Annotated in this window: 51 protein-coding genes and 1 tRNA gene (1 of these 52 running past the window's edge); 22 read left to right on the top strand and 30 right to left on the bottom strand. The window is 67.1% G+C overall.

Features of this window, described 5'->3' with window-relative positions; translation table 11 throughout:
• From hflX to Q7V45_RS06325, 3 genes are all read left to right on the top strand, one after another.
• Positions 1–158, top strand: the 3' end of a protein-coding gene (hflX, locus tag Q7V45_RS06335; protein WP_304848909.1) for a GTPase HflX. 1,102 nt of this gene lie to the left of the window's left edge; the window shows 158 of its 1,260 coding nt (coding positions 1,103–1,260); the start codon falls outside the window, past its left edge; it ends in the stop codon at positions 156–158.
• 71 nt (positions 159–229) lie between these two features.
• On the top strand, positions 230–517 hold the full coding sequence (locus Q7V45_RS06330) for a co-chaperone GroES (RefSeq protein ID WP_295139422.1): 288 nt from the start codon (positions 230–232) through the stop codon (positions 515–517).
• 5 nt (positions 518–522) lie between these two features.
• The gene (locus Q7V45_RS06325; RefSeq protein WP_304848749.1) at positions 523–1,356 is read left to right on the top strand and encodes an inositol monophosphatase family protein; all 834 of its coding nucleotides are present in this window, start codon (positions 523–525) and stop codon (positions 1,354–1,356) included.
• Between the two features lie 2 nt (positions 1,357–1,358).
• Here Q7V45_RS06325 and mazG read toward each other — a convergent pair whose 3' ends face one another.
• From mazG to Q7V45_RS06275, 10 genes are all read right to left on the bottom strand, one after another.
• Positions 1,359–2,189: a nucleoside triphosphate pyrophosphohydrolase gene (gene mazG, locus Q7V45_RS06320; RefSeq protein WP_304848746.1), complete on the bottom strand. Its 831-nt coding sequence runs from the start codon at positions 2,187–2,189 to the stop codon at positions 1,359–1,361.
• A gap of 71 nt (positions 2,190–2,260) precedes the next feature.
• Positions 2,261–2,923 (bottom strand): hypothetical protein, encoded by a 663-nt coding sequence (locus Q7V45_RS06315; protein ID WP_304848743.1) that lies wholly within the window; start codon positions 2,921–2,923, stop codon positions 2,261–2,263.
• Between the two features lie 84 nt (positions 2,924–3,007).
• Entirely contained in the window at positions 3,008–3,778 is a 771-nt protein-coding gene (locus Q7V45_RS06310; protein ID WP_304848740.1) for an MBL fold metallo-hydrolase, read from the bottom strand.
• Positions 3,769–4,557, bottom strand: a complete 789-nt coding sequence (locus Q7V45_RS06305; protein ID WP_304848737.1) for a TatD family hydrolase — start codon at positions 4,555–4,557, stop codon at positions 3,769–3,771. The genes Q7V45_RS06310 and Q7V45_RS06305 overlap by 10 nt, the downstream gene beginning before the upstream one ends.
• 1 nt (position 4,558) lies before the next feature.
• Positions 4,559–6,166 carry a methionine--tRNA ligase gene (gene metG / locus Q7V45_RS06300; protein ID WP_304848734.1) on the bottom strand — a complete coding sequence of 536 codons (1,608 nt, stop codon included), beginning with the start codon at positions 6,164–6,166 and terminating at the stop codon, positions 4,559–4,561.
• A 155-nt stretch (positions 6,167–6,321) separates the two neighbouring features.
• Complete coding sequence (locus tag Q7V45_RS06295; protein WP_304848731.1) at positions 6,322–7,452, bottom strand: DNA polymerase III subunit delta'; 1,131 nt, start codon at positions 7,450–7,452, stop codon at positions 6,322–6,324.
• A 3-nt stretch (positions 7,453–7,455) separates the two neighbouring features.
• The gene (gene tmk, locus Q7V45_RS06290) at positions 7,456–8,094 is read right to left on the bottom strand and encodes a dTMP kinase (protein ID WP_304848728.1); all 639 of its coding nucleotides are present in this window, start codon (positions 8,092–8,094) and stop codon (positions 7,456–7,458) included.
• Positions 8,091–9,362 (bottom strand): D-alanyl-D-alanine carboxypeptidase family protein, encoded by a 1,272-nt coding sequence (locus Q7V45_RS06285; protein ID WP_304848726.1) that lies wholly within the window; start codon positions 9,360–9,362, stop codon positions 8,091–8,093. Before Q7V45_RS06285 ends, tmk begins: the two co-directional genes overlap by 4 nt.
• A gap of 4 nt (positions 9,363–9,366) precedes the next feature.
• Positions 9,367–10,446 carry a septal ring lytic transglycosylase RlpA family protein gene (locus tag Q7V45_RS06280; protein WP_304848723.1) on the bottom strand — a complete coding sequence of 360 codons (1,080 nt, stop codon included), beginning with the start codon at positions 10,444–10,446 and terminating at the stop codon, positions 9,367–9,369.
• Positions 10,447–10,515: 69 nt separating this feature from the next.
• Positions 10,516–11,400 (bottom strand): lytic transglycosylase domain-containing protein, encoded by an 885-nt coding sequence (locus Q7V45_RS06275; RefSeq protein WP_304848720.1) that lies wholly within the window; start codon positions 11,398–11,400, stop codon positions 10,516–10,518.
• A gap of 239 nt (positions 11,401–11,639) precedes the next feature.
• On the opposite strand from Q7V45_RS06275, the gene msrB reads away from it, so the two are divergent.
• Together msrB and msrA are read left to right on the top strand one after the other, a co-directional pair.
• Positions 11,640–12,089 (top strand): peptide-methionine (R)-S-oxide reductase MsrB, encoded by a 450-nt coding sequence (msrB, locus tag Q7V45_RS06270; RefSeq protein WP_304848717.1) that lies wholly within the window; start codon positions 11,640–11,642, stop codon positions 12,087–12,089.
• On the top strand, positions 12,086–12,604 hold the full coding sequence (gene msrA / locus Q7V45_RS06265; protein ID WP_304848714.1) for a peptide-methionine (S)-S-oxide reductase MsrA: 519 nt from the start codon (positions 12,086–12,088) through the stop codon (positions 12,602–12,604). The genes msrB and msrA overlap by 4 nt, the downstream gene beginning before the upstream one ends.
• Before the next feature lie 4 nt (positions 12,605–12,608).
• Here msrA and Q7V45_RS06260 read toward each other — a convergent pair whose 3' ends face one another.
• Together Q7V45_RS06260 and Q7V45_RS06255 are read right to left on the bottom strand one after the other, a co-directional pair.
• Entirely contained in the window at positions 12,609–13,583 is a 975-nt protein-coding gene (locus tag Q7V45_RS06260) for a tripartite tricarboxylate transporter substrate binding protein (protein ID WP_304848711.1), read from the bottom strand.
• 93 nt (positions 13,584–13,676) lie between these two features.
• Complete coding sequence (locus Q7V45_RS06255; protein WP_304848709.1) at positions 13,677–14,819, bottom strand: acyl-CoA dehydrogenase family protein; 1,143 nt, start codon at positions 14,817–14,819, stop codon at positions 13,677–13,679.
• 196 nt (positions 14,820–15,015) lie between these two features.
• Here Q7V45_RS06255 and Q7V45_RS06250 point away from each other — a divergent pair, with 196 nt between their 5' ends.
• The 4 genes from Q7V45_RS06250 (at position 15,016) to Q7V45_RS06235 (ending at position 20,003) form a co-directional block, all read left to right on the top strand.
• On the top strand, positions 15,016–17,355 hold the full coding sequence (locus Q7V45_RS06250; RefSeq protein WP_304848907.1) for a Tex family protein: 2,340 nt from the start codon (positions 15,016–15,018) through the stop codon (positions 17,353–17,355).
• Positions 17,356–17,394: 39 nt separating this feature from the next.
• A complete protein-coding gene (locus Q7V45_RS06245; RefSeq protein ID WP_304848706.1) occupies positions 17,395–17,940 on the top strand; it encodes a thermonuclease family protein in 546 nt (181 codons plus the stop codon).
• Positions 17,941–18,359: 419 nt separating this feature from the next.
• Positions 18,360–18,449, top strand: a tRNA-Ser gene (locus Q7V45_RS06240).
• 228 nt (positions 18,450–18,677) lie between these two features.
• Positions 18,678–20,003: a carbohydrate porin gene (locus tag Q7V45_RS06235; protein WP_304848704.1), complete on the top strand. Its 1,326-nt coding sequence runs from the start codon at positions 18,678–18,680 to the stop codon at positions 20,001–20,003.
• A gap of 19 nt (positions 20,004–20,022) precedes the next feature.
• On the opposite strand, the gene Q7V45_RS06230 is transcribed toward Q7V45_RS06235, so the two are convergent.
• Entirely contained in the window at positions 20,023–22,587 is a 2,565-nt protein-coding gene (locus Q7V45_RS06230; protein WP_304848701.1) for a tetratricopeptide repeat protein, read from the bottom strand.
• A gap of 213 nt (positions 22,588–22,800) precedes the next feature.
• Between Q7V45_RS06230 and Q7V45_RS06225 the strand changes: the two genes are divergently transcribed.
• Positions 22,801–23,793, top strand: a complete 993-nt coding sequence (locus Q7V45_RS06225; protein WP_304848698.1) for a tripartite tricarboxylate transporter substrate binding protein — start codon at positions 22,801–22,803, stop codon at positions 23,791–23,793.
• Positions 23,794–23,828: 35 nt separating this feature from the next.
• Positions 23,829–25,466 carry a thiamine pyrophosphate-dependent enzyme gene (locus tag Q7V45_RS06220; protein ID WP_304848695.1) on the top strand — a complete coding sequence of 546 codons (1,638 nt, stop codon included), beginning with the start codon at positions 23,829–23,831 and terminating at the stop codon, positions 25,464–25,466.
• Here the strand turns inward: Q7V45_RS06220 and Q7V45_RS06215 are convergent.
• A complete protein-coding gene (locus tag Q7V45_RS06215) occupies positions 25,463–26,005 on the bottom strand; it encodes a hypothetical protein (RefSeq protein WP_304848692.1) in 543 nt (180 codons plus the stop codon). The two genes, Q7V45_RS06220 and Q7V45_RS06215, sit on opposite strands and share 4 nt — an antisense overlap.
• A 15-nt stretch (positions 26,006–26,020) precedes the next feature.
• On the opposite strand from Q7V45_RS06215, the gene Q7V45_RS06210 reads away from it, so the two are divergent.
• Complete coding sequence (locus Q7V45_RS06210; RefSeq protein ID WP_304848689.1) at positions 26,021–27,160, top strand: alanine racemase; 1,140 nt, start codon at positions 26,021–26,023, stop codon at positions 27,158–27,160.
• A 6-nt stretch (positions 27,161–27,166) separates the two neighbouring features.
• On the opposite strand, the gene Q7V45_RS06205 is transcribed toward Q7V45_RS06210, so the two are convergent.
• Positions 27,167–27,934: an SDR family NAD(P)-dependent oxidoreductase gene (locus Q7V45_RS06205; RefSeq protein ID WP_304848686.1), complete on the bottom strand. Its 768-nt coding sequence runs from the start codon at positions 27,932–27,934 to the stop codon at positions 27,167–27,169.
• A gap of 62 nt (positions 27,935–27,996) precedes the next feature.
• Here Q7V45_RS06205 and Q7V45_RS06200 point away from each other — a divergent pair, with 62 nt between their 5' ends.
• From Q7V45_RS06200 to Q7V45_RS06185, 4 genes are all read left to right on the top strand, one after another.
• A complete protein-coding gene (locus Q7V45_RS06200; protein ID WP_304848683.1) occupies positions 27,997–28,758 on the top strand; it encodes an SDR family NAD(P)-dependent oxidoreductase in 762 nt (253 codons plus the stop codon).
• A 50-nt stretch (positions 28,759–28,808) separates the two neighbouring features.
• Positions 28,809–29,954, top strand: coding sequence for a CynX/NimT family MFS transporter (locus Q7V45_RS06195; RefSeq protein WP_304848680.1), 1,146 nt, complete (start codon positions 28,809–28,811; stop codon positions 29,952–29,954).
• Entirely contained in the window at positions 29,951–30,610 is a 660-nt protein-coding gene (locus Q7V45_RS06190; RefSeq protein WP_304848677.1) for a DsbA family oxidoreductase, read from the top strand. Before Q7V45_RS06195 ends, Q7V45_RS06190 begins: the two co-directional genes overlap by 4 nt.
• Before the next feature lie 204 nt (positions 30,611–30,814).
• Positions 30,815–31,471: a TetR/AcrR family transcriptional regulator gene (locus tag Q7V45_RS06185; RefSeq protein ID WP_304848674.1), complete on the top strand. Its 657-nt coding sequence runs from the start codon at positions 30,815–30,817 to the stop codon at positions 31,469–31,471.
• Here Q7V45_RS06185 and mfd read toward each other — a convergent pair.
• Together mfd and Q7V45_RS06175 are read right to left on the bottom strand one after the other, a co-directional pair.
• Positions 31,365–34,862, bottom strand: a complete 3,498-nt coding sequence (gene mfd, locus Q7V45_RS06180; RefSeq protein WP_304848671.1) for a transcription-repair coupling factor — start codon at positions 34,860–34,862, stop codon at positions 31,365–31,367. The genes Q7V45_RS06185 and mfd overlap by 107 nt on opposite strands.
• Positions 34,862–35,131, bottom strand: a complete 270-nt coding sequence (locus Q7V45_RS06175; protein WP_304848669.1) for a succinate dehydrogenase assembly factor 2 — start codon at positions 35,129–35,131, stop codon at positions 34,862–34,864. The genes mfd and Q7V45_RS06175 overlap by 1 nt, the downstream gene beginning before the upstream one ends.
• 85 nt (positions 35,132–35,216) lie before the next feature.
• Between Q7V45_RS06175 and recG the strand changes: the two genes are divergently transcribed.
• Entirely contained in the window at positions 35,217–37,298 is a 2,082-nt protein-coding gene (gene recG / locus Q7V45_RS06170; protein ID WP_304848666.1) for an ATP-dependent DNA helicase RecG, read from the top strand.
• 145 nt (positions 37,299–37,443) lie between these two features.
• On the opposite strand, the gene Q7V45_RS06165 is transcribed toward recG, so the two are convergent.
• From Q7V45_RS06165 to Q7V45_RS06130, 8 genes are all read right to left on the bottom strand, one after another.
• Positions 37,444–39,477: a DUF4139 domain-containing protein gene (locus Q7V45_RS06165; RefSeq protein WP_304848663.1), complete on the bottom strand. Its 2,034-nt coding sequence runs from the start codon at positions 39,475–39,477 to the stop codon at positions 37,444–37,446.
• A gap of 91 nt (positions 39,478–39,568) precedes the next feature.
• Positions 39,569–39,976 (bottom strand): iron-sulfur cluster assembly scaffold protein, encoded by a 408-nt coding sequence (locus Q7V45_RS06160; protein ID WP_304848660.1) that lies wholly within the window; start codon positions 39,974–39,976, stop codon positions 39,569–39,571.
• Positions 39,973–41,193 (bottom strand): aminotransferase class V-fold PLP-dependent enzyme, encoded by a 1,221-nt coding sequence (locus Q7V45_RS06155; RefSeq protein WP_304848657.1) that lies wholly within the window; start codon positions 41,191–41,193, stop codon positions 39,973–39,975. Before Q7V45_RS06155 ends, Q7V45_RS06160 begins: the two co-directional genes overlap by 4 nt.
• Positions 41,194–41,203: 10 nt before the next feature.
• The gene (locus tag Q7V45_RS06150) at positions 41,204–42,856 is read right to left on the bottom strand and encodes a molybdopterin-binding/glycosyltransferase family 2 protein (protein ID WP_304848654.1); all 1,653 of its coding nucleotides are present in this window, start codon (positions 42,854–42,856) and stop codon (positions 41,204–41,206) included.
• A complete protein-coding gene (locus Q7V45_RS06145) occupies positions 42,853–43,581 on the bottom strand; it encodes an XdhC family protein (protein WP_304848651.1) in 729 nt (242 codons plus the stop codon). Before Q7V45_RS06145 ends, Q7V45_RS06150 begins: the two co-directional genes overlap by 4 nt.
• Positions 43,582–43,585: 4 nt before the next feature.
• On the bottom strand, positions 43,586–43,906 hold the full coding sequence (locus tag Q7V45_RS06140) for an XdhC family protein (RefSeq protein WP_304848648.1): 321 nt from the start codon (positions 43,904–43,906) through the stop codon (positions 43,586–43,588).
• Positions 43,907–43,909: 3 nt separating this feature from the next.
• Positions 43,910–45,169, bottom strand: coding sequence for a VWA domain-containing protein (locus tag Q7V45_RS06135; protein WP_304848645.1), 1,260 nt, complete (start codon positions 45,167–45,169; stop codon positions 43,910–43,912).
• A 166-nt stretch (positions 45,170–45,335) separates the two neighbouring features.
• The gene (locus tag Q7V45_RS06130) at positions 45,336–46,259 is read right to left on the bottom strand and encodes a MoxR family ATPase (RefSeq protein WP_304848642.1); all 924 of its coding nucleotides are present in this window, start codon (positions 46,257–46,259) and stop codon (positions 45,336–45,338) included.
• A gap of 107 nt (positions 46,260–46,366) precedes the next feature.
• Between Q7V45_RS06130 and Q7V45_RS06125 the strand changes: the two genes are divergently transcribed.
• Both Q7V45_RS06125 and Q7V45_RS06120 read left to right on the top strand, forming a co-directional pair.
• Entirely contained in the window at positions 46,367–47,110 is a 744-nt protein-coding gene (locus Q7V45_RS06125; RefSeq protein ID WP_304848640.1) for an SDR family NAD(P)-dependent oxidoreductase, read from the top strand.
• Positions 47,110–48,513 (top strand): amidase, encoded by a 1,404-nt coding sequence (locus Q7V45_RS06120; RefSeq protein ID WP_304848638.1) that lies wholly within the window; start codon positions 47,110–47,112, stop codon positions 48,511–48,513. The genes Q7V45_RS06125 and Q7V45_RS06120 overlap by 1 nt, the downstream gene beginning before the upstream one ends.
• Positions 48,514–48,693: 180 nt before the next feature.
• On the opposite strand, the gene prpB is transcribed toward Q7V45_RS06120, so the two are convergent.
• Genes prpB through Q7V45_RS06095 form a run of 5 tightly spaced genes read right to left on the bottom strand, consistent with a single transcriptional unit; the run spans position 48,694 to position 52,496 of the window.
• Positions 48,694–49,617 (bottom strand): methylisocitrate lyase, encoded by a 924-nt coding sequence (gene prpB, locus Q7V45_RS06115; protein ID WP_304848633.1) that lies wholly within the window; start codon positions 49,615–49,617, stop codon positions 48,694–48,696.
• 11 nt (positions 49,618–49,628) lie between these two features.
• Complete coding sequence (locus Q7V45_RS06110; protein ID WP_304848630.1) at positions 49,629–50,519, bottom strand: DMT family transporter; 891 nt, start codon at positions 50,517–50,519, stop codon at positions 49,629–49,631.
• Positions 50,520–50,527: 8 nt separating this feature from the next.
• Positions 50,528–51,454: a hypothetical protein gene (locus Q7V45_RS06105; protein ID WP_304848627.1), complete on the bottom strand. Its 927-nt coding sequence runs from the start codon at positions 51,452–51,454 to the stop codon at positions 50,528–50,530.
• Positions 51,439–52,113, bottom strand: coding sequence for a DUF1007 family protein (locus Q7V45_RS06100; protein WP_304848624.1), 675 nt, complete (start codon positions 52,111–52,113; stop codon positions 51,439–51,441). Before Q7V45_RS06100 ends, Q7V45_RS06105 begins: the two co-directional genes overlap by 16 nt.
• Complete coding sequence (locus Q7V45_RS06095; RefSeq protein WP_304848621.1) at positions 52,110–52,496, bottom strand: acyl-CoA thioesterase; 387 nt, start codon at positions 52,494–52,496, stop codon at positions 52,110–52,112. Before Q7V45_RS06095 ends, Q7V45_RS06100 begins: the two co-directional genes overlap by 4 nt.
• Before the next feature lie 109 nt (positions 52,497–52,605).
• On the opposite strand from Q7V45_RS06095, the gene parE reads away from it, so the two are divergent.
• The 3 genes from parE to Q7V45_RS06080 all read left to right on the top strand — a co-directional run bounded on the left by parE (position 52,606) and on the right by Q7V45_RS06080 (position 56,391).
• The gene (gene parE, locus Q7V45_RS06090; protein ID WP_304848618.1) at positions 52,606–54,615 is read left to right on the top strand and encodes a DNA topoisomerase IV subunit B; all 2,010 of its coding nucleotides are present in this window, start codon (positions 52,606–52,608) and stop codon (positions 54,613–54,615) included.
• Positions 54,616–54,718: 103 nt separating this feature from the next.
• A complete protein-coding gene (locus tag Q7V45_RS06085; RefSeq protein ID WP_304848615.1) occupies positions 54,719–55,288 on the top strand; it encodes a hypothetical protein in 570 nt (189 codons plus the stop codon).
• 53 nt (positions 55,289–55,341) lie between these two features.
• The gene (locus Q7V45_RS06080; RefSeq protein ID WP_304848612.1) at positions 55,342–56,391 is read left to right on the top strand and encodes a quinone-dependent dihydroorotate dehydrogenase; all 1,050 of its coding nucleotides are present in this window, start codon (positions 55,342–55,344) and stop codon (positions 56,389–56,391) included.
• The last annotated feature ends 215 nt before the right edge of the window (positions 56,392–56,606 follow it).

The raw sequence follows: 56,606 nt of genomic DNA, 5'->3' as shown, positions 1-56,606 counted from the left end.
AGGTCTCCGTACCGCTGGCAGACGGAGCGACCATCGCCTGGCTCTACCGGCACGGCGAGGTGCGCAGCCGCCGCGACGAGGGCGATACAGCCTGGCTCACGGTGGCGCTCGATGCCGCCGCAGCCGCCCAGTTCGAACGCCGCCAGATGGCCCGCTGATAGCTCCGCGTTGACACTCCGAGGGCGCCCTTCCTATAAGCGCCCAACATTCTCAGGACGAAGGAAACACCATGGCTTTCAAGCCCTTGCACGATCGAATTCTGCTGAAGCCGGTGGCCGCCGAGACCCGCACCAAGGGCGGACTCATCATTCCCGACACGGCCCAGGAAAAGCCGATGCAGGGCAAGGTTGTTGCGGTCGGCAAGGGACGCCGCCTCGAGGACGGCCGCCTGCAGGAGCTCGGCGTCAAGGTCGGCGACACGGTCCTTTACGGCAAGTGGTCCGGTACCGAGGTTAAGCTCGGCGGCGAGGATCACGTGATCCTGAAGGAAGAGGACCTCTTCGGCGTCGTCGGCTGAGGCCAATGCTCGACTCCGGCGGCTCGGAACGGGTCGCCGAACTCATGCGCGAGACGGCGGCAGCCGAGCTGTTGCCGCGTTTCCGCAATCTCTCCAAGGATGATGTCCGCCAGAAGCGGCCGGGCGACATCGTCACCGTGGCCGATGTCGCGGCCGAGCACCGGCTGGCGGCGGGCCTTGCCAGGATCCTGCCGGGTGTCCCAGTCGTGGGCGAGGAAGCCGTCGAGAAGGATGCGAGCCTTCTCGATCTCATCGGCCGCCCGGGCGAGGCCTGCTGGATCGTCGATCCACTCGACGGCACCGCGAACTTCGCCGCCGGCCGCGACCGCTTCGCCATGATCATCTGCCTGGTGCAGGACGCGACCGCCGTCGCGGGCTGGATTCTCGACGTACCGAACAACCGACTGGCCGTCACCCAGCGCGGCGGTGGGGTGAACTTCGATGGAACCCCCATCCAGGGCAAGCCGACGCAGGAACCGTTGAACGGCTTCGTCGGCTACAAGATCGCGAAATCCTTCGACGAGCAGCTGAGCCCTGGGCAACGCGCCCGACTGGGCAACATCACGACCTTGCGCTGCGCCGGTGCCGAGTATCTCGAGATTCTCGCGGGCCGCGCGAATTTCAGCCTCTACCGCACGACCAAGCCGTGGGACCACGCTGCCGGCACCTTGATGCTGCGCGAGGCGGGCGGCGGCGCCGTTCAGTTCGGCGCGGCGCCCTATACGCCGGCTCAGCCGCACAATGCCGGCCTGATCGCCGCTTCGACCGAAGGGGCGCTGAACGAGGCGAGGGCGCTGCTCGAAGCCTCCCGGATGCCGCTGCTGACTCCGAGGCCGTAACCTCACACCTGCCCCTTGGCCTCCTGCCAGAGGGTTTCCATTTCCTCCAGGCTGGCGTCGGACGGCTTGCGGCCGGTCTCGGCCAGGCGGCGCTCGATGTGGCGGAAGCGCTTCTCGAACTTGTCGTTGGTCGCGCGCAGCGCCACCTCAGGGTCGACCTTGCAGTGGCGGGCGAGGTTGGCGACGGCGAACAGGACATCGCCGAGTTCGTCGGCGACCTTGGCCTGCTCGACCTTGCCGGCCCCGAGCTCGACCCGCAGCTCTTTCAGCTCCTCCTCGATCTTGTCGATGACCGGACCGATCGTGGCCCAATCGAAGCCGACCCGGGCCGCCCGCTTCTGGATCTTCTCGGCGCGCATCAGGGCGGGAAGGGCGCGCGCCACCCCGTCGAGGGCGCCCGTCGCGCCTTCCGTGGTGGCCTTTGCCGCGCGTTCGGCGGCCTTGCGAGCTTCCCAGGAGACGGTCTGTGCATCGGCGGTCTTGATGTCTAGATCGCCGAATACGTGCGGATGACGGTCGACCATCTTGTCGGCGATGGCGGCGGCCACGTCGTCGAAGGCAAAGGCCTTGGCCTCGCTGGCGATCTGGCTGTGATAGACGACCTGCAGCAGGAGGTCGCCGAGTTCTTCCTTGAGCGCCGGCATGTCGTCGCGCTCGATGGCGTCGGCGACCTCGTAGGCTTCCTCGATCGTGTATGGCGCGATGGTGCGGAAGGTCTGGTCGATGTCCCACGGGCAGCCATGCTGGCGGTCCCGCAGCCAGGCCATGACGGCCAGCAGCCGCGGGAGCGGTTCCTTGGGCAGGGAATCCGGGGTGGGCTTGCCTGAAGTCATGCGGTCAAACACAATCTCAATTATCGTATAATATATATTATGACAAATATAGATATGATTTCAATATCAACCTACTGCCAGTCGATCCGCATATTCTCGGTTATCAATGCTAGGAGCTGGAGGCCGCGGCCCGCCTCGGCGGTCGGCATCCCAAGCGTGACCAGAACGCCGACTTTTGGGTTCCTGGGGTCAGGAATGACCAGATCGAACACAGTCCGCGGGCCACTGCTGTCGGAAGGCCCCTTCGGCACGTTCTCGTAGACGATCACGAAGCTGCCATCGCGGAGCTTGCGGGCCTGGGCCTGGACGCCCGGGCGCCGCGCCTTGATGGAGCCGGCCTTGGTGGCGGCGTAATGCTCGGCGTCCTTGACTCCCTCGAAGGTGAAATCGACCCGCCAGACGATCAGCCGGATGCGCTTGTCGAATGTATAGGCGACGGCCCGCTCCCCATCCTCGCTGGCCTGCCAGCCCATGGGCAGCAGCAGCTCGATCTTGATCGACTCGAAGCGCAGCCGGACGGCCTGGGTGGCCGGATCGATGCCAAGGACACGGGTGAACTTCTGAGTTGTGCCGCCACCGATGCTCTGTTCGCCGCGGGTGAAACTGGAGCCGTTGTCGGGCGTGCCGAAATCGCGAAACGTCAGTCCACCGGGGTCCAGCCGGTTGGCGGTCTGGGCGTGGAGCGGCGCCGCGAAAGGCACGAAAGCGGCCGCCGCCGAGCCCGACAGGAACATCCGACGTCCGGACGCCTTTCGTTTACGCTCGCACGTCAGGTGAGATATTTCCGATATCCATCTGGAATAAAACAATTATTCACCCTAGAGGTCGATTTGAAGACCGTCATGGCAAGGCGTCACATGGGACGGCGTCGTCCGCTCGACTTCGGCATAGTCCATATCGACATGCAGGTTGGTCAAGAATGCGCGCCGGGGCTTCAGCCGGTCGATCCATTCCAGGGCGCGGTCGAGATGGGCGTGTGTGGGATGCGGCCGGTAGCGCATCGCGTCGACAATCAGCACCTCCACGCCCTCGAGCGCCTTCAGAGAGTCCTCCGGCAGCATGACGACGTCGTTTGCGTAGCCGACGGCGCCGAAGCGGAAGCCCAGAGAGGGGATGGTCCCATGATCCTGCAAGAACGGCACGACCGGCAGGCCGGCGGCCTGAAAGGGGCCGGAGATCACCGTGTGCCGGTAGATCGGATTGTAGAAGCCGCCTCCCTCCGCTTGGAAGCAGTAGCCGAAGCGCCGGCTCAAGACGCCGTAGGTCCGCTCGTCCGACCACGATTCGATCTCGCCCTGGCGGAGGGCGAAGGGGCGCAGATCGTCGATCCCATGGCATTGGTCGGCATGGTCGTGGGTCCATATCACCGCGTCGATCCGCTCGACCTCGGCGGCCAGGAGCTGGCTGCGGACATCGGGCGAGGTGTCGATCAGCAGGGTCTTGCCCTGGTCCTGCACCAGGATGGAGCAGCGGGTGCGGCGGTTGCGTGGATCTGATGGGTTGGCCGCCCCCCACTCGCCCTTCCCGCCCGGTCCGCCCACCCGGGGAACGCCCGCCGAGGTGCCGCAGCCCAGGATGGTCACGCGCACCGCGAGCGCTCCGCCTTGGTGAACAGCCGGAAGAAATTGTCGGTCGTCGCGGCCTCCAGCTCGGCGATGGTCACGCCCTTGAGCTCCGCCACCTTGGCCGCGGTATGGGCGACGAAGGCGGGTTCGTTGGTCTTGCCGCGCTTGGGAATGGGCGCGAGGTAGGGCGCGTCGGTTTCGACCAGGAGCCGGTCGAGCGGGACGTCGCGCACGATGGCGCGCAGCTCCTCGGCCGCCTTGAAGGTCACAATCCCCGAGATCGAAATGTAGAGGCCGAGCGCCAGGGCGCGTTCGGCCACCGAGCGGCCCGAGCTGAAACAGTGGATCAGGCCGGGGAAGGCGCCCTTCCCGTGCTCCTCTTCCAGCATGTCGCCGGTCTCGGCATCGGCACTGCGCGTATGCACGATCAGCGGCAGGCCGGTCTGCCGGGACGCGGCGATATGGGCGCGAAAGCTCTCGGCCTGTTCAGCGCGCGGACTGTGCTCGTAGTAGAAGTCGAGACCGGTCTCGCCGATGCCGACGACCTTGGGATGGCGCGCCGCCTCGATCAACCGGTCGGGGGTGCGTTGCCCCTCCTCCTTGGCCTCGTGCGGATGGACACCGACCGAGCACCAGACATTGTCGTGGCGCTCGGCGATCGCCCTCACCCTTTCGAACTGGTCCAGCCGCGTGCCGATTGTCAGCATGCCGGCGACGCCCGCCGTCCGGGCACGCGCCAGCACGCCCGACTCGTCGCTCGTCAGCTCCGGAAAGTCGAGATGGCAGTGGCTGTCGATCAGCATGTCAGCCGACGGCCTTCGGCTGCTTCGCGGCCTTGGGCTGCTTTGGCGGCTTGGCCGGCGCAGCGGCAGTCGCTGGCTCGATGAAGCGCGGGAACACGCCCTGCGGCGGCGGCAGCGCCGTACCGGAGACCAGTTCCTCGTCAAAGGCGGCGTAAACGCGCTTCCCGGGCGCCACCGCGAGCTGGTCGAGGATCTTCGCCGTCGAGTCGGGCATGAACGGCTGCACCAGCAGGGTGACCCGCCGGATCGTCTCGGCCAGCACCCACAGGACCGCGTCGCGCCGCACCGGGTCGGTCTTGGCCAGTGCCCAGGGCGCCTGCGCATCGACGTAGCGGTTGGCGTCGGCGATCACTTCCCAGAGGGCCGTCAGCGCCTTGTGGAAGGCCTGCTCGTCGAGTTCTGCGCGCACGACGGACAGCAGGCCACGCGCACGGTCGAGCAAAGCGGTGTCGGCCTCGATCAGTTCGCCCCGCGGCGGAACCTTCTCGCCGCAATTCTTGGCGACGATCGACAGGACGCGCTGGCAGAGATTGCCGTAAGCGTTGGCGAGGTCGGCGTTCATGCGGCCGACCAGGGCGCGGCGCTGGAAGTCGCCGTCGTTGCCGAACGGCACTTCGCGCAGCAGGAAGTATCGCACCTGGTCGAGCCCATAGGTCTTCACCAGGTCGACCGGGTCGATCACGTTGCCCAGAGACTTCGAGATCTTCTGGCCCTCGTTGGTCCACCAGCCGTGCGCGAAGACCCTTTGCGGCGGCGGCAGGCTCGCCGCCATCAGGAAGGCCGGCCAGAACACGCAGTGGAAGCGGATGATGTCCTTGCCGACCATGTGCAGGTTGGCCGGCCAGTATTTCCATAGCGGATTGGTCTGGTCCGGGTAGCCGCACTCGGTGATGTAGTTGGTGAGTGCGTCCAGCCACACGTACATGATGTGCTTGGAATCACCGGGTACCGGGATGCCCCAGGAGAAGCTGGTGCGCGAGACCGACAGGTCCTGCAGGCCACCTTTCACGAAGCTCATCACTTCGTTGCGGCGGCTGTCCGGGCCGATGAACGCGGGATTCTTCTCGTAGTATTCGAGCAGCCTGTCGGCCCAGGCCGAGAGCCTGAAAAAATAGGACGGCTCCTCGACCCACTGCACCTCGGCCCCGGTCGAGGTGGCCCGGCGCTTGTTGTCGGGGCCGACCTCGGTCTCGCCCTCGACGAAATAGGTTTCGTCGCGCACGGAGTACCAGCCGGCATACTTGCCTTCATAGATGTCGCCCGCCGCGACCAGCTTCTCCCACAGGGCCTGGCAGGCCGCGTAATGGCGCGGCTCGGTCGTGCGGATGAAGTTATCGGGGCTGTAGTTCATCACCCCGATCAGGTCGCGGAACGACTGGCTCACCTTGTCGGTGAAGGCCTTTGGCGGCAGGCCGGCGGCGGCGGCAGCCGTCTCGATCTTCTGGCCGTGCTCGTCGGTGCCGGTCAGAAAATGCACGTCGTAGCCGTCGAGGCGCTTGAAGCGTGCCAGCACATCGCAGGCGAGCGTCGTGTAGGCATGCCCGATATGGGGCACGTCGTTGACGTAGTAGATCGGCGTGGTGACGTAATAGGTGCTTTTGCCCGACATGATGACTGAACTCCGAACGGCCGCCCCTTCCGGGGCACGAGACTCAAGCGCGTTCAGCCCCGCATTCGTTCGCAGGGCAGAGAGTCTCCGATGTCGGACCGGGGCAACATAGGTGGTCTTTTCTCATGGCTCCCTTTGTCGATCAAGGCACGCGCTCAGCGCGTCGCGGATTGCAGTGCCAGGAAGCTGCCCATGACGGTTTGCTTGCGGTCGAGATTGACGGCATCGGCCCGTGAAAAGAGCATCGCGACGTGCTCCGAGGCCGCCATCCAGCGTTCCAGGCTGGCCGCCGACAGCAGCCGGGCCCGCAGGCCGCTCTCCATCGGCACGACAGGTGCAGCTTCCGTGGTGAGCGCCGCCTGCCGCATCAGGCCCTTCAGCCAGCCGTCGAAGAGATAGTTGAGAGCGCGCCAGTCGGCATTCGCCTCCTCGCCGCGCTTGGCGAAGCGTTCGGCGAATCCATGCAGCCGCGGCATGTCGAGGTCGGGCAGCGTCGCCAGCACCTCGACCATCTCGCGATAGAGGTCGAGGCTGCCCGCCCCCGCCAGTTCGAGCGCGCGGCCGATGCTGCCCTCGGCGAGACGGGCGAGCGCCCTTCTCTCCTCGTCCTTCGTCTCGGGCGCATAGTCGCCGAGCAGCCTGACGACGGTGTCCTCGCCGAGCGGCTGCAGCGCCAGTCGCCGGCAGCGCGAGCGGATGGTCGGCAACAGCCGGCCGGGCGCGTGCGACACGATCAGCAGCACGGCGTTGGGCGGCGGCTCCTCGAGGACCTTCAGCACGGCATTGGCGCTGTTTCGGTTCATCTCGTCGGCCGAATCGACGATGGCGACCCGCGCCTTGCCCATCGCCGGCGTCATGTGCATGAAGCCGCCGAGGTCGCGCACATCGTCGACGGCGATCTCGGCGCGCATGCGGCCGGTGTCGCGGTTCAGCGAGCGGCGGAGGTGAAAAAGGTCGGGATGCGACCGCGCATCGACCAGGTGCCGGCCCGGCGTATCAGACGGTACGTCAAGCGATTCGGGGCCACCGCCGAACAATCCGCCCTGGTCCTGTCCTGCCAGCAGGAAGCGCGCGAAGCGCCAGGCCAGCGTCGCCTTGCCGATGCCGCGCGGACCGGTCAGCAGCCAGGCGTGATGCAGTCGGCCGCTCTGCTGTGCCGCCAGCATTGTCTGTTCGGCCTGCTGATGACCGACCAGCCGGTCGTTGCGCCAGGGCGGCGGCCAGCCGTAGGGCCATTCGAGCTTCTCGAGCTCGGCCGGATCTGACGGTGTCTTGCCGCGCGCCACGGCTCAGGCTTCCAGACGCGCGGTCACCGCGGCGGCAATCGCGTGGGCGATCTCGTCGATGCCGGCGGTGGCATCGATCACGGCGCAGCGAGTGGGATCGGCCGCGGCGATGTCGAGGAAGCCAGCGCGGACGCGCTCGTGAAAATCGACCGGCAGGGACTCGTAGCGCGTCTCCGTGCCCCGGCGCGCCGCCGCGCGCTTCAGGCCGGCCTCGACCGGCAGATCGAGGATGAGCGTGAGATTCGGCCGGAAGTCGCCCACGGCGATCTCGTAGAGTGTACCGAGCATGGCGCGGTCTGCGCCGTGCCCGTAACCCTGGTAGGCCATGGTGGAGTCGGCGAAGCGATCGGAGACGACCCAGGTGCCGCTCCGGATGGCGGGCAGCACCGTGCTGCGCAGATGCTCGCGACGCGCCGCGAAATGCAGGAGCGCCTCGGTGACGCCATCCCAGCGTTCGGCAGGGCCCTCGACCAGCAGCTTGCGAACCATCTCGGCACCCGGCGCGCCGCCCGGTTCGCGCGTGGCGATGCACCTGTGGCCGCGCTTCTCGATCCAGTCCTTGAGGCGGATGACCTGTGTCGACTTGCCGGCCCCTTCTCCGCCCTCCAGCGTGATGAAGAGTCCGGCGCCACCTTGCGTCACGACAGCCAGCCGAACATGTAGTGCTGGAGCATCGAGGATACGCGGCCGAACACGCCCATGCGCGGCACGTCGGCCCCCGCTTCGAGCGGATACTCCATCGTCCGGTTGTCGGGGAGCGTCACGACGGCGGTGCCGATCTTCGTACCCTTGATGATGGGCGCGGCGACCGGACCGTCGAAGCGCGCGACGACGCGCGGCGTGACCGTCTGGCCCGTCGGCATCGTGAGCTGTACCGTTTTCGGGATGACCAGCGGCACCTTCTCCTGTGCGCCGAGCCACACCGGCGCCTCGACCAGCATGTCGCCGGCGCGGAACACCGTGATGTTGGTCGATTCGCGATAGCCCCATTCCATCAGCCGCGCCGTCTCCTGCGCACGTTCCGCCATCGAGGCGAGACCGTTGACGACCAGGATCAGGCGACGCCCGTCGCGCACGGCCGAAGTGGTCTGGCCGTAGCCACCCTCTTCCGTGTGACCCGTCTTGAGACCGTCGGTGCCCGCCACCGTCTTCAGGAGCCGGTTGCGGTTTTCCTGGCGGATGTTGTTGTAGGTCCAGTTCGTGTCCGCATAGTACTTATAGTACTGCGGATAATCGTCGATCGTATGCCACGACAGCACCGCGAGATCGCGCGCCGTCGTATACTGTCCCTCGGCTGGCCAGCCCGATGAATTTTTGAACACCGTCTTCGACATGCCGATTTCCTTCGCGCGCTTGGTCATGCGCTCGGCGAAAGCCTCCTCGGTGCCCGCCAGCCCCTCGGCGATCACGACACAGGCATCGTTGCCCGACAGGATGATGATGCCCTTGATCAGATCCTCGACCGTTGGTTCGCTGCCGAGTTCCAGGAACATGCGCGAGCCGCCCATGTTGCGCGCGCGCTCGCTGACCCGGAAGCGCGTATCGAGCTTGAGACGTCCGGCCGCCAGTTCGTCGAAGATGATGTAGATCGTCATCATCTTGGACATCGAGGACGGCGCCATCGGCGTCTCGGCATCCTTGAACAGGAGGACCGTCGAGGTCTGCGGATCGACCATGAAAGCGTGGCGCGCCAGCGTGCCGATGCCGACCTGCGACGGCGGCAACGACTCGACCTTGGGCGAGGCGGGTTCCTTGGGTGCCGACTTGGTCGCCGACGATGCCGGAGCCCGGGGCTTGGCGGGTGGCTTCTGCTGGGTCGCCGGCTTCTTCGGCGGATCCTGCTGGGCGAAGGCGGCGATCGAGAGGCCGGCGATGCCGGTGACGGCGAGAAGCGTCGCGACGACGCGCATCGGGTTATTCAGCGACCACACGGGCATCCCCATAGCCTGAACGCTTGAGCCGGTCGGCGACAATGCCGGCGGCATCTTGAGTGGTATAGGGCCCAAGCCGGACGCGATAAACATCGCGTCCGCCGGCCGAGCCCTGCGAAACCTCGGGATGGCCATAGCTCCGCACCGCACTGCGCTGTTTCTCGGCATTTTCCTGCGTGGAGAACGCGCCGACCTGGACGAAGAAGCCGCTCATCTGAGACGAAGGCGTTGCTGTGCCCGTCGTCGTCGAAAGCGATGCAATGGTGGGCGGAACATCGCCCGACGCGGACCTCGGCGCGCCGAACGGCACACTGCGCGATGGCGGCGCATACACGGTCTGTGCGGGAGCAGCCGGCGCGGGTGGCGGCTCGTAGGAGGCCTGCATGACCGGCGGTGGCGGCGCTGCAACCGGTGCCGGTGCCGGTGCCGGCGCCGGTACGGGCACCGGCGTGGGCGCCGGCGCCGCCCGGCTGCCGCTCGCGAGCTGGGCGACGGCCTGCTGCTGCTCGGCAGGGCCACCGCCGCTCAGGGCAACCTCCTTCACCGCCAGGCTCTCGGCCTGCAGCTGCTCGACGCGGACCCGGGCGGTGCCCTTGCCGACCATGTCGATTTCCTCCGCCGCGGTGCGCGACAGGTCGATGACGCGGGCGCGCGCGAAGGGACCTCGGTCGTTCACCCGTACCACGGTGCTGCGACCATTCTCCAGATTGGTGACCCGTACGATGGCGGGCATCTGCAGGGTACGATGGGCCGCCGTCCGGTCGGACTGGTCGTATCGCTCACCGTTGGCCGTCGATTTGCCGTGGAAGCCCGGTCCGTACCACGAGGCCGTGCCGGTCTCGGTGAGGGTGAACGTTTCCTTCGGCGTGTAGGTGATGCCGTCGATCTTGTAGGGCTGGCCCACCTTGTAGGTGCCGCGCTGGGCCACGCTGCTGCCGGGGGTCCCGCTCCCGCCCTTGCTCGACGAGCCGCAGGCCGCAAGGCTGGCCAGCAGCGCTGCCGCCCCGCAAAGTCGGAGCGCGCCGGACAGGGGAAAACCCAATTTTACCAATGCTAGCGGCATGATGTTCACATCATACATCATCTCGGCCGGCGGGTGGAGCGGCCTGCTCAGCCGCTCCTGCCGCGCTGGTCAGGCCGCAATCCGGTCGGACAGGAGGCCGACCGCCAGGGCGAAGAAATCCGACTGGTTCCAGCGCAGGATGACCTTGAAATTCTCGGTCGTCTGGTACGCCGGGCCGCCTGCGCCCGCCGGCCGCACGATGCGCCCGCCGCCCCCGGCCTGCGCCCCCGGGGAGACTTCGTCGCCCCAGCGCAGCCCCGGCCGCCAACCCACCTTGCGCAGGTAATTCACGATCGAGGCGAAGACGTCGAGCTTGTTGGTCCAGATGTCCTTGCGGCCGTCGCCGTCGCCGTCGGCGGCATAGGCGATGAAGCTGGTCGGGATGAACTGGCACTGCCCCATCGCGCCGGCCCACGAGCCTTTCATGGCGTGCAGGCCGACATGGCCCTGCGAAAGGATCTTGAGCGCCGCGATGAGCTGCTGCCGGAAGAATTTGGCGCGGAAGTTGTTGTGGACGAGCGTTGCCAGCGCCTCGACCACCTCGAAGTCGCCGAGCCGCGTGCCGTAGTTGCTCTCAATGCCCCACAACGCCACAGCGACCTGGGGCGGCAGGCCGGCGGGTCCTGCGAACCGTTCGATCGCCGCGCGGTTCTCGGCCAACAGCGCGCGGCCGCGCTTGATGCGCTCCTCGGAGACGACGAGTCCCTGATAGCGCTCCCACGTCATCTTGAATTCGGGCTGGTTGCGCGCGAGCTCCATCACACGGGGCACCTCGCGGATGTCCGCCAGGGCCGCGTCGAGCGTTCCCTGGTCGACACCGGCGCGCAGCGCTTCCTGACGGACCCCCTGCAGCCAGGCGGCCGGAAACCGGCCGTCACCTTGGGCGAAGGCGGGCCCGGAGGCGGTCAAGGGCGCGAGGGCAGCGCCGGCACACAGGAGTCTGCGAGTGATCATGAAGCGTCCGCTTGTTGGTCGTTGCCCTCACGGGAAGCGATATTCCTGTGCCGGTCAATCTTGCGCACACTATGGCGACCTCTCCCGCCGTGCCATCGTCACCTGGTTCGCTCGTTCGTAGAAATGGATCCGGATGGTCCTCGTCGGGACTCTTGAAGGGTGCTCCCGGCTCCCCCTGACACGCCGCCCCCCGCTCCCTATATTCCCCTTCCGAAGGCACGTTGCGACAGGAGCGCGAAATGCAGACCTACAAGAAGAACCCGGAAGCCCTGGCGAAGCTCACACCCGAACAGTTCTATGTCACTCAGGAGAGCGGCACCGAGCGCCCCGGCACCGGCGCCCTGCTGCACAACAAGGAGCCCGGCATCTACGTGGACATCGTATCCGGCGAGCCGCTGTTCGCCTCGGCCGATAAGTACGAATCGGGATGCGGCTGGCCGAGCTTCACCAAGCCGATCGAGCCCGCCAACGTCGCGGAGCTGAAGGACAACTCGCTCGGGATGCTGCGCATCGAGGTGCGATCCAAGCATGGCGACAGCCATCTCGGCCATGTCTTTCCCGACGGCCCGCGCGACCGCGGCGGGCTGCGCTATTGCATCAACTCGGCCTCGCTGCGCTTCGTCCATCGCAAGGACATGGAGGCGGCGGGCTATGGCGCCTATCTCGACCAGGTGGAGGACGTGAAATGAACCAAGAGCGCGCAGTACTGGCCGGCGGCTGTTTCTGGGGCATGCAGGACCTGATCCGTCGGATGCCGGGCGTCGTGTCGACGCGGGTCGGCTACACCGGCGGTCACGTGGCGAACGCCACTTATCGCAACCATGACGGCCACGCCGAGGCTATCGAGATCATCTTCGATCCATCGCGGATGAGCTACCGCCAGCTTCTGGAATTCTTCTTCCAGATCCACGATCCCTCGACGATCAACCGCCAGGGCAACGACCGCGGCACTTCGTACCGCTCGGCGATCTACTACGCGACCGACGAGCAGCGCCGCGTTGCCGAGGACACGATCGCCGATGTCGACGCGTCCGGACTGTGGCCCGGCAAGGTCGTCACCGAAGTCACGGCCGCTTCCGACTTCTGGGAGGCCGAGCCCGAGCACCAGGATTACCTGGAGCGCATTCCCAACGGCTACACCTGCCACTTCGTCCGGCCCGGCTGGAAGCTGCCGGTCCGAGCCAGGGCTGGTCAGGCTGCCTGAGGAGTCAGTCGAGCTTGAGGTTGAGGTCCTTGACGATGCCCTTCCACACCAGGAACTGATCCTTCTGGTACTGCACCGCCTGCTGCCGCGTCGACGGCGTCGGCACGATGCCGTTCTGCAGCAGCTTGGCCCTCACCGATTCCGTTTCCAGGATCTTCACAAGCTCGCGGTTCAGCCGATCGAGGATGTCGCCGGGCGTTCCCGCGGCCGCCACGGCGCACCACCAGCCGCTCATGTCAGGTGGCGTGGCAAGCCCCTGCTCCGAGAAGGTCGCCACGTCGGGCAGCAGTGAATTGCGCTGGGCGGTCGTCATGCCGACCGCCCGCACCTTGCCGCCCCGGATCATGCCGAGCGAGGCAGGGATATCGGCGACCATGATCTGCACGTGTCCGCTGATCAAGTCAGCGAGGCCCGGGGGCACCGACTTGTAGGGCACGTGCGTCACGTCGAGCTGGTAGGCGTTCTTGATGTAGCCGCCATAGGCGATCCCGCCGGTGTTGCCGCTCGCATAGTTGAACTTCCCGGGATTGGCCTTGAGCAGCTTGACCAGATCGGGGGCCGTCGTCGCCTTGACGTCGTTGTTGACCAGCCAGACGTAGGAAACCGACGCCACCATGGAGATGTAGCTCAGGTCCTTGGCCGGATCGTAGCGGACGCCGCTGGTCAGGCCGGCGGGGCTCGCGACGAGGCCTGAATTGGTCAGGAGCCCGATCGTATAGCCGTCCGGCGGCGAGCTCACGACGAGCTCGGTCCCGAGCGTCGTGTTGTTGCCCGGCTTGTTCTCGACGACGATCGGCTGGCCCAGCGCCTGGCCGAGCGGCTCGGCCAGGATGCGGGCGAGGATGTCGCTGCCCGAGCCGGCGCCGAAGGGGACGATGAGCCGGATAGGCTTGTTCGGATAGGATTGCGCCATCACGGGCGCGGCAAGCATGACGGCGATGGTGGTGGCGAACGCGGTAAGCCGGTGAACGAACTTCATGAACTTCCTCCCTTGCTTCGTAGCTTTTCTTGTCTGTAGAATCTCGAAACGGCAGCCACGGCTCCTGTTGGTCGATGACGGATGCCGAACGGTTCAGAACCTGAAGCCGAGGTCGCGGGCGATCAGGTTCTTCTGGATCTCGCTGGTGCCTTCGCCGATCACGTAGACCAGCGCATCGCGATGGATGCGGCCCACCGGATACTCGCGCATGATGCCGGCGCCGCCATGAATGCGGATCGCCTGCTCGCTCACGGCAACGGCGGTCTCGCTGGCGATCAGCTTAACGCGCGCGGCCGTCGCCGAATCCAGCGTGTTCTGGTCGACGCGCCAGGCGCCGTAGTAGACGAGCCACTTCGCCGCCTCGATCTGCGCCGACATCTCCGCGAGCTTGTGGCCGATCGCCTGGTAGTCGCCGATCCGCTTGTTGGCGACCAGCCGGTCCCGCGCATAGGCCGTCGCCGCGTCGAAGGCGGCGCGCGCCATGCCCAGCGCGTTCGCGGCGACACCGACGCGGTTCTCGCTCAGCGACTCCAGGATCACCGGATAGGTTCCCAGCCGGTCGCCGAGGACGCAGTCGTCCGGGACGAACACGTCGTCCATATGGATCAGCCCGGTCTCGGAGGCGCGGATGCCCTCTTTCCTGAGCTTGTCGATGCTCATGCCTGCGGCCGGCAGCTCGACGATGAACAGGCTGATGGCATCGCCGCTGAGCTCTGGCGCGGTGCGCGCCGCGACCAGCAGGAAGTCCGCGATCGGCGCGTTCGTGATGTAGAGCTTGCTGCCCCTGAGCGTCCAGCCGCCCTTGGCGCGTTCGGCGCGGGTTTTCAGCGCGCGGATGTTCGAGCCTCCGTCGGGTTCGCTCAAGGCAAAGCCGGCGATCTTCTTCCCCTGCACGGCGGGCCGGAAGAAGCGCTGGCGCTGCTGCGCCGTGCCGGCCTTCCAGATCGGCCATATCCCGAGATGACTGTGCGCTGACCAGCTCGACGCGAATCCCTGGCTCATGTAGCTCAGTTCTTCGCGCACGATGCAGTCACTGATCTTGTCGAGGCCGCTGCCGCCGTCGCCTTCCGGATAGCGCACGCCCAGCAGGCCGAGTTCGCCCCAGCGCGCGAAGACCTCGCGCGGCAGGATCTCGTTCTCCTCAGCCGCTGCCACCAGCTTCTGGTGCTCCGACTGGCACAGGCGCCTGACGGTCTCGCGGACGGCCTCATGCTGGTCGGAGAAGGAGAAATCCATGATCGACGGTTTTCCTCGGGTCGGGGATTTTCACACTGACAACGAACGAAACTCGGGTCAATCGAGCGGGGCCGCTGTGCGCGACACCTCACAAACTGCTTGAAGTCCCACAGGCACGCCGTTCATATCCGCGGCCCCAACATGATGCGGGCGCAGCGACGGTCTCGCTCTCCTCCGACCGAAGAGGTATTTCTTGGTGGTCTCCATTCAGGCGCGTATTGCCCAAGAACTCGGGGTCAGGGAGCAGCAGGTCCAGGCCACGGTCGAGCTGCTCGACGGGGGCGCGACCGTCCCCTTCATCGCGCGCTACCGCAAGGAGGTCACCGGATCGCTGGACGATGCGCAGCTGCGCACGCTCGAGGAGCGGCTGGGCTACCTGCGTGACCTGGAAGCCCGGCGGAAGGTCATTCTCGATTCCGTCCGCGACCAGGGAAAGCTCGATGCGAAGCTCGAGGCCGCGATCCTGGCGGCCGACAGCAAGAGCCGTCTCGAGGACATCTATCTCCCCTACAAGCCCAAGCGCCGCACCAAGGCCGAGATCGCCAAGGAAGCCGGGCTGCAGGCCCTTGCCGATCTGCTTCTGCAGGATCCGAGCGTCGAGCCCTTGGTCCGCGCGGAGCCGTTTGTTTCGGCGGACAAGAACGTCGCCACGGCCGCAGCGGCACTCGAAGGAGCGCGCTCCATCCTGGTCGAGCGCTTCGCGGAGAATGCCGACCTGATCGGCGCGCTGCGCGAGGAGTTCTGGAGCAACGGCCGCCTCGTCTCCAAGGTGCGCGAGGGCAAGCAGGAAGCCGGCGCCAAGTTCAGCGACTATTTCGATTTCTCGGAACTACTCGCCAAGATGCCGTCGCATCGCGTGCTGGCGCTGTGCCGCGGCGAGCGCGAGGAGATTCTCGGCCTGACGGTCGAGCCGGACGATCCCGCGACGCGTCCGCCCGCCAGCCAGGCCATCCCCAGCGTCTACGAGCTGCGTATCATGCGGGCCCACGGCATTTCCGACCAGGGGCGGCCGGGCGACAAGTGGCTGGCCGAGACCGTGCGCTGGGCGTGGCGCACCAAGATCACGATCATGCTGTCGATCGACCTCCGGCTGCGCCTGTGGACCGCCGCCGAGGAAGAAGCGGTACGGGTCTTCGCCTCCAACCTGCGCGACCTGCTGCTGGCCGCGCCGGCCGGCGCCCGGCCGACGCTCGGGCTCGATCCCGGCTTCCGCTCCGGCGTGAAGGTCGCGGTGGTCGACGCCACCGGCAAGGTCGTGGCGACCAGCACGATCTATCCCCACGAGCCGCAGCGGCGCTGGGACGAGGCGCTCGCCGTCCTGGCGCGGCTGGTGCGCGAGCACAAGGTCGAGCTGATCGCGATCGGCAACGGCACTGCCTCGCGCGAAACCGACAAGCTGGCGATCGAGCTGCTGAAGGGACTGTCGGAGACCAAGCTTCAGAAGATCGTGGTGTCGGAAGCCGGCGCGTCGGTCTACTCGGCATCCGCCTACGCATCGGAGGAGCTGCCCGGCCTCGACGTGACCTTGCGCGGCGCCGTGTCGATCGCCCGCCGGCTGCAGGATCCGCTGGCGGAACTGGTGAAGATCGATCCCAAGTCGATCGGAGTCGGCCAGTACCAGCACGATCTCAGCGAGTTCAAGCTGTCGAAGTCGCTCGATGCCGTCGTCGAGGACTGCGTGAACGGCGTCGGTGTGGATCTCAATACGGCCTCGGCCCCGCTGCTGGCCCGCGTCTCCGGCATCGGCCCCGGACTGGCGCAGAGCATCGTCTCCCATCGCGACACGAATGGCGCCTTCCGCTCACGCAAGGCGCTGAAGGACGTGCCTCGGCTCGGACCGAAGGCGTTCGAGCAGTGCGCGGGCTTCCTGCGCATCCAGGCCGGCGACGATCCGCTCGACGCCTCGGCCGTCCATCCCGAATCCTATCCGGTGGTGCACCGGATCATCGCCGCGACCAAGAGCAGGATCGACGCCCTGCTCGGCAACGCCCCTGCCCTGCGCGCGCTCTCGCCGGCTTCCTTCGTCGACGAGAGGTTCGGCCTGCCGACCGTGACCGACATCCTGCGCGAGCTGGAGAAGCCGGGGCGCGATCCGCGTCCGGCCTTCAAGACGGCGGAGTTCAAGGCCGGCGTCGAGACGCTGAACGACCTGGAGCCGGGCATGGTGCTGGAGGGCGTCGTCACCAACGTCGCAGCCTTCGGCGCCTTCGTCGATGTCGGCGTCCATCAGGATGGCCTCGTGCACGTCTCGGCGATGTCGAACAGCTTCGTGAAGGACCCGCGCAGCGTCGTGAAGCCGGGCGATATCGTTCGCGTGAAGGTGCTGGAGGTCGACAAGCCGCGCAAGCGCATCGGCCTGACCCTGCGATTGGACGACCAGGCGGGCAGCCAGCCCGCACGGTCCGGCCGCAGCGACGGCGGCGGCGGCGCGTCCCGGCGGGACCAGGTCCGCGTGCAGGCCGCCAAGCCCAGCGCCCCGGGCAATGCGATGGCCGACGCGTTGCGGCGGGCCGGCTTTGGGGCCCGAACCAAATAGCGTAATGTGGTTCGGTAACGCCGCCGCAAGGTCCAAGCTTTGAAAACCCTCTTCTGGCCAATCGCTGCCCTCGCCGCCCTCGCCGCCCTGGCGATCGCGGGAGGCGCCGCCGCCCAGTCCTCGGACGACGACACGGTGGTGCCGCCGGTCCCGAAGCCGCGCTTCACGGTGGTCGACGGGGACACGGTGCGATTCGGGCCGCAGACCGTCCGCCTGTTCGGCATCGATGCCCCGGAGCGAAGCCAGACCTGCGACGACGGCCAGTGGCGTGCCGGCGCGCTTGCCCGCAAGGCGCTCGAGGAGTTCATCGCCGGGCGTCCGGTGAACTGCCGTCTGGTCGATACCGACCGCAAGAGCAATCCGCCGGTGGCGCAGTGCTTCGCGGGCGAGGACGACCTGCAGGAGAAGATGGTCTCCGCCGGCTGGGCCTGGGCCCTGCCGGCCAACAGCAAGGACCGCTATGTGCCCAATGAGCGCGAGGCCATGCAGCGCAAGCTCGGCGTCCACGCCCACAAATGCGTATCCCCTGCCGAATGGCGCGCCATGCTCCGCCGCGAGGCCTTGAGACGGGAACAGGGCGGCTGATCCTGCCGATGGTCGATGTTCGCCGATCCGAGGCTCGCGAGAGTTCCCGCAGCCGGGCAGCCAGCAGGCTTGCGCCCATCGCGTTACCGCGCGGCCTCATGTGAGAGTTGACGTAGAACAACTTTGCCGCCGGTTCGGCGGCGGGTCTCGGATAGGTGTCGATGGTCGCCAGCCCAGGCTTTTCACTCGATCGAGCAGGCCCCCGTCTCGCGGCGCTCCCGCTGCGCCCGAACCCGTCGGCGTCGATCGTCATCGACCAGCTGCTGGCCCCCGCTCCACGAAGGCGCGGTTTCGGCGCGTAGCCCAGCAGCCCGTCGTGCATCAGGCATAAATCGTCTGCCATGAGCGGCAGACCAGCAGACGGAGAACGCCATTTGTTGCAATCATGGCGGCACCTAAGTATCTGAATTCACTGAGTTGGATGGGTGGCCGAGCGGTTTAAGGCACCGGTCTTGAAAACCGGCGTGGGTTCACGCCCACCGTGGGTTCGAATCCCACCCCATCCGCCATCGCTTACCAGGAAGTAACACTAATCACTGCTTTTCTCCTCGGCGCGGAGTTCGGACTGCCAGATTCCCCGGTTGCGCGGGAATCAGCTCCCGCCGGGATCTTCGCCCACAATGTTCCCGGTATGGAACGACTATCCTTGGATCCTGGTGGCAGACAGATCGTGGTGAAAGTCCCAAGCCTCCGCGAATGCATTTGCGTCGGGCCCCTTCCACGGAATGGTCGGCGCAATGTCCGGTAAGCTGCTTGTCCGCGTTGGTGTTGTCGCGGTGTGGTGCGCGTTCTTCGGCGCGACCGCGCTGCAGGGCCGATCGGCGCACGCCGACGAGCCGGCAGCGACGAACCCGGGCCTGTCGTCGTGGCTGCGAGGCCAGTACATGACCGGCGACTGGAATGGCACGCGCAGCGATCTCGAGGCGAAAGGGGTCACGCTGCGTGCCCATCACATTGCGGAATCCGCAGCCAATCCCCTCGGTGGACTGAAGCAAGGCGCGGCCTATACCGAACAGGTCGACGCGGGTGCCGATTTCGATCTCGAAAAGCTGATCGGCTGGCCCAAGGCCAAGCTCCACGTGACGTTCACCCAGCGCGCCGGCCAGAGTCTGGCCGCCAACACGATCGGCAGTTACATCTCCGTGCAGGAGATATACGGCGCGGGACAGAACGTCCGGCTGGCCCAACTGTCCTACGAGCAGCTGCTTCTGGAGGATCGCCTCCAGATCAAGCTCGGCTGGCTGCACGCCTCCGACGACTTCGCGACCTCACCGATCTACTGCTACTTTCAGAACAACGGCTTCTGCGGACAGATCGCCATCGTCGTGAACAGCGGCTTCACCATCTATCCCACGGGCAGCTGGGGCGGCATGGCGAAGGTCAATCTCTCCGACGAGGTCTACGTCCAGACGGGCGTCTACGAGGTGAACCCGACGCTGGCGGCACCCGCCAACGGCTTCAAGCTCGGGATTTCCGGCGCCACCGGCGTCATCATGCCGGCCCAGCTGGGCTGGCAGCCGCGCCTCGGGGCCGCCGGGCTGAAGGGTCACTACAGACTGGGCGGATACTACGATACATCCGACGTGCCGTACCTGGGATCGCCTCCCGGCGGCAAGCAGGCCCTCGCCCGTGGCCGCTGGGGTTTCTATGTCCAGGCCGACCAGATGATCTACCGCACCGCGCCCGGGAGCGACCGGGGACTGACGGCGTTTGCCGTCATCGCCTATGGCGCCCCCGGCACGGCGATGCTCGAGTATATCGGGCAGCTCGGGCTTCTCCAGAGAGGAACTTTTGCCGACCGGGACGACGACACGATTGGCCTGGCGGTCAGCTACAGCAAGGTGAGCAGCACACTGGCCGCGGCGCAGAATGCTGCGAACGCCGTGGCACCGGGCTCGGTCGGCGTACAGTCCGCCGAGACAACCATCGAGCTCAACTATCGTGCCCAGCTCACTCCGTGGTTTTCGCTGATGCCGAACGTTCAGTATGTGATCCGGCCAAACGGCGTGACGACCATTCCCAACGCCTTCGTCCTGGGCCTTCAGGTCAAACTGACGTTCTGAGGGGAGAGCCGGCCCGCCCTCAGTTCACGCCGTACTTCGTGAATTCATTCGAGATGTTCGGCTGGATGCCGCTCGCGGTCGACATGTCGGCGATGCCGGCCGGCCCCTGGCCGTTGCGCGCGCGTGCGAGGCCGCGTCCGTAGAGGGCGCGTGCGCGATCCGGATCCACCTTGAGCGAGGCGTTGTACTGGGCAATCGCCCTGTCCCACTGCTTCCGCTTCAGATAGATCAGCCCGATATTGTCGTGGGCATAGGGATCGTCGGGCACCAGCTTGAGGACCTCGTTGCAGTCGGCGAGCGCGGCGTCGAGGTTCGCCCCCAGCACGGCCCGCGTCAGGCACCTGTTGTTCAGCGCCGGCGTCATCTTCGGGTCGAGCTTCAGCGCCTCGTCATAGTCCGAAACCGCGTTGGCGTACTCGCCCTTGTTGAAACGGGCGATGCCGCGGCTGAGGTACAGGTTCGCATCGCGCGGCCGCAGCCGGATCGCATTGTTCAGATCGTCGATCGCATCGTCGTACTCACCGAGACTGCTGTAGAGATGGGCGCGGCTGGAGTAGATGCGCGGATTCTTCAGGTCGGTGCGCAGCGCCTCGCTGTAATCCTCGATCGCGCGGCCGGCATCCCCTCGGAAACCCATGACCTGTGCGCGATAGTAGAGCGCGGTAGGATTGCCGGGCGACAGGCGCAGAGCATCCTCGATGTCGGCCAGCGCCCGCGGGTAATCCTTCTTGAGTCCATAGACGAAGCCTCGCTGGACTAGCGCGTTGATGTCGTCGGGGCTGATCTTCAGCGCTGCGTCGAAATCATTGATCGCGTCGTCGAGCTTGTCCTTGAAAATCAGCGACATGCCGCGGTTGATGTAGGCCAGCGGCTCCTTGGGATCGATTGCGATCGACGCCGTGTAGTCCGAGATGGCGTTGTCGTAGTCGTCGACGCGGTGGTAGGCGGTGCCGCGCTCGAAATAGGCGAAGGCCATGCCCGGCGCGAGCTTGATGGCGCGGTCGAGGTCGGCAACGGCTTCCTTCGCCTTGTCCATCTTGAGGTAGGCGGCACCGCGGCCGAGATAGGCGCGCGGCTCGTTCTCGTTGATCTCCAGCGCCGATTCGAAGTCCTTCACGGCGGCCTCGTATTCCTGCTTGTCGATCAGCGCCATGCCACGCTGGTAGTAGGCATTGGCCACCTGGTCGGCAGTCTGCGCCGCCGCGGGATCCTTCTTGCCGTCCTTGTCCTTCTGCGTGAGCCTGAGGATGTCCGACGTCTGCAGACCAAGCCGCACCGCCTCGGTGAAGTCGACGATGGCACGATCAGGATCGTTCCTCTGCCGCCATGTCACGCCGCGGTTGATCAGAGCGTTGACTTCTTTCGGATTGAGCTTGAGGGCCTGGTTGAAGTCGTTGACCGCCTCTTCGAACTTGCCCTTCTTCGTGTATTGGACGATCCCCCGGTTGACCAGCGGGCTCGGATCCTTGGGCGTCAGTTCATGGGCGATCGTGTAGTCCGTGAGCGCATTGTCGGCGTCGCCGATCCGATGATAGGCAATGCCACGCTGCATGTGGGCAAAGGCCTGACCTGGCTTGAGCTTGATGCCCTCCGAGAAGTCGGCGATCGCCTGCTTCAGGTCGTTCTTGTACATGTAGGCGGCGCCGCGGCCGACCCAGGGCGCCCCATCCCGCGGATTGAGGCGGATCGACTCGGAGAAGTCGGCGATCGCCTTGTCGTAGTCGTTCTTGTCGTACCAGGCGAGGCCGCGCTGGAAGTACACGAAGGCGGCCTGCAGCGCGATCCGGTTGGCTTCCTGCTGGGGCGTCTTCGCAAGCTGGCTGGTGATCGAATCGGGTACCTTGGTGAGCGACACCGGCTCGATCTTGTCCGGGAGAATCTTGATCGCCGTCGTGAAGTCGGCGATCGCCTGGTTCACGTCGCCTTTCTTGCGATAGACGATGCCCCGATTGGTCCAGGCGCTGATCTCTTTCGAGTTGATCTTGAGCGCCGCGTTGAAGTCGGCGATCGCCCCCTCGTTGTTGTCCTTGCGCGTGTAGAGAACGACGCCGCGGTTGATCAGCGGCAGCGTGTCGCGCGGCGCAAGTCGGATGGCATCGCTGTAGTCAATGATCGCGCGATCGGCCTCGCCGATCGTCTGATGGACGACTCCGCGCTGGATGTAGAGATGCGGGTTGAGCGGCTGTGCCATGATCGCGTCGTTGTACATCCGGACCGCGGTCCGGAAGTCGGCCTTGGAGCGCTTGTCGCTGTCCGGGCCGCTCTCCGACAGGCCTCGGTGGAGGTAGGCCAACGCCAGGCCGCCTCCCGAGAGAAGTCCCTTGTCGATGACCTCGGTGCAGGCCGCGACCTTCGTCGGCGCATCGGCGCCGGTGGTGCCGTAACAGACGTCCGCCTCCGGCGGATGGCCTGGCTTCTTCGCGGACTGCTGCGGGGGCTGCTGCTGGGCCGGTGGCTGCGTGGCCGCCTTCGGCTGGGCAAGCCCGTTCGTAGCGCCAACGAAACAGAGCGCACCCAAGGCGACGCCCAAGGAAGTACCACGCGCGACGAGACGCAGCGCGGCCCAACGCTCAAAACCCCACATGACCATCCTCTTGCCAGCGCAGACAGCCCCCAAAGCCATTTGCACTCCACAGGCGAAAGTACCCAGTGCCGAGACTTTTCAGCCATTTGGAAGGCAGAGGCAAGGCCAGCCACGCCCAAATCCCGACACAATTACAAGGATTTCGGCTTTTCCATCGACGGCAAGGGTCCTTTTTGGCACCTTCCCTGCGTCAGTAAAGGGAGGAAACATAAAATGACGAGCAAGATGCGTCCGATCGGGCGCCGTACGGTCGTGGGCGGAATAGCCGCCGCCACCCTTGCCGCCCCGGCGATTGTGGCCGCGCAGGGCACCTATCCAAACAGGACGGTCCGCTACATCAACCCGTTCCCCGCCGGTGGTGCGACCGACACGCTATCGCGCATGTTCTGCGCCAAGCTGACGGAGATCAGCGGCCAGCAGTGGATCGTCGAGAACAGGGCCGGTTCGGGCGGCAATGTCGGCATGGATGCTCTCGCCCAGTCGGCGCCCGACGGCTACACGCTGGGCCTCGGCGGTATCGCCAGCCATGCCATCTCGCCCACCCTCTATGCCAAGCTGCCGTTCAACGCGAGGACCGACTTCACCTTCATCTCGACGATCTGGCAGTTGCCCAACATGCTGGTGGTCAATCTCGACCTGCCGGTGAAGACGGTGCCGGAACTGATCGACCTGCTGCGCAAGAATCCCGGCAAATACTCCTACGGTTCCGCCGGATCGGGTACGACGCTTCACCTCTCCGGCGAGTTGTTCAAGATCATGGCCAAGGTCGACATGCTCCACGTACCCTATCGCGGCGGGGCCCCGGCGATGCAGGACCTGCTGGCCGGGCAAATCCAGATGATATTCGACAACATCCCTGGCGCGCTCGCCCAGTCGCGTCCCGGCAAGGTGCGGGCGCTGGGCGTCACCTCCGAGAAGCGCAGCCCCGTCGTGCCCGATGTACCCGCCATCGCCGAGACCCTGCCCGGCTTCGACATCAGCTCGTGGACCACCCTTACGGGCCCGGCGAAGCTGCCACCCGACATCGTCGCGCGACTCTCGGAACTGTCGAAGAAGGCACTGGAGAGCGAGGACCTCAAGGCCAAGTTCTTCGAGCAGGCTGCCGTCGCCATCTGGCGCTCGCCGGCCGACACCTTGGCCTTCCGTGATTCCGAGGAGGCCCGTCTCGCACCGATCATCAAGGCCTCGGGCGCCCGCGTCGAATAGCGCGCGCCGCGTCATAGGCGTGTAGACTGAAGGGCATGCAGACCCTCAATACCGCCCAGACCGTCCTGTCGATGCTGGAAGTGAACGGCATCGACACCCTCTACTGCCTGCCCGGCGTCCAGAACGATCCGTTCTTCGACGCGCTCTACGATCGCACGAACGCCATCCGGCCCATCCACGCGCGCCACGAGCAGGCCTGCGCCTACATGGCCCTGGGCCATGCGATGGCAACCGGCGGGCCCTCAGCCTATGTCGTTGTCCCCGGCCCCGGCTTCCTCAACACGACGGCGGCGCTGGCAACCGCCTATGCCGTCAACGCGCCGGTGCTGGCGCTGACCGGCCAGATCCAGCAGGCGATGATCGGGCGCAACGTCGGTCTGCTGCACGAGCTGCCCGACCAGCTCGCCATCATGCGCGGTCTCACCAAATGGGCCGACCGCATCCCCGCTCCCGCCGCGGCGCCGGGTCTGGTGAACGAGGCGTTCCGCCGCCTGCTCTCGGGTCGCCGTCGCCCGGTCGCACTCGAATGCGCCATGGACATCTGGGCCCGGCGCGCGCCGGTCGAACTGATCGGCACGGCGGCCGCCGCCGATCCCTGTCCGGTCGACGAGGAGGCCGTCGAACGTGCGGCGAAGCTGCTGGGCACCGCCGAGTGCCCCTTGATCGTCGTGGGTGGCGGTGCCCAGGGCGCCGGCGAATACGTCCTGCGCATCGCCGAACTGATCGACGCGCCGGTGATGACCGGCCGCATGGGCCAGGGCGTGATCGACGGACGCCATCGCCTTTCGATCACCGCGCCGGCCGGCTACCGCTTCTGGGGCGAGGCCGACGTCGTGCTCGCGGTCGGCACCCGCCTGCAGCCGCAGCAGCAGAACTGGGGCCTCGACGACACGCTGAAGATCATCCGCATCGACGCCGACAGCGAGGAACTCGACCGCCAGCGCAAGCCCGAGATCGGCATCGTGGGCGATGCCACCGCGACCCTGAAGGTGCTGGCCGATCGCCTCGAGAAGCACGCACGCAGGCACGGCGGCCGGGCCGCGCATGTCGCCGGAATCAAGGCGGCGGCCACCAAGAAGATCCACGAGACGCTCGCACCGCAGATCGCCTATCTCGAGGCGATCCGCAAGGCGCTGCCCGACGACGGCATCCTGGTCGATGAGCTGACGCAGATCGGCTACGCCGCTCGCTTCGCCTGGCCGAGCTACGGGCCGCGCACCTTCCTGTCGCCCGGCTACCAGGGCACGCTGGGCTGGGGCTATGCCACGTCGCTCGGGGCCAAGGTCGCCAGGCCCGATACGGCGGTCGTGTCGATCAGCGGCGACGGCGGCTTCATGTTCACCGCGATGGAGATGGCGACGGCCGCCCAGCACGGGATCGGCGTCGTGGCGGTCGTGTTCAGCGACGGCGCCTTCGGCAACGTGCGGCGTATCCAGCAGCAGTCCTTCAACAACCGCACCATCGCCACCGAACTGCGCAACCCCGACTTCGTGAAGCTGGCCGAGAGCTTCGGCGTCGATGCCGTGCGTGTCGGTTCGCCGGACGAGCTGGGCACCGCCATCGCGCGCGGCCTCGCCAAGGGCGCGCCGCTCCTGATCGACTGCCCCGTCGGCCAGTTCCCCGACCCGTGGCCGCTGGTGACGCTGCCGCCGAACCGGCCGCGGAAGTCCTAATCGGGCCCGCCGTTCGCCCTGATGTCGGCGAGCAGCTTTATGGCGTGTGTCTGGTCGGCAATGCGCTTCGAGGTAAAGCGCGGGTCGAGGGCGGGCGCGACCATCAGGAGATGCCTGGCGAGGAAATCCGGCAGCGGTGGCGGTTCGATCTGCTCTTCCGGCATCTCGACCTCGGCCATCGCGAAATAGGTCGAGCCGTCGCCGCGCTTGAAGAAATCGACGTCCCAGTGATAGCGGCCGTCTGGCCACGAGTAGCGGACCTTGACCAGCGCCTCCAGCCGCTGGGTCCACAGGCGCGCGAAGTCGACCGCGCTGAGGCCGGTCTCGATTTCGACCACCTGGCCGTCGATCGTGCGCTTGTAGGTGAAGACGTGGTCGGTCTTGCCATCGCCCTCGAGCGCTCGGATCCGCAGCCCCGGCGCATCGAGATAGGCCTGACGCAGAAGGTGGCGTGAGACGCCCGGCAGGGCGCCCAGTTCTGCTTCCAGGCCCGTGGCCTGCTCGTTCAGGACAAATTTGCGTTCGTTCTCGATCGGCATGCTAGAATCGTCACCATGGCCACACAGACAATCGACGACCTGCCGACTCCCGCCCTCATTCTCGACCGGGCGATCCTGCGCCGCAACCTCAAGCGCATGAGCGAGCGCCTGCGTAATGCCGGCGTCATGCTGCGGCCGCACCTCAAGACCGCGAAATCCGTCGAGATCGGCCGCATGGCCGTCGAGGGCCACGATGGCCGCATCACCGTCTCGACCCTGGCCGAGGCGCGCTACTTTGCCGACGGCGGCTTCAAGGACATTCTGTACGGCGTCGGCATCATCCCCGCGAAGCTGCCGGCTGTGACCGAACTGCGCCGCCGCGGCGTGAATCTGCGTGTCGTCACCGACAATCTCGCCGTGGCAAAGGCCATCGCCGCCGCGGCCAGCAACGGCGACACCTTTTCGGTGTTCGTCGAGATCGACAGTGGCGGCGGCCGCGCGGGCCTGCCCTACCCCGCCCTGCCCGGGCTTCTGGACATCGCCCGCGTCCTGCACGAGGCGCCCGGCGTTGACCTCGCCGGCGTCATGACCCATGCCGGCCACTCCTATCACCAGAGCACCCCAGACGGCATCGCGGGCGTGGCCGAGCAGGAGCGCCAGGCGATCGTGACCGCGGCGGAGAAACTGCGCGAAGCCGGTATTCCCTGCCCCATCGTCTCGGGCGGCTCGACGCCGACCGCGATGCATTCACGCGACTTCACCGGCATTACCGAGATGCGGCCGGGCGTCTATGTCTTCAACGACCTCGACCAGGAATATATCGGCTCGTGCGGCGCAGGAGACATCGCGCTCTCGGTGCTGGCTTCGGTGATCGGCCACTATCCGCACCGTAACCAGCTGCTGGTCGATGCCGGCGCGCTGGCGCTGTCCAAGGACATCAGCGCGCAGGAGTTCCAGCCCAAGGTCGGCTACGGCACCATCGCCGATCCGCCGGCCGCCGGCATGGCCGTGATCGAATGCTCGCAGGAACACGGCTTCGTCGCGGCCGACGATCCGCTACCCTACGGCAACCTCCCGGTCGGCGCGCGCGTCCGCATCCTTCCCAACCACGCCTGCATCACTGCGGCGGCCTACGATCGCTACTATGTCGTCGACAGCGACCTCGATGGCGGCAGGTCGGTGGTCGACGTCTACGACCGCATCAACGGGTGGTGAGGGAAACTAAAGCGAGCTCACCGTGTGGCCGCCATCGACGGTGATGATGCTGCCGGTCATGAACGCGCCCGCTTCCGAGGCGAGCAGGAGCAGCGCACCGTCGAGATGTTCGGGCTGGCCGATGCGGCGCTGCGGGATGCGGTCGATCAAGCGCTGGCCGCCCGGCGTCTTCCAGAAATCGCCGTTCATCTCGGTCTCGATGTAGCCGGGGCAGATCGCGTTGACGCGGATCTGGTAGCGCGCCCACTCCATGGCGAGCGCCCGCGTGAGATGGATCAGCCCGGCCTTCGAGGCGTTGTAGGGCGCCACCTGGCCGATCGTGCGCAGGCCCAGGATCGAGGCGATGTTGACGATCGAGCCCGGCCGCTTCGCTGCGACCCAACGCTTGCCCGCGGTCTGCGTCATCAGCCAGGCGCCGCGCAGGTTGGTGTCGACGACCGAATCCCAATCCGCTTCGGGCATGTCGAGTGCGGGCTTCACGATCGAGATGCCGGCATTGTTCACGAGGATGTCGACGGGTCCCAACGCCGCCTCGACCTTGTCGAAGGCCGCCGCGATCGATTCCGCCGACTGCACGTCGAGATCGACGGCCAACGCCCTGGCACCGCCCTGCTGCAGTTCCCCCTGTAGGGAGGCGAGCCGGTCGGCACGCCGCGCCGCGATCGCCACCGAGGCCCCCGCCTCCGCCAGCGTGCGGGCGAAATGCACGCCGAGACCCGACGAGGCGCCGGTCACCAGGGCCACTTTGCCGCTAAGGTCGAATCGCTTGGACATGCCGGACGCTCCACTGTTTCATGCCGGCCTTATAGGCGAGCGACCCGTTCGGAGGAAACAGCATGGACCTCGGTCTCAAAGGCAAGCGCGTGATGGTGACCGGCGGCACCAAGAGCATCGGCCGAGCCATCGTCGACACCTTCCTGGCCGAGGGCGCGGTCGTGGGCTTCTGCGCCCGCGATGCGGCTCTGGTGAAGGAGCGCGAGGCGGAATGGCGTGCGCAACAGGGCCGCGCCACCGGCACGCCGCTCGACGTCACCGACAACGCGGCCCTCAAGGCCTGGATCGACGGCTTCGCGGCCGACGGCGGCATCGACCATTTCGTCGCCAATGTGAGCGCACTCGGCACCGACAACACGGTCGAGGGCTGGCGCAAGGCCATCGAAATCGACCTGGTCGCCACGGTCAACGCGGTGCTGAACGTCCGGCCGCATCTCGAAGCGCGCGGCCAGGGCGCCACGCTCACCATCATCGGCACGACTTCGCTGGTCGAGGTCGCGGGCCCGACCCAGCCGTACCGTTCGGTGAAGGCGGCGCTCGTCCCCATGGTCAAGTCGATGGCGATCGAGCTGGCGCCCAAGGGCGTGCGCGTCAACATGGTCTCGCCGGGCACGATCCTCGAGGACGGCAACACCTGGGGCCGCCAGCGCGACGCCGCCAGCGAACGCTACAAGCGCTCGCTGGCGCGCAATCCGACAGGCCGCATGGGCACGCCGCAGGAAGTAGCCAGCGCCGTCGTCTTCCTGGCCGGCGCGCCCGCCTCGTTCATCACCGGCATCAACATGGTGGTTGACGGCGCCATTACCGCGCGGGTGCAGTACTGAGTCCTGCGCGCACCCCGTGGCCGCTGGTCGCCCTGCTGGTCGCGGCCGGCATGGTCGCGGCCTTCCAGGTCGGCAAGGCGCCACCCGCCCTCCCGTCGATCCGCGAGGATCTCGGCGCGACCTTGGAACAGGCGGGCTGGCTGCTGTCGGTCATCAACCTGATGACGGCGCTGGGCGGCATGGCGATCGCGCTGACGGCGGATCGCGTCGGCCATCGGCGTCTGGCGATCTTCGGCACGCTGCTGGCCGGGGCGGCCAGTTTCGCCGGCGCCTTCGCGCCCAGCGTCGAAGCGCTGTTGATCGGCCGTATCCTCGAAGGGCTTGGTTTCATCACCGTCGTCGTCGCCGTGCCGAGCCTGCTGTTGCGCCTTACGCGGCCCGGCGACCAGCGTCTCGCCATGGCGATCTGGAGCACCTACATGCCGGCCGGCTCCGGTACCATGATGGTGATCGCCGCGATCGTGCTGCCCGGTACCTCGTGGCGCACCGTCTGGCTAGTCGCCGCGGGGGCGGCCGCCCTGATGGCCGGCGCCCTCCTCCTGCGCGCCGTACCGCGGCGCGAGCTCGATCCCTTACCGGTGGCGCGCCGTCCGGTCCTCGCGGAAATGAAGGAAGTCGCCACAAGCGGCGGCCCGCTCGCCATCGCGCTCTGCTTCGGCGCCTATGCCTGCTGCTGGTTCGCCATCATCGGCTTCCTGCCGACGCTCCTGATCGAGCGGCTGGGCTATTCCACCTCGACCGCCGCCATCGTCACGGCCGCGGTCGCCATCCTGAACGTGACCGGCAATCTCGGGGCCGGCTGGCTGCTGCACCGCCGGGTGCCGCGGGTCGCGGTGATCGTCGGCGCCACCCTGTCAATGAGCCTGTGCGCCGCCGGCATTTTCGTGGACGGCGTGCCCGACCTCGCGCGGTTGGTGCTGGCCGGCGTCTACTCGGCAGTGATCGGCGTCGTGCCGGGGGCATTGTTCACCGCCATTCCGATCCATGCGCCGCGACGGGAACTCGCCGGCGCCTCGACAGGCCTGCTGATGCAGGGGTCCAACATCGGCGGACTTCTCGGGCCCCCAATCACCGGGGCCCTGGTGGCCTGGGGCGGCTGGCCCAGCGCCGCCTGGCTGACCACGCTCGCTCTGGCCGTGGCGGCCGGCGCCGGCCTCTTCCTGCACTGGCTGGAAAGGCATAAAGTCGGCTCATGATCTACGTCGACATCGTCTCCGATACGATCTGTCCCTGGTGCTATATCGGCAAGCGCCGCTTCGAGCGCGCCCTTGAGCAGAGCGGCCGCACCGACGTCGCGGTCGCGTGGCGCCCGTTCCAGCTCAATCCCGACATGCCGGCCGAGGGCATGACGCGCGACGACTATGTCCGCGCCAAGTTCGGCGGCGGCGACCGGCCGCGCCAGATCTACCAGGCGATCGCCGAGAGCGGCCGCGAGGCCGGCATCGACTTCCAGTTCTCGCGCATCAAGCGCACGCCCAACACCGTACTGTCGCATCGCCTGGTCCACTGGAGCGCCAAGAGCGAGCGGCAGGACGAGGTCGTGGCCGAACTGTTCAAGGCCTATTTCGAAGAGGGGCTCGACATCGGCGACCTCGACACGCTGGTCGAATGCGCCGTGCGCGCCGGCATCGAGGAAGACCTTACACGCCATTTTCTGTCGGGTGACGAGGGCCGGCAGGAAGTCGTTGCCTCCGACGTCTACGCCCGCCGCCTCGGGATCAACGGCGTGCCCTGCTTCATCGTGAACCGCAAGTACGCCGTCTCCGGCGCCCAGCCGCCGCCGGCCTTCGTCGAAGTCTTCAACCTCGCCGAACGCGACGCCGCCACCAGTGCGGCGCAGTCGACCGTCTGACAGAACACTTCCGTCGTCCTGAGCGAAGCCGCCCATAGGGCGGCGCAGTCGAAGGACCTCTTTTCCGGGGCACGATGCGTTGAAGGGAAAATAGGTCCTTCGACTACGCGCCTGCGGCGCTTCGCTCAGGACGACGTGACTGTGCGTGTGGCGCTCATCCGTGATGATATGTCGATTATCCTATGATATGATTATCGACATATCATGCCCATCAGCGCCACCCGAAAAGCCGCCATCCGGGCCGAGATCGTCGAGCATGCTGCCCGGTTGTTCCGGCTGCGTGGCCATGCCGGCACCAACATCGACGACATCATGCTGGCGGCCGGGCTCACGCGGGGCGCCTTCTATGCCCACTTCACCTCGAAGGACGACCTGTTCGCCGAGATCGTGCGGATGGGCCACGGCCTGCTGCCCCGGCTGCGCGCCGCCGAGAAGCCCACTGCCGTACTGGATGCCTATCTGGATCGGGAGAGCCTGAGCGCCACGGCGCAGGGTTGTGCCCTCGCCGCTCTGGCCGGAGACGTCGCCCGGTCGCCGCTGGCGGCAAGGCTCGCCTATGCCAATGTGCTACACGGGGCAATCGCCGAGCTTGCACGCGGAAGGAAGCGCACGCTCGACGCCGACGCGACCGCCGTAGCGATCCTGGCGGTCGGTGCGGTTACCCTGGCACGCGCCTCGGGCGACACGCGCCTCAGCGACTGGCTGCTGCGCTGCGCCCGACGTGCGGCGAAGACACTGATGAAGAAGCCCCCGCCTAAGCGGCGAGCTTCGCCAAAGAAGAAACGATCGACGTCACGCCCGAAAGCCGCTGCCGCTCGTCCTTCCAGACGCGCTGCACGATCACGCGGTGGTCCGGCCTGAGCTTCACCAGCGGGGCGTTCTTCTGGATCCAGCCGATCAGGCGCTCGGGCTTCTCGAACTTGTTGTCGTGGAAGCTGAAAACGACGGCCTTCTCGCCGGCGTCGATCTTCTCGACCTGGGCGGCGCGGCACAGCAGCTTCAGCGCCACCGTATTCAGCAGGAACTCCGCCTCCACCGGCATGCGGCCGAACCGGTCGACCAGCTCGGCGGCGAAGGCGTCGATCTCGCTCTGGCTGGTGAGTCCGCCCAGCCGCCGATAGAGCCCCATGCGCACAGAGAGATCCTGCACGTATTCCTCGGGGATCAGCACCGGGATGCCGAGGTTGATCTGCGGCGACCATTCCGACTTCTCGGCCTCGTCGGAGCGCCCGCGTGCGGCCGCGACGGCCTCCTCCAGGAGCTGCTGGTAGAGCTCGATGCCGACCTCGCGGATATGGCCCGATTGCTCGTCGCCCAGGAGATTGCCGGCGCCGCGGATGTCGAGATCGTGGCTGGCGAGCTGGAAGCCCGCGCCCAGCGTGTCGAGGGTCTGCATCACCTCGAGCCGCTTGGCCGCCGACTCGTTCAGCGCCCGGCCCGGCGGTACGGTGAGATAGGCATAGGCGCGCGTCTTGCCGCGACCGACCCGGCCGCGCAGCTGATAGAGCTGTGCCAGACCGAACATGTCGGCGCGGTGAATGATCATCGTATTGGCGTTGCGGATGTCGAGGCCGCTTTCAACGATGTTGGTCGAGAGCAGCACGTCGAACTTGCCCTCGACGAAGTCCTGCATCGTGTTCTCGATGGTGGTCGGCGACAGCTTGCCGTGCGCCATGCCGAGCCGGATCTCGGGCACCAGCTCGCGGATCTCCGCGGCGACCGAGGCGAGGTCCTCGACCCTCGGGCAGACATAGAAGCTCTGCCCGCCGCGATACTGCTCGCGCAGCAGCGCCTCACGGATGGTGACGCCGTCGAACGGCGTGATGAAGGTGCGCACAGCCAGCCGGTCGACCGGAGGCGTGGCGATCAGGCTCATGTCGCGCACGCCGGTCAGCGCGAGCTGCAGGGTGCGCGGGATCGGCGTCGCCGTCAGGGTCAGCACGTGGACGTCGGCGCGCAACTCCTTCAGCCGCTCCTTGTGGGCCACGCCAAAGTGCTGCTCCTCGTCGACGACCAGCAGGCCGAGATCCTTGAACTCGATGCCCTTGGCCAGCAGGGCGTGCGTGCCGCAGACGATGTTGATCGTGCCGTCCTTCAACCCTTCCTTGGTGGCCTTGGCCTCCTTGGCGGTGACCAGGCGCGACAGGCGGCCGATGTTCACGGGCATGCCCTGGAAGCGTTCGACGAAGGTGCGGTGATGCTGGCGGGCCAGCAGCGTCGTCGGGCCGATCACCGCCACCTGCTTGCCCGACATCGCCGCGACGAAGGCCGCGCGCAGGGCCACCTCGGTCTTGCCGAAGCCGACATCGCCGCAGATCAGCCGGTCCATCGGCTTGCCCGACGACAGATCGTCCATGACGTCGGAGATCGCCTGGAGCTGGTCGTCGGTCTCGGCATAGGGGAAGCGCGCGCAGAATTCCTCGTACAGGCCCTCCGGCGGACTGAGCGTCTCGCCGCGCCGCACCGCTCGCTCGGCGGCGATCTGGATCAACCGGTCGGCCATGTCGGCGATGCGTTGCTTGAGCCTCGCCTTGCGCGACTGCCAGGCGACGCCGCCCAGACGGTCGAGCACGGCGCCCTCCTCGCCCGCGCCGTAGCGACTCAGCACGTCGATGTTCTCGACCGGCACGAAGAGCTTGTCGCCGCCTTCGTAGGTGAGCCTCAGGCAATCGTGGCGCGCGTGATGGATCTCGAGCGTCACGAGACCCTCGTAGCGCCCGACGCCATGCTCGCGATGCACCACAAGGTCGCCGTCGCTGAGCGCCGAGGCTTCGGCAATGAAGCGCTCCGACGGGCGGCGCTTCTTGGCCGGCCGCGACAGGCGGTCGCCGAGAATGTCCTCCTCGCCGATGACCTCCAGCCCATCGAGCACGAAGCCATGCTCCAGGGGCCAGATCGCTATGGCGAGCACGCCGGCGGGCAGTCCCTGCACCATGGCGAAATCGGCGGCGAGTACCGGCGTGGTGGCGCCGTGCTCCTGCAAGAGATGCTGCAGGCGCGTCGTCGATCCGTCGGTGTAGCCTGCGACGACGATGCGGCGGCCGGCGTCGTTGGCCGCCTTCACATGCTCGGCCACCTTGTCGAACAGGTTGACGCCCTGCGCCGTCCGCGCCTGCGCGAAGCCCTCGTGGCGGCGGCCGCCGAGATCGATCGTGTTGACCGCACCGGGCGCCGAATCGAAGGTCGAGAACTGCGCGACGGTACGGCCGTCGAGCAGCCGCTCCCATTCGGAGGGCTTCAGGTAGAGCCGGTCGGGTGGCAGCGGCTTGTAGTCCGCGCCGCCGGTCATGCCGCCCTTGGCGCCGGTCTTCTGGCGGGCATCGTAATAGTCGGCGATCAGCTCGTAGCGCGCGCCGAAGGCTTCCGCAGCCTCATGGTCGGCCGTGACGATGGCGCCGGGGCAGTAATCGAGCAGCGTTTCCAGGTGGTCGTGGAACAGCGGCAGCCAGTGCTCGACACCGACATGACGCTGACCGGCCGAAACCGCTTCGTAGAGCAGGTCCTCGCCCGAGACGTTGCCGAACAACTCGCGATAACCGCTGCGAAAACGCTCGATGCTCCGGGGCGTCAGCAGGACTTCGCTGACTGGCAGCAGCACGACCTCTTCTCGGGTACCGGTCGAGCGCTGGCTCATCGCATCGAAGGAGCGGATGGCCTCCAGCGTGTCGCCGAACAGGTCGAGCCGCAGCGGCTCCTTGGTCCCCGGCGGAAAGAGGTCGAACAGGCCGCCGCGCACGGCGAACTCGCCCGGTTCCATCACCGTCTCGGCCCGGCCATAGCCGTTCTCGCCCAGGAACTTGGTGAGCCAGGCCACATCGACCGTCTGGCCCTTGCGCAGAATCGTCGCCGCCTCGTTGTAGAGGCTCTTTGGGGGCACGCGCTGCAGCGCGGCGCCGACCGAGGCGAGGATGATCCGCGCCGGCGCGCCAGGTGCCTTCGGAGCCGCCAGCCGGCTGAGAGTCTCCAGACGTTCGGCCACGATGTCGGGATGCGGCGACATGCGGTCGTAGGGCAGGCAATCCCAGGCCGGGAAGACCAGCACCTCGCGGTCGGGGCTGAAGAAGCGCAGGCCGTCCTGAAGCCGCTCCAGCCGCTGTCCGTCGCGCGCCACGTGCAGAATGTCCACGCCGCCGGTCGCGCGTGCCAGCTCCGCCAGCACGAGGGCATCGGCGCCTTCGGGCAGCCCGGCGAGGGTCCATTTGACGGCCTTGCGCGGGATGGCGGCCAGTGCGCTGACGAACGGCAGAGCCACTAGAACCTCACGCGGAACGCCAGCAGCTTGCGCACCACCGTCGAATCCTGGTCGGCCGGGACTTCCACCTTGCCCGAGACCCAGTCGTAGATGTCGTTGTCGCCGACCGAGAGCAGCCGCTCATACTGATCGAGTTCGGCGGCGCCGAATTCCCCGAGATGTGCGCGCGCGAACTGCCCAAGGAGGATGTCGTTCTCCTTGTTGCCACGATAGGTGCTGCGGTAGAGCAGACGCTTGCGCCGCGTCTCCAGATCCGTGTCGCCAGTCATGTTTTCCCCAGTCCCGGACCCAAAAGGGGCGTAGCATATAGGCGGCGGCGATGGCGAAGTCACGCAGCCCCTGATCAAGCCAACCATGCGCCCGCAAGCCCTCACGCCCCTCTTTGCCCACGTCACGTCACTGCCCGGAATCGGTCCGCGGCTGGGCACGCTTGTGGAGAAGCTGGCCGGCCCGCTGGTCGTCGACCTTCTGTGGCACCTGCCCGCCGGCGTAATAGATCGGCGGAACGCGCCCGATGTCGCCCAGGCGCGCGGCGGCGAGGTCGCAACCCTGACCGTCAACGTCGACGAGCACCTCGTCCCGCACAGCCCGCGGCAGCCCTACAAGATCTGGTGCAGCGACGAGAGCGGCCGGCTCTGCCTGACCTACTTCAACGGTCGCGAGGACTATCTCAAGAAGCTGCTGCCGCCGGGCGAGACCCGCGTGGTGAGCGGCAAGGTCGAGATCTACCAGGGCGAGGTGCAGATGACGCACCCCGACCATGTCGTCCCGCTGGCGGAGCGCGAGGGGATCCTGCGGGTCGAGCCCCTCTATGGCCTGACCGCCGGTCTCACCCAGAGGCCGGTCCAGAAGGCCATCGCAGCGGCCGTCGAACGCTCGCCGGGTCTCGCCGAATGGCAGGACGCCGCCTTTCACAAGAAACAGGGCTGGAGCGACTGGAAGAGCGCCGTCGCCCGCGTCCACGCGCCCGAGGAACCAGGCGATCTCTCTCCGTCGCACCCTGCCCGCGCACGCCTGGCCTTCGACGAGCTGCTGGCCAGCCAGCTCGCCATCGCGCTGGTGCGCCATCACAACCGCACCCTGGCCGGTCACGCGACGAAGGGCGATGGCCGCCTGCGCACGGCCGCCCTCGCCTCGCTGGGCTTCGAGCTGACCGCCAGCCAGACGCAGGCGGTCGCCGAGATCGCCGACGATCTGGCCAAGGAAGAGCGCATGGTGCGGCTGCTGCAGGGCGATGTCGGCAGCGGCAAGACCCTGGTCGCATTGCTCGCCATGCTGATCTGCGTCGAGGCCGGCGCACAGGCGGCCATGATGGCGCCGACCGAGCTGCTGGCACGCCAGCATTTCGCGACCATCGCGCCACTGGCGGAAACGGCCGGCGTGAAGATCGCTCTGCTGACCGGCCGCGACGGCCAGCGCCAGAAGAAGCAGACCTTGCAAGGTCTGGCCGACGGCACGATCCAGCTCGTGGTCGGCACGCACGCGCTGGTGCAGGAAGATGTCGAGTTCGCCGACCTCGCGCTGGCCGTCGTCGACGAGCAGCATCGGTTCGGCGTTCATCAGCGCATGGCGCTGTCGTCGAAGGGCCATGCCGTCGACCTGCTCGTCATGACCGCTACACCGATCCCGCGCACGCTGATGCTGGCGGCCTACGGCGATCTCGACGTTTCGAAGCTCACGGAGAAACCCAAGGGCCGCCAGCCGATCGACACCCGCACCATTCCGCTCGAACGCCTCGGCGAGGTTGCCCAGGGGATCGGCCGGCAGATCGCGGCTGGCGCGCGCGTCTACTGGGTCTGCCCTCTGATCGAGGAATCCGAAGAGATCGACCTCGCCAACGTGACCGAGCGCTTCCAGCTGTTGAACGACCGCTTCCCCGGAAAGGTCGGCCTGCTGCACGGCCGCCTGAAGGCCACCGAGCGTGAGGCCACGATGGCGGCTTTCGCCGACGGTCGCCTGTCGGTCCTCGTAGCCACCACCGTGATCGAGGTTGGCGTCGACGTGCCGGCGGCCACGGTCATGGTGATCGAGCATGCCGAGCGTTTCGGTCTGGCCCAGCTCCACCAGTTGCGCGGCCGGGTGGGTCGCGGCAGCGCCAAGTCGACCTGCCTGCTGCTCTATGCCCTGCCGCTCGGCGAGACCGCCAAGGCACGGCTTGCGATCATGCGCGAGACCGAGGACGGTTTTCGCATCGCCGAGGAGGACCTCAAGCTGCGCGGCGCCGGCGAGCTTCTGGGCACGCGCCAGAGCGGCCTGCCGGACATGCGGCTGGCCGACCTCGCGATCCACAACGAACTGCTGGAGGCCGCCCGCGACGACGCACGGCTGGTGATCGCCCGCGATCCCGACCTGCAGACCGAACGCGGCACGGCCCTGCGTGCCCTCCTCTACCTCTTCCGCCGCGACGATGCGGTCAGGACGCTCAGGGCGGGGTGATTTCTCTTTTCCTCCGCAGTCTGCTGGGGAGGTGGCGGCGTCTTACGCCGACGGAGGGGTCACGGCCCTCGCCGCACATGACCCCATCGCCCCGAAAGGCGGGGCACTTCCCCGTTTTGAATGGGGAAGCAAATGAGGAGAGCGATCAGCCCAGCTGACTCACATAAGTCCGCAGCGCGTCGCGCGCGGCTGCGGTTGCCTTCTCGGCTTCGGCGCGGCGGTTGGCGAGAGCTTCGAGGTCGGTTTCCTGTTTGTCGAGCGTTGCCAGATACCGGCGCTGCAGGTCGCTGTTGGGTGGCACGCGCGCCAGGTTGTCGCGCAGACGGGCCTGTTCCTGGACAATCGCCTGCCGCTCGGCGTCGACCTGGGCCACCTTGCGCTGGGCCTCCGCCGCGGCCTGCTGGAGCTGCAGCACGCGGGTGAGCGCTTCGCGCGTCTTCGCATCGAACTCGCGGGCCTGGGCGTAGACTCGGATCTGCTCGGCCGCGCTTTCGAGCAGCCGGATCTCCTGCTGCTGCGTCTGCTCCTGCACGACCTCGAAGGTCTGGGTCTGGTCGCCGCCGGGAAGCTGGAAGGGAATGCGATAGTTGCCTTCGCTGAGCTCGACGTCCTTCGAGTCCGGCTTGGTCAAGGTCCAGCCCGGCAGGCGGCGCTGGACGACGACGAGCTGGCGCGGCTCCTTGGCCGGGCCGCGCACACGATAGACCGTCGTCTGGCGCATGACCCGCGAGAGCCGCAGCGCGCCGTTGGCGATGGTGCCCGAAGCCACCCGATCGGTTTGCGCCACATCGCGCTCGATGATGATCTTCTCGTCGAGCGCATAGGCCAGCAGTCGGGTCTCGCCGACCGGGAAGGCCGACAGGCGCGCGTCGCCGACATAGGACACGTACCCGCCCTTATCGCGCTCGTAGAGGGTGATGATGCCCGGTGGCAGGCCCGACTCGCCATCATTGGTCAGGCGGATCGCGGCCAACGGGTTACGCGCGGCGGTGTCGGCCTGATAGAGCGCAAGCCGCGCCGCCGGCACCTGCCGGTCGACGATCGGAATGGAGAGCGTGCGGCCGTTCTCGACGCTGACGGCGCGCGGGAACTTGAAGATCACCTGCGTGGCGGCATCACTCGCCTCGATCTGTTCGGCAGCCGCCGCCAGGGGCGCTGGCGGGGGCGGAGGCGGCGCCATGGCCGGGGCGCTGACCGAACGCTCCTGCTGCGCGCGATACGGCGCGGGCGCCGGCATCGGCAGCGAGGATTTGGCACGCTGCTGGTCTGCGGTGACGCCGCCACGATCTATACCCGGCATCAGGCGGCCGGCGATCTCGACCGGTACTTCGGGGCGGGTCACGTAGTAGGCGTTGTAAAGGGCCTGGTGGAACGCGACCGGCCGACCCGACACGAGCGTCAGTTCGATATCCTTCCAATCCTGACCGCTCAAATTCTCGACAATGGCCCAGCCCTGCAGGCCCGAGCGCGCGGCGGCCGGATCGGCGCCCAGGGTCAGGCGGTAGGAGGCCTTCCAGACCGGCGCCTCGACGATGTAGGCCACGCGCACCGTGCGCTTGCCCTGCCCGCGCATCGACAGGTCGATGGTGCGCGCATCCTTGGCGCGATTGCCCTGGATGGCGACCAGAGCCTGACCGACCTTTTCCCGCAAGGCGGCATCGGCGAACTGCAGGTTCTCGGCGTCTTCCAGGATGAACTGCTGCAGGCCTCGGTCGGTGTAGAGTGTGATCCGCGTGCGTTTCACCATGCCCTTGTTGTCGGGCAGTGCGACACTGTCCTCCTCGACCGACACGATGCGGCCGGAGATCGAGCGGCTGCCGCCCACCGTGACCTCTGCGCCCTTCAGGGTCTGCAGCAGCTCGGCCGGCGAGCCCAGCGAATTCTCGTCGAACGGAAGATCCTTGAACGCCTGCGCCAGCGGCTCCCGCCCTGGAAGGCTGAGCCCACCCACGCTGCCCTTGTCGTCATAGACGACGAGGCTCTTCAGCACGTCGTCGACCTGACCCAGCGATACGGTGAGTTTCAGTGTCGCGTCGCCATCGACGATCGCCTCGTACTCGAAGTAGCCGAGACCGCCGGAGGAGAGCATGACCCTCTTAAGCGCGAGGTCCTGAGCGAAGGCGAAGGTCGGGAACGCAAGAAGGCCCACCAGGGCCACGACGTTCATCAAAAGGCGCATGGTCTCTCCCGGTCGATGCCCGCGCACCGTGACCAGTGACTGTGACACAAGGACGGCGGAGGCGCGACGAAACTACGGGCGCGCTCCGTACTTAGGAAAGCGCATCCTTCAGGGCTTCCAGCGGCAGCAGCACGCAGTCCTGTCGGGCCTTGTGCGCCGCGACGGGCGCGAAGGCGTCGAACGGTTCGTGCGTCTCGCCCGGCTCGCGGCCCAGCGCACGTTCGGCGTCGCGGCGCAGCTCGGCAACACCCGCGGCGTCGCGGCCGACGGCGACCGCGGAGAGCGCGGAGGCCGAAGCCTGGCACAGGAGACAGCCGCGCACCTGATGGCCGATCTCGGCGATGCGCCCCTCCCCGTCGAGGCGCACGTCGAGGATCACGCGATCGCCACAGAGGGGGTTGTCACGGCGCACCGTCCTCGTCGGATTCTCGAGCTTGCCGGCGCCGGTCTTCGCCTTGGCGAGGGCGACGATGCGCTCCTGGTAGAGCTGGTCGCTCATCGCAGCGTCTTGGCAGCATGCGCGACCCCGGCCAGCAGCGCGTCGATGTCGCTGTTGTCGTTGTAGGGCGCCATCGACACGCGTGTCGTGCCGTCGAGGTCGAAGCGGTCCATCAGCGGCTGCGCGCAATGATGGCCGGCGCGCACGGCGACGCCGAACGAATCGAGCGTCTGCGCCACGTCGTGCGGATGAACGCCGTCCAGCATGAACGACACGACCGGGTAGCGGTTCTGCAGGCCCGCCGGTCCGAAGATCTGCGTGCCGTCGATCTTCTGCAGGCCATCCATCAGCCGTTGCACCAGGTCCATCTCGTGCTCGTGCGCCCCCGCCCAGTCCAGCGCCTGCATCCAGGCGCAGGCCGCACCGAGGCCAATCGCCGGACCGATCGGGGGCGTGCCCGCCTCGAAGCGGCGCGGAGACGGCGCCCAGGTCGTTTCTGCCAGGGTCACGCGCCCGATCATCGAACCGCCACCCATGAACGGCGGCATGGCGTCCATCAGCTCGGACCGGCCCCACAGCACACCGATGCCGTTCGGCCCATAGGCCTTGTGACCGGAGAAGGCGTAGAAATCGATGCCGAGCGACGGCAGGTCGAGCGGGCCATGTGGCGCACGTTGCGCCCCGTCGAGCATCACCTTGGCGCCAACTGCCTTGGCCGCCTCGACGACGGTCCGCACGTCGAGCAACGCGCCCGTGACGTTCGAGACATGCGCGAGCGAAACGAATTTGGTCTTGGGCGTCACCAGGCGCGGCAAGGCCGAGAGATCGATACGGCCGTCGGTCGTGACCGGCAGCATGTCGAGCTCGACACCCGACCGCGATCGCAGCAGCTGCCACGGCACGATGTTGGAATGATGCTCGAGTTCCGACAGCAGGATGCGGTCGCCGGGCTTCAGGAGCGCGCCGTAGGAGAAGGCCACGAGATTGATGGCCGCGGTGCAGCCACCGGTGAAGACGATCTCCATCGTCGGCACGCCGAGGAACGAAGCGACCTGGGCGCGGGCATTCTCATAGGCCTCGGTTGCCCGCTCGGCCAGGCGATGGACGCCGCGCAGCACGTTGGCGCGCCCGGTCGTCTCGTAGCGGCGCACCGCGTCGATCACCGTGAGCGGCGTCTGCGCCGAGGCGCCGTTGTCGAGATAGTGGACCGGCAAGCCGTCGATGATCTCGGACAGGATCGGAAACTGGCCGCGGACGGCGGCGACGTCGAAGCTCATGACCTAACACTCATGCCGGTACCCTCGCCCGCCACGCGGCCAGCGCCTCGGGCGTGTCGATGTCGGTGATTGCCGCCTCGCCGGTCATCTCGACCTCGCAGACGAGATCGGCATGCTCGCCGATCAGGTGCTTGGCGCCGCTGTCGCCGGACAGCTTCGCCATCTCGGGGAAGAACCGCCGCGCCCACAGGACGGGGTTGCCGCGCTTTCCGCCGACCGTCGGCACGCAGATCGAGCGGCCCTCGACGGGACTGAAGGCAGCCATCAGGCGATTGAGCAGCGGGGCGCCGACGCCCGGCATGTCGCCGAGCTGCACCACCGCGGCATCGACCGTGGTCGGGAGCGCGCCGATGCCGGTACGCACCGAGGTGCTGAGCCCCTCGGCAAAATCCGGATTGGTGACGAAGCGCACGCGCGAGCGCGGCGGCACGGCTTTTTCGACCACGGCGCGGACGTCGTCGGCCATGTGGCCCAGAACCACGACGACCTCGACCGCCTGCGAGGCAAGCGCCGCCTTCACCGCATGGACGACCAGGGGCGCGCCTTCGGCCTCGGCCAGCAACTTGTTCGGCCCGCCCATGCGTGTCGAACGGCCGGCGGCCAGCACCAGCACCGCGACGCGTGGCGCCTGTTGCGGGCCCGCCTCTTCCGTATCGGTCTCGTCGCGGGGTTGCGGGCGGCTGGGAATTTCAGCGAGCAGCCCACCCGAGCCCATGCGCACGATCTCGGCGCGGCCGACCGGCAGGCGCGCGGCCAGCCGCTCCAGCACCATGTCGAAGCCGTTGTACTTGGGCGACTTGGCGCAGCCCGGCAGGCCCAGCACCGGCTTGCCGTCGAGTTCGGCCGTCAGCAGCAGATTGCCCGGATCGACCGGCATGCCGAAATGGAGGACCTTGCCGCCCGCCGCCTCGATGCCAGCCGGGACCACGTCGTTGCGGTCGACGATCGCCGAGGCGCCCGCGATCAGGAACAGGTCGCAGCCTTCCGACTTCAGTTCGGCCAGCGCATCGGCAATCGCCCTGGCGTCGTGCGCGACACGGCGCTCGCCGTTCAAGGTGCTGCCCAGCGAGGTCAGGCGCTTGGTGGTCGTGTTGACCGCCTTGTCGAGCACCTTGTCGCGCGTGCCGGGCAGCCGCGTCTGCACCAGGCCTGCACGCATCGCCTGGAACGGCGCCACGGAGATCATCGGCAGGTTCGCGGCCTTGGCCACGTCGACGGCGCGCACAACCGCGGCGCGCGGCGCGCCGTAAGGGATGATCTTCACCGTCGCCACCATCTGACGCGGCTCGACGCGCGCGAAGGGCGGCAAGGTCGCGACGGTCACCGATTCATGAAGTTCGTTCAGCGTGTCGATGCGCTCCTGGTCGAGCACGGCGAGCCCGGCTTCGCGGGCGAAATGGTTGCAGCGGCCGGTAAAGGCCGCCGTGACCTCGATCCCCTCGCCGGCCAGCGCTCGGGCGATCGTGGCGGCCGCCTCGTCCTCGTGCATCTCGTCGGCATCGAGGCGCGCGGCAACAATCGTCGAAACACCGGCTTGCTTCAGGCGCGCGATATCCTCACTGGAGAGGATGCGCCCCTTGGCGAAATTGATCCCGTCGGCGCGCCGGCTGTGCGCCAGGATGGCACCGGCGGCCTCGTCGACCGGTGTCTCGCCGAATCTCACGCCGCAGCGACCTTCGGCGCAGACAGGGCTTCGAGGCGGCGCGCCCGCACCTCGATGATCTGGCCCAGGATCGACACGGCAATCTCGGCCGGCGACTTGGCGCCAATGTTGAGGCCGACCGGCCCGTGGACGCGGGCAAACATATCCTCGGTGATGCCGACCTCGGCCAGGCGCTCCTTGCGCTTGGCGTGCGTGCGCCGGCTACCCAGCGCACCGATGTAGAAGACGTCGGACTTGAGTGCCGCCTCGAGCGCTGGATCGTCGAGCTTGGGATCGTGGGTCAGGGTCACGACCGCGGTCGACACGTCGAGGCCCATCGCCTGGAAGGCCTCGTCGGCCCAGTCCTGGATGACCTTCACGCCGGGGAACCGCTGGGTGGTGGCCCAGGCGCCGCGCGGATCGACCACCGTGACGTCGAATTCGAGCATGGCCGCCATCGGCGCCAGCGACTGCGCGATGTGCACGGCGCCCACGATGATCAGCCGGGGCGGCGGCACATAGACGTTCAGGAAGATCTTGGCGTCGCCAATATCCGCCGTCTCGCTCTTGCCGATATCCATGGCGCGCTGCGCGGCCGCGACGATGGCGGCATCTCCCGCCAGCTCGCCCTTGGCGTCGTCGCGGTAGACCAGCGCTTCGGCGGCATCGCTGAGGCGGGTGGCGAGCGTCACGGCCCGCCGCTTGACGCGCGCATCCTGGAGGGCGGCGAGGGTTTCGGTCTTCATCGGATCAGTTCACCTTCTCGACGAAGACCTGGACCTTGCCGCCGCAGGCGAGACCGACATCCCAGGCCTGCTCGTCAGTGACGCCGAAATCCAGCAGCCGCGGCTTGCCGTCCTTGATGGCGTCGAGCGCCTCCTTGACGACCGCGCCCTCGATGCAGCCGCCGGAGACCGAGCCCACCATGTTGCCGCCATCGTCGACGCCGAGCTGGCTGCCCACGGGCCGCGGCGAGGATCCCCAGGTGACGATCACCGTGGCGACCGCGACGCCCTTGCCGTCGGCCTTCCACTTGCCGACCTGATCGAGAACTTCCAGCGCATCGCTCATGGTCTACTCCTTGCGAAGGTCGGTCTGCCATCCCGCGAGCCGCTTGTCGGCCCCGACGGTGCGGGCGCCCAGCGCCGCGATCAGCCCGGACAGGCTCTCCAGATTGTGGACGGGCCTGAATTCGTCGACGTGCGGCAGCATGGCCTTGTTGCCCTGAGATTTGGGCTCGTAGCCGCCGTACCGCAAGAGCGGGTTGAGCCAGATCATGCGTGAGCAGGACTTATGCAAGCGTTCCATTTCCTCATCCAAACCGGAGGCGCCCTCGCGATCCAGCCCGTCGGTGATGAGGAGAACCACCGCGCCCTGCCCCAGAACGCGGCGCGACCACTTGTTGTTGAACTCGTGCAGCGCCTGCCCGATACGCGTGCCGCCCGACCAGTCCTCGACCTGCGAGGAGGCCTTCTGCAGCGCGATGTCGACGTCGCGGTTGCGCAAGGCACGCGTCACGTTCGACAGGCGCGTGCCGAAGGTGAAGCAGTAGACTCGGTCGCGGTCATTGGTGATGGCATGCATGAAATGCAGGAACATCCGCGTGTAGCGGGCCATCGAGCCGGAGATGTCGCACAGGATGACCAGCGGCGGCGGCCGGCGGCGCGGCTCGCGGCGGGCCAGCTCCGTCAGCCCCTCCGGCCGCATCGCGCGGCGCAGCGAGGCGCGGAAATCGATCCTCGGCCCGCGCCGCGCCGCCTGATAGCGGCGCGTACGCCGTTCCGGCACCGGCAAGCGCAGGCGGGAGATGGCGCGCAAGGCCTCGTCGATCTCCGTCTGCGACATCTGCTCGAAGTCGCGCGTCTGCAGGACCTCGCGGTCCGACACGGTGAAGGTCGCCTCGACCTCGACTTCCGGCGGCTCCTCGGACTGCTCCGGCGCCTCGCCCTGCCCGGGCTGCAGCGCTTCCTGCAAGCGCCGGCTGAGCTGCTTGCCCTTGTCCTGCTCGGCCGGCACGCCGATCTGCGGCAGCAGCATGTCCATCATCTTCTCGAGCAGGCGCGGGTTGCGCCAGTAGACATGAAATGCCTGGTCGAAGATCTCGCGCTGGTCGCGGCGGTTCACGAACACCGAATGGAGCGTCCAGTAGAAGTCGTCGCGATTGCGGATGCCCGCCGCCTCGACGGCCTCGATCGCGCGCAGAATCTGCCCCGGCCCGACGCGCAGCCCCGCCGTGCGCAGGGTGCGCGCGAAGTGCACGATGTTGCTGGCAAGCTTGCCGCCGCGCGGCTCGCGTCCCGGCAGCCCGGCCGGTGGATCGGGCAGCGTGTCCATCAGGGCGTGACCCTTCGCGCTTTAGCGCAAGCGAAAGGTCCCTCACTGCGTTCGGGATGACAAACTTGCTCGGGCTGGCGCAGTGCGTCGCTGCAAAAAAAGCTGTCATCCCGAACGCAGTGAGGGACCTTTGAATCCCATCCGAGCTTGCCGCGCATCACGAACTTCAGCCCAGCGGCTGGGCGGCGATGTCGGACTTCACCTTGCGCAGGATCTCCGCCGCTTCCGAGCCCTGCAGGCGCTGGATGTCGTCCTGGTACTTGAGCAGCACGCCCAGCGTGTCGTTGATCGTCCGGGGGTCGAGATCGAGTACGTCGAGTTCGGACAGGGCCGTCGACCAGTCGATCGTCTCGGCAACGCCCGGCGCCTTGAACAGGTCGAGCTTTCGCAGCTCCTGCACGAAGCCCACGACCTGCCGTGACAGGCGTTCGCTGGCGCCCGGCGCCTTGACCTTCAGAATCTCGAGTTCGCGCTTGAGGTCGGGATAGTCGACCCAGTGGTAGAAGCAGCGCCGCTTCAGCGCGTCGTGGATCTCGCGCGTGCGGTTCGACGTGATGATGACGATCGGCCGTTCCGCCGCCCTGATCGTGCCGAGTTCCGGAATCGTCACCTGGAAGTCCGAAAGGACCTCGAGCAGATAGGCCTCGAACGGCTCGTCGGTACGGTCGAGCTCGTCGATCAGCAGGATCGGGGCGCCGCCGACATGCGGCTGCAGCGCCTCGAGAAGCGGACGGCGGATCAGAAACCTCTCGTCGAAGATGTCGGCCGCGAGTTCGCCGCGGTCGTGCACACCCTGCGCTTCGGCGAGGCGAATCTCGATCATCTGGCGGGCATAGTTCCACTCATACACCGCCGAGGCGACGTCGAGCCCCTCGTAGCACTGCAGGCGGATCAGCGGCCGCTTCAGGGTCTCGGCCAGCACCTTGGCGATCTCGGTCTTGCCGACGCCCGCCTCGCCTTCGCAGAATAGCGGACGGCCCAGCTTGAGGGCGAGATAGAGGACCGTGGCGAGGCTGCGGTCGGCGATGTAGTCGCCGCCCTTCAGCAGCTCGACGGTGGCGTCGATGGACGCCGGAATGGGCGAAGGCATGAAACTCCCGCAAAAACTCGAGGCATCGAAGCGCTCAGTGTAGCGGATGACCCGGCGTGCCGATATGCTGGGAATCGCAAGATAATTCAAGGAATTAGGAGGAATACATGGAGGCTGAGCCGTTCCGGGGCCGGACCGCGATCGTGACCGGTGGCGCACGGGGCATCGGCCTCGCCTGCGCCGCCAAGATCACCGCAGGCGGCGGGCGGGTCGCTTTGTGGGATCGCGATCCCGAGCGCGCCAAGCAGTCCGCCGCCGCCCTGAAGGACGCCGTCGCCATAGCCGTCGACGTGACCAGCGAGGCAGACGTCGCCAGGGCGCTGGCCGAGACCGAGCAATTGCTGGCGCCGCCGGACATCCTGGTCGCCAGCGCCGGCATCACCGGCCCCAACACGACGGTCGCCAAGTATCCTGTCGACGCGTGGCGACAGGTGATCGACGTCAACCTGACGGGCGTCTTCCTCTGCAACCGCGTCGTGGTCGACGGCATGGTGCATCGTGGCTGGGGCCGCATCGTCAACATCGCCTCGGTGGCCGGCAAGGAGGGCAATCCCAATGCCTCGGCCTATTCCGCCTCCAAGGCCGCCGTCATCGGCCTCACCAAGTCGCTCGGCAAGGAACTTGCTACAACCGGCGTGCTGGTGAACTGCGTCGCGCCGGCGGTGGTGAAGACGGAACTGTTCAGCCAGATGACCGAACAACACATCAACTACATGCTGTCCAAGATCCCGATGAACCGCTTCGGCGAGGTCGAGGAAGTGGCCGAGATGGTCACCTGGCTCGCCTCTTCCCACTGCACCTTCGCGACCGGTGCGGTTTTCGATCTCTCTGGTGGACGGGCGACCTACTGATGTCTTTGCATGAACTCACCCTGACCGAACTCTCCGCCGGCCTGGCCGCCAAGCGCTTCTCCTCGCGCGAGGTGGTCGACGCGTTGCTGGCGCGTATCGAGCATGCCGACGGCAAGCTGCACGCCTTCACCGAGGTTTATGCCCAGGAAGCCCGCGCGCTCGCCGACGGGGCTGACACGGCGCGCGCCTCGGGGTTCCCCCTGCCGGCGCTGCATGGCCTGCCGGTCGCCTACAAGGATCTCTGCGACATCGCTGGCCGCATCGGCACTGGCGGCTCCAAAATGTGGGAAAAGCGCGTCGCCACAGAGACCTCGAACACGGTGGAGCGCCTGACCGCGGCCGGGATGATCCCGCTCGGCAAGCTGCACATGGTCGAGTTCGCCTTCGGCGGCTGGGGCACCAATCCGCTGATGGGCACGCCATGGAACCCGTGGGACCTCGAGACCCACCGCACACCCGGCGGCTCGTCGAGCGGCACCGGCGTCGCCGTCGCCGCGCGGCTCACGCCCGCCGGCATCGGCAGCGACACCGGCGGCTCGGTGCGCATTCCCTGCGCCTTCAACGGGCTGGTCGGCCTCAAGGTCACATTCGGCCGCATCAGCCTGCACGGCACGATGCTGCTGTCCTGGACGCTCGACTCGATCGGTCCGATGACGCGGTCGGTCGAAGATTGTGCCCTGATGCTCAATGCGCTGGCTGGTCCCGATCCGCGCGATCCCACGACCTTGGGCCAGCCGCTCGAGGATTTCACCGCATCGACCAAAGGCGGTTCGATCAAGGGCATGCGCATCGCCCTGCCCGACGCCTCTGCGCTGCCTGCATGCGATCCCGACGTGATCGCGGCCTGGCAGGCTTCGGCGAAGAAACTGGAAGAGCTTGGCGCCAGCGTCGAGCCGGTGAAGATCCCGGAGTGGTACTTCAATCTCGGCGTCGGCGCGGGCTCGATCTCGGCGTCGGAACTGTGGTCGCTGCATCGCGGCTGGATCGAGGACATGAACCAGCCGATCGGTGCCGGCGTGCGCGGCCGCGCGATGGCCGCCAAGGGCTTCGCCCCGGCCCTCTACGCCGAGGAACTGCGTCGCATGGCCGGACGCCGCGCCGCCTTCAACGCCTGGATGGCGCCCTATGACGCGCTGCTCACGCCGGCGCTGGCCTCGGGAGCAATTCCGGTCACCGAGGTCGACGAAACCTCGCCCGCGATCTCGCTGATGACCCGCCCCGGCAACTATCTCGGCCTCTGCGGCCTCTCGCTGCCGAACGGCTTCTCGAACGGCCTGCCGATCGGCCTCCAGCTTCTGGGCAAGCCCTACGCCGAGGGCACGGTGCTCAGGATCGGCAAGGCGCTGCAGGACGCGACGGACTTCCACAAGCGCACGCCGGACCTCTCGGCGCTGGGGCTGTAGCGGCGAGGTCCAGTACCAAAGCCTCCGTCATCTCGACCGGAGCGCGCAGCGCGGAGCGGCGAGATCTTCGCTCCGCGATTTGCTGGCATTTGGTAGAAAAAAGGTCTCTCAACCCGCACCTGCGGTGCTCCGGTTCGGGCGGGGTAACCCCCGCCCTGAGACGACGGAGATTTTTAGCGCTCAATCCCGCTGCGGCATGCCTTGCGGCACGACGGTCTTGACGAGCGACGCGTCGAGCGCCTCGTAGTCGTGATAGCGGATCGTGTCGTAGAGTTCCTGGCGGGTCTGCATGCGGTCGATCACGTTCTGGGTGCCGCCGTCGCGCTGGATCGCGGCGTACACCCCCTCCTGGGCCTTGTTGGCGGCTCGCAGGGCCGAGACCGGCCAGATGACCATCCGGTAACCCATCGCCTCGAACTCCGACGCCGTGAAGAACGGTGTGCGGCCGAACTCGGTCATGTTGGCCAGCAGCTTCACGCCCGGCATCGCCTTGGTGAAGGCGCGGAACATCTCGGCCGTCGTCAGCGCCTCGGGAAAGATCGCGTCGGCACCGGCTTCGAGGTAGAGCCGTGCCCGGGCGACCGCGCCGTCGATCCCTTCGCTCACAGCCGCATCTGTCCGCGCGATGATGAAGAGATTGCGGCGCGCCTTGGCGGCCGCCGCGACCTTGGCTGCCATGTCTTGCGGCGGGGCGAGCTTCTTGTCGTTCAGGTGGCCGCATTTCTTCGGCAGAAGCTGGTCCTCGAGATGGACGGCGGCGGCGCCCGCCTCCTCGAAGGCCCGCACCATGTGCATGACGTTCAGCGCCTCGCCGTACCCGGTGTCGCCATCGACCAGGACCGGCAGGCCCGAGGCGCGCGCAACCTGGCGGATGAAGAAGCAGACCTCGTCGACCGTGATGACGCCGAGGTCCGGCAGCCCCATCGAAGACGACATGGCCGCGCCGGAAAGATAAAGCGCCTCAAAGCCAGCACGTTGTGCCTGCAGCGCGGCGATGCCGTTGTGTGCACCGGGCATGCGCAGGATCCGCGGCTGCTCGACCAGTTTTCGGAATCGGACACCGGCCGGCTCCGCGGCGAGATCGGCTGCAACGAGATAGGGCATGTATGCTCCCCTCAGATCCTTTGGGGCTTGCGGCCTTGCAGGCCGACCATGAGGCCCGCGCCGACGACCACGGCCGTGCCGAGCCAAGTGTAGAAATCGGGCACCTCGGCGAACATCAGGTAGCCGACGACGACCGAGCCGATCATCTGCGTGTAGTTGAACGGCGCAACGAAATTGGCCGAGGCATAGGTCATGGCCTTTGCGACGCAGAAATGACCCAGGGCCCCGAATGCCCCCAGCGAAACGAGCAGCGCCCAGTCGGTGGCGTTTTGCGGCAATTTCCAGACGAAGGGCAGCCAGATCGACATGATAATCGCGCCCAGCAGCACGCTGTAGAAGATCGAAGTCGCCGGCGCGTCGATCCCCGCAAGCCGTCGGATCAGGATCTGGTACATCGCATAGCAGATCGCGCTGCCCAGGAGCAGAAGCGACTGCCACTGGAACACTGCGCTTCCCGGCCGGATCACGATCAGGACACCGGCAAAGCCCACGATTACCGCGGCCATGCGAAAGAAGGTGATGCGCTCGCCCAGCAACGGCCAGGCCAGCAGCACCACGGCGAGCGGCGCCACGAAGGTGACGGAGATCGCCTCGGCCACCGGGATCGACTTCACCGCGGAGAAGAAGAACAGGGTCGAGAGCATCATCATCACGGAACTCACGAACTGCGTGCCGATGCGGCGTGTCCGCAGCAGACCGAGCCCCATGCGCGGCATGAAGACGATGGCGACCAGCAGCAGATGCGAAACAATCCGGAACCAGACGATCTGCTGCGGCTCGTAGGTGGCTGCCAGCAGCTTCACCAGGCCGTTCATGATCGGAAACAGCGTGCAGGCCGTGCACATGAAGAGAACGCCCAGCAATGGCCGCGACGAACGGCCGGGCGTCTGGATCTCGGCCATTTCGGTCCTCAGCGCAGGAAGCGTTCGAGCGAGCCCAACAGCAGTGTGCCGCCCGTTGCGATCACAATCAGCGAGGCGCCGATGGCGGTGAAGCGCCCGATCTCCTGCGAGCGCCCCTCGGCGATGATCAACCGGTGCGCCACCATCGACGCCATGCCGATGGCTGCCAAGGTGATCGCCATGCCCAGCGCGATGGCGATGACGCCGACCACGCCCGCCCAAAGGACGTCGAGCGCGATCGACAGGAGGATGATGATCAGCGCGCCGGCACAGGGCGCGATGCCGGCCGCCGTCAGCAGCAGCCAGCCGGCGATCGTGCGCTGCGGCGGCTCGTGATCGTGGTGATGATGGTCGTGCCCATGCCCATGCCCATGATGATGATCGTGCCCGTGATCACCATGCGGGTGCTCGTGCAGGCGGCCGGTGATGCCGGCCCACAGGCGCCAGACCCCCACCAACAGGATCAGCGTATAGGAGACGATCTCGACGTTTCGCACCTCGCGCATCGCGCCCAGCAGGCCGACGGTCGAGGAGAGCTTCAGCGCACCGGCCAGCAGCAGGGCCGCCAGCGTGTGGGTGAAGGCGATCCAGCCGCCGGCGAAGATACCCTCGATCCAGGCGCGCGGCCGGCTGCTGTCGAGGAAGTAGGCCACCACGACAGCCTTGCCGTGACCCGGCCCCAGCGTGTGCACGACGCCGTAACCGAAACAGACGGTGACGAGGGTCCAGAGCGCCAGGGAGCCCGTCCCCGACTGCACGTCCCGCAGCGAGGTCGAGAGGACATGGTTGATGCGGCGCTGATACTCGGCGGAATAGCGGGCCAGCTCGGCCACGCTGTCGCTGAACACCAGCGCGCCCGCCAGGGCGAGCAACAGGAGGAGCCCGATCCACAGGAAGGGCGACCTGAGGGCGGATGGTCTTACGGAAGCTGGCATGTCACCACGTCGGCGAAGAAGGGATAGCCGCGGACGAATTCGGCCTTGTGTGTGGGATGCTTGCCCAGCGTGCAGCCGGCCGGGACCGAGCCTTTGTCGACCTCTATGCGGATGAAATCCTCGGGATCGTAGGTCGCGATCGACACGAGCTTGGAAGGTTCGGGCAGCGCGAAGCGCATCACATAGACGAGATTGCGCGGCCCCTGCTTGCGCGGCGCCCCCGGCGCATCGGCGCGCTTGTTGGTCGGCATCGGCATGCCGGCATTGTCGCCCGCGTTGCGGTCCCATTCAGGCGGAATGAAGCTCGCCGGATCGTCGATGCGGGCGGAGAATTGCGGCGCCTTGGGCGGCCTGAAATCCTTCGCCCCGGTGTTGAGCCAGCTCAGGTACCCGTACTTGCCCAACTCGGGCATCATCTCGCTGGCGAGCAGCTTGGTTTCCCGGGCCGAGAATTTGCCGTTCCTGTCCTCGTCGATCAGCGGGATCTCGACTTCGCTGGAATACGGATCGAACCGCCATTCGATCTCGACATGGGTATATTTCCCGTCCTTGGCGACCATGCGCACGACCTGCTGCACGACAATGTGCGGATGGGCGAACACCGCCGCCGGCGCGAACAGCGCCAGGGCGGCCAGGACCGGAGCGAGCAGCCGCTTCACGCGGGGGCCTGGTGCGGAACGGGGCGCGGCTTGCCCTCGTCGTCGATCGCCACGAACACGAAGGTGCCGTGGGTCACACGCAGGTCGGTTTCCTCGTGGCGGCGCTGGACCACGGTTTCGAGCCCGATGGTGATCGACGTCCGGCCGACCTTCACGACTTCCCCATAAATCGACACCATGTCTCCCACCTTGATCGGCTGGACGAAGGTCATGGCCGTGATCGCCACCGTGGCCACCCGCCCCTTCGCCACCCGGGCCGCGAGCGACCCGCCCGCGATATCCATCTGGCTCAACACCCAGCCGCCGAAAATGTCGCCATTTCCGTTCATGTCGGCAGGCTGCGGAACGGTCCTTACGATCGGATCACGGCGACTTTCGGACATCAATCCCTCACCGGATGTGGTTGCTTTCACGCGGTTTTGCTACCATACCCATGCCGGACCGGCCACCCAGCGATCCCCTCGCGCGGCCGCGGAAAGACAAGAAGCAGGCATGGCACGAAACGGCGATCTCTTCGATCGGTCTGGCGGCGGCAAGCGTGCCGCGGGGCCGAAGGAAAATTCCTACACGGCGAGTGACATCGAGGTGCTGGAAGGGCTGGAGCCCGTCCGCAAGCGCCCCGGCATGTATATCGGCGGCACCGATGAACGGGCCATGCACCACCTGGTGGCCGAGATTCTCGACAATTCCATGGACGAGGCCGTCGCCGGTCATGCCGACACGATCTGGCTGGAAATGCTGCCGGGCAACTATATCTCTGTGCGCGACAACGGCCGCGGCATGCCGGTCGATCCGCACCCCAAGTTCAAGAACAAGTCGGCGCTGGAGGTGATCCTCACCACCCTGCATGCAGGCGGCAAGTTCAACAGCAAGGTCTACGCCACGTCGGGCGGCCTGCATGGCGTCGGCGCTTCGGTCGTGAACGCGCTCTCGGACGACCTCGCCGTGGAGGTCGCCCGCGACCGGCAGGCCTGGACGCAGAGCTTCTCGCGCGGCCTCCCGGTCTCGAAGCTGAAGCCGGCCGGTCCCGCCCCCAACCGGCGCGGCACGATCGTCACCTTCCATCCCGATCCCGAGATCTTTGGCAAGCAGCTGTTCGTGCCAGAGCGCCTCTACCGCATGGTGCGCTCCAAGGCCTACCTGTTCCGCGGCGTCGAGATCCGCTGGAAGTGCGACAAGTCCCTGCTGAAGAATAGCGGGATTCCCGAGGAAGAGACGTTCCACTTCCCCAACGGCCTGAAGGACTACATCACCTCCGAGATCGGCCAGCGGCCGACCGTCGTGCCGCAGCCCTTCGCCGGCGAGGCCAAGAGCGAGAGCAACGGCAAGGTCGAGTGGGCCGTCTGGTGGCCGAACGACGAGGAAGGCTTCGTCCGCTCCTACTGCAACACCGTGCCCACCGCCGAGGGCGGCACGCACGAATCGGGATTCCGCAGCGCCCTGGTGCGCGGCCTCAAGCGCTATGCCGAGCTTTCCGGCAACCGCAAGGGTTCGCTCATCACCGCCGACGACGTGATCGACGGTTCCGCCGCCCTCGTCTCGGTCTTCATCGAGCAGCCTCAGTTCCAGGGGCAGACCAAGGAAAAACTGGTCAGTGTCGAGGCGACCAAGATCGTCGAGACGATCGTCGGCGACAATTTCGAGCACTGGCTGATCGGCGACAAGGAAGCCGGCAACGTCCTGCTGGAACATGTCGTCGCCAAGGCCGAGGAGCGGCTGCGGCGCAAGCAGGACCGCGAACAGCAGCGCAAGACGGCAACGCGCAAGCTCCGCCTGCCGGGCAAGCTGGCCGACTGTTCGAGTTCCTCCTCGATCGGCACCGAGATCTTCCTGGTCGAGGGCGATTCGGCCGGCGGCTCGGCCAAGGCCGCGCGCAACCGCGAGACCCAGGCGATCCTGCCGCTGCGCGGCAAGATCCTGAACGTGGCGAGCGCCACGTCCGAGAAGATGCGCGAAAACCAGGAAATCCAGGACCTCATCCAGGCACTGGGCTGCGGCGCTGGCACTCACTACAGCGACGACCGCCTGCGCTACGAACGGGTCATCATCATGACCGACGCCGACGTCGACGGCGCGCACATCGCCTCGCTGCTGATGACGTTCTTCTATCGCGAGATGCCGAAGCTGATCGAAAACGGCCATCTGTTCCTGGCGCAGCCCCCGCTCTTTCGCATCAGCAAGGGCGGCCGCACCGAATATGCCCAGGACGATGCCCAGAAGGACGAGCTGATCCGGACGGTATTCAACGGCAAGGCCGACATTACCCGCTTCAAGGGCCTGGGCGAGATGCAGTCCGTCCATCTGCGGGAAACCACGATGGATCCGGCCAAGCGCGTCCTTCTGAAGGTCGACGTGCCGTTGATCACGGGCACCGAGCCGGACTCCCGCGTCGAGGACATGCGGACCCGTACCCTCGTCGAGGACCTGATGGGCCGCAAGCCGGAGAAGCGCTACGCCTTCATCCAGGAGAACGCCAAGTTCGCGCGCGATCTCGACGTCTGAGGCTGGTCGCCGCGGGATTGCGGGTCGCGCGCAGAAATGTGACATCCCCGGAGCCGTGTCCCGGGCGTATAGTAGGCGGATAACCCGCGGAGGAGATTGCCCCATGCGTTTCAGGTCCAGGATCGCCGCCGCGCTGCTGGCGGTCGCCGCCCTTCCGGCCGCGGCCTACGCAGCCACCATCGGCGGTACCTACTACGCGGTGCAGTACGACTATCGCGAATTCTTCGCCGCCACCGACGGCAAGAACTTCCAGGTCGTGCTCCATGGCAATCCCTTCCCCGGCACCGATCCGGCGGTGGTGGCGCGTGACCTGCTGCCGATGATGCAGGCCGCCAAGCCGATGCCCCGGCTCACCTTCACCTACGAGACACCGGCGGAAAAGCCGCGGCCCGACTACCGTCTGATGCTGGTCTTCGACCCGGCGAACGATCTCAACAGCGATTCGGTCTGCAAGGGCACGGTGCGCTTCAAGCCCGGCAAGCCCGGCCTCTTCAACGTCTATGCCATCTACTGTCGCAACGACATGACGATGTCCGAGACCACTGCCTGGACCACCGCGTCCGGTCCGACCGATCCGCGGATCGGCGGGCTTTTCCGCGAGCTGTTCATGGTCGTCTTCTCCGACTCGCCCGCTCTGCGGCCCAATCAGGGTGGCGGCATGGGCCGCGACTAGCGGTCCCGGGCGGCCCAAGCGCTCCACAGGGAACTTCTGCTAACCAGACGGCAATGGCCGTCTGGTATTCCCTCCTCGATCTCGCCCTCTCCCGCCTCGACGCGGAGGCCGCCCATGGCCTCGCAATTCGTGCGCTGAAGACCGGCCTTTTGCCGGGCGACCGGCGCGCCGATGCCGCGTCTCTGGCAACGAAGGTATGGGGTCGTTCGCTGCCCAACCCGATCGGCCTGGCCGCCGGCTTCGACAAGAACGCCGAGGTGGCAGACGCCATGCTGGCGCAGGGCTTCGGGCTGGTCGAAATCGGCAGTGTCACGCCGCGGCCGCAGGAGGGCAATCCGCGCCCCCGCCTGTTCCGACTGCCCCAGGATCGCGGCGTCATCAACCGCATGGGCTTTCCCGGGCACGGGCTGGAGGCGGCCCGCGCCCGGCTGGCCGCGCGGCCGCGCCGCGGCTTCGTCGGCGTCAACATCGGCGCCAACAAGGACAGCACCGATCGCGCCGCGGACTACGTGACGGGCTGCGTGGCACTGGCACCCTATGCCGATTACCTCGTCTGCAACGTCTCCTCGCCCAATACGCCCGGCCTGCGCAACCTGCAGGGTCGGACCGAGCTCGCAGGCCTGCTGAAGCGCGTACAGGACGCTATTGCCGCCAAGCCGGTGCCGCTGGTGGTCAAGATCGCGCCGGATGCGACGGACGACGATCTCGACGACATCGTCTTCGTCTGTCGCGACCTCCGGCTGGACGGCATCATCATCGGCAACACCACCCTCTCCCGCCCGCCCTCGCTACGGTCCGAGCGGCGCGGCGAGACCGGCGGCCTGTCCGGTGCCCCGCTCACGGCGTTGTCGACCGAGGTGCTGCGCAAGGCCGCCCTTCGCGTCGAGCGACAGTTCCCGCTGATCGGCTGCGGCGGCGTGGGGTCGGGGGCCGACGCCTACGCCAAGATCCGCGCCGGCGCCACGCTGGTGCAGCTCTACTCGGCGATGGTCTACGAGGGCCCGCCGATCATCCGCCGCATCAAGGACGAATTGGCAGCCTTGCTGGCCCGCGACGGCTTCGCTTCGGTGGCGGATGCCGTGGGCGCTGATTTGCGCGGCTGATCAAGGGTCCCTCGCTGCGCTCGGGATGACACCGGGGGTTTGCGGCGGACGCAGTGCGCCGACGCCAAAATCGATGTCATCCCGAACGAAGTGAGGGTGTGGATTCAAGTTTGAAGTGCAACAGTTGAGCGATGAATACCTCGGCCGGGGTCTTGAACCCAAGGCATTTGCGCGGGGTGTTGTTGTAGGCGGCGATGCAGGCGTGGAGAGCCTCG

Origin of the sequence: Reyranella sp. (genome assembly GCF_030651995.1) — a bacterium.
Classification (GTDB): Bacteria; Pseudomonadota; Alphaproteobacteria; order Reyranellales; family Reyranellaceae; genus Reyranella.
The sequence above is the reverse complement of the archived record's forward strand: the minus strand, read 5'-3'. Positions and strand labels throughout refer to the sequence as shown.

Bases quoted from the DNA above. Each gene is read 5' to 3' on its own strand.
- Q7V45_RS06330 (WP_295139422.1), top strand. From the start codon at position 230: ATGGCTTTCAAGCCCTTGCACGATCGAATTCTGCTGAAGCCGGTGGCC.
- Q7V45_RS06325 (WP_304848749.1), top strand. From the start codon at position 523: ATGCTCGACTCCGGCGGCTCGGAACGGGTCGCCGAACTCATGCGCGAG.
- mazG (WP_304848746.1), bottom strand. From the start codon at position 2,189: ATGACTTCAGGCAAGCCCACCCCGGATTCCCTGCCCAAGGAACCGCTC.
- Q7V45_RS06315 (WP_304848743.1), bottom strand. From the start codon at position 2,923: ATGTTCCTGTCGGGCTCGGCGGCGGCCGCTTTCGTGCCTTTCGCGGCG.
- Q7V45_RS06305 (WP_304848737.1), bottom strand. From the start codon at position 4,557: ATGCTGATCGACAGCCACTGCCATCTCGACTTTCCGGAGCTGACGAGC.
- metG (WP_304848734.1), bottom strand. From the start codon at position 6,166: ATGTCGGGCAAAAGCACCTATTACGTCACCACGCCGATCTACTACGTC.
- Q7V45_RS06285 (WP_304848726.1), bottom strand. From the start codon at position 9,362: ATGCGCGTCGTCGCGACGCTTCTCGCCGTCACCGGCATCGCCGGCCTC.
- Q7V45_RS06280 (WP_304848723.1), bottom strand. From the start codon at position 10,446: ATGCCGCTAGCATTGGTAAAATTGGGTTTTCCCCTGTCCGGCGCGCTC.
- Q7V45_RS06275 (WP_304848720.1), bottom strand. From the start codon at position 11,400: ATGATCACTCGCAGACTCCTGTGTGCCGGCGCTGCCCTCGCGCCCTTG.
- msrB (WP_304848717.1), top strand. From the start codon at position 11,640: ATGCAGACCTACAAGAAGAACCCGGAAGCCCTGGCGAAGCTCACACCC.
- msrA (WP_304848714.1), top strand. From the start codon at position 12,086: ATGAACCAAGAGCGCGCAGTACTGGCCGGCGGCTGTTTCTGGGGCATG.
- Q7V45_RS06260 (WP_304848711.1), bottom strand. From the start codon at position 13,583: ATGAAGTTCGTTCACCGGCTTACCGCGTTCGCCACCACCATCGCCGTC.
- Q7V45_RS06255 (WP_304848709.1), bottom strand. From the start codon at position 14,819: ATGGATTTCTCCTTCTCCGACCAGCATGAGGCCGTCCGCGAGACCGTC.
- Q7V45_RS06235 (WP_304848704.1), top strand. From the start codon at position 18,678: ATGTCCGGTAAGCTGCTTGTCCGCGTTGGTGTTGTCGCGGTGTGGTGC.
- Q7V45_RS06230 (WP_304848701.1), bottom strand. From the start codon at position 22,587: ATGTGGGGTTTTGAGCGTTGGGCCGCGCTGCGTCTCGTCGCGCGTGGT.
- Q7V45_RS06225 (WP_304848698.1), top strand. From the start codon at position 22,801: ATGACGAGCAAGATGCGTCCGATCGGGCGCCGTACGGTCGTGGGCGGA.
- Q7V45_RS06220 (WP_304848695.1), top strand. From the start codon at position 23,829: ATGCAGACCCTCAATACCGCCCAGACCGTCCTGTCGATGCTGGAAGTG.
- Q7V45_RS06215 (WP_304848692.1), bottom strand. From the start codon at position 26,005: ATGCCGATCGAGAACGAACGCAAATTTGTCCTGAACGAGCAGGCCACG.
- Q7V45_RS06210 (WP_304848689.1), top strand. From the start codon at position 26,021: ATGGCCACACAGACAATCGACGACCTGCCGACTCCCGCCCTCATTCTC.
- Q7V45_RS06205 (WP_304848686.1), bottom strand. From the start codon at position 27,934: ATGTCCAAGCGATTCGACCTTAGCGGCAAAGTGGCCCTGGTGACCGGC.
- Q7V45_RS06200 (WP_304848683.1), top strand. From the start codon at position 27,997: ATGGACCTCGGTCTCAAAGGCAAGCGCGTGATGGTGACCGGCGGCACC.
- Q7V45_RS06195 (WP_304848680.1), top strand. From the start codon at position 28,809: ATGGTCGCGGCCTTCCAGGTCGGCAAGGCGCCACCCGCCCTCCCGTCG.
- Q7V45_RS06190 (WP_304848677.1), top strand. From the start codon at position 29,951: ATGATCTACGTCGACATCGTCTCCGATACGATCTGTCCCTGGTGCTAT.
- Q7V45_RS06185 (WP_304848674.1), top strand. From the start codon at position 30,815: ATGCCCATCAGCGCCACCCGAAAAGCCGCCATCCGGGCCGAGATCGTC.
- Q7V45_RS06175 (WP_304848669.1), bottom strand. From the start codon at position 35,131: ATGACTGGCGACACGGATCTGGAGACGCGGCGCAAGCGTCTGCTCTAC.
- recG (WP_304848666.1), top strand. From the start codon at position 35,217: ATGCGCCCGCAAGCCCTCACGCCCCTCTTTGCCCACGTCACGTCACTG.
- Q7V45_RS06165 (WP_304848663.1), bottom strand. From the start codon at position 39,477: ATGCGCCTTTTGATGAACGTCGTGGCCCTGGTGGGCCTTCTTGCGTTC.
- Q7V45_RS06160 (WP_304848660.1), bottom strand. From the start codon at position 39,976: ATGAGCGACCAGCTCTACCAGGAGCGCATCGTCGCCCTCGCCAAGGCG.
- Q7V45_RS06155 (WP_304848657.1), bottom strand. From the start codon at position 41,193: ATGAGCTTCGACGTCGCCGCCGTCCGCGGCCAGTTTCCGATCCTGTCC.
- Q7V45_RS06145 (WP_304848651.1), bottom strand. From the start codon at position 43,581: ATGAAGACCGAAACCCTCGCCGCCCTCCAGGATGCGCGCGTCAAGCGG.
- Q7V45_RS06140 (WP_304848648.1), bottom strand. From the start codon at position 43,906: ATGAGCGATGCGCTGGAAGTTCTCGATCAGGTCGGCAAGTGGAAGGCC.
- Q7V45_RS06135 (WP_304848645.1), bottom strand. From the start codon at position 45,169: ATGGACACGCTGCCCGATCCACCGGCCGGGCTGCCGGGACGCGAGCCG.
- Q7V45_RS06130 (WP_304848642.1), bottom strand. From the start codon at position 46,259: ATGCCTTCGCCCATTCCGGCGTCCATCGACGCCACCGTCGAGCTGCTG.
- Q7V45_RS06125 (WP_304848640.1), top strand. From the start codon at position 46,367: ATGGAGGCTGAGCCGTTCCGGGGCCGGACCGCGATCGTGACCGGTGGC.
- Q7V45_RS06120 (WP_304848638.1), top strand. From the start codon at position 47,110: ATGTCTTTGCATGAACTCACCCTGACCGAACTCTCCGCCGGCCTGGCC.
- prpB (WP_304848633.1), bottom strand. From the start codon at position 49,617: ATGCCCTATCTCGTTGCAGCCGATCTCGCCGCGGAGCCGGCCGGTGTC.
- Q7V45_RS06110 (WP_304848630.1), bottom strand. From the start codon at position 50,519: ATGGCCGAGATCCAGACGCCCGGCCGTTCGTCGCGGCCATTGCTGGGC.
- Q7V45_RS06105 (WP_304848627.1), bottom strand. From the start codon at position 51,454: ATGCCAGCTTCCGTAAGACCATCCGCCCTCAGGTCGCCCTTCCTGTGG.
- Q7V45_RS06095 (WP_304848621.1), bottom strand. From the start codon at position 52,496: ATGTCCGAAAGTCGCCGTGATCCGATCGTAAGGACCGTTCCGCAGCCT.
- parE (WP_304848618.1), top strand. From the start codon at position 52,606: ATGGCACGAAACGGCGATCTCTTCGATCGGTCTGGCGGCGGCAAGCGT.
- Q7V45_RS06085 (WP_304848615.1), top strand. From the start codon at position 54,719: ATGCGTTTCAGGTCCAGGATCGCCGCCGCGCTGCTGGCGGTCGCCGCC.
- Q7V45_RS06080 (WP_304848612.1), top strand. From the start codon at position 55,342: ATGGCCGTCTGGTATTCCCTCCTCGATCTCGCCCTCTCCCGCCTCGAC.